Below are 57,671 nucleotides of genomic sequence, written 5' to 3'. Positions count from 1 at the left end.
CTGCTGAATATGAACATTTGCAAGATATTTTAAATCGTAGGGTAGAAACGACATATTCCTTTACTACAGAAATGTCTCTAGCTGAACACCTTGCTCAATTAAAAGAACTATATTCAATGATACAAAAGAATAAACCTGGTTCAGCTTTGGCTTTGAACTTTTTGGAAAATACATATTTTATACAGAAAAATCCATATTATCCAAAAGAAGAATATGATGCTTTTATTAGTAGAATGATTTGTGTAAATAAGGAAGTAATAGAAGCTATAATCCAAAGAAAAGAACCTTTATAAAGCAAAGTTTTAAATAAAGTGCGGTCAATACTATCAAGTATGCACGCAATAAGTATATGTAAATTTTTCCTGATCACATTGATTTAAAAAAAAGCAGCTGGCGAAATGTGAAAAAACTCCGCGAGTTTGCGAATGTAGTTAAATGTCAGCTTGCGGCGTCTACTCAACACTTCAGATACAATAGACTCGGTTTTAAAAATAGGAATTAAGTCTTTCTGCTGCAAACCAAATTCGGCTATTAACGCTTGAAGTAATTCTGTGCTATGAATATCAGGTATAAAATGATATTTTTGTTCGGACTCTGAAACCAGAGTAGCTAAAACATTGAGATAATCTTGTTAGTAAAAGTGTTAATTCACCTTTGTCAATTAGGAAATCGATTATTTCTTGCGTAGCCAGCAGTTCTTCCTGGAAAGTCATGGGTTGCTCCCACGCTTCGGTAACACTAATATCAATGCACTGGCTCCAAAATCTCAAATTCAAAATTGGTATTACTTACGCACTTGGCCGCTAAATCCAGCTGCTTTAAACTGCTTCAGCTTCAACGGAGTAGGCTGATTCGCAGGTACAGAAATTCTCAATTCAAAATCGCTAATCCCTGGTGGTACCTCAGCAATAGAACCTAAGCGAGTCCGATTTTGCATTACCGAGTCATTGTTGGCATCATAGATGCGTCCAAAAATATCTGCGTCGTAGACTGTTTTGTAAGTGCCATTTTCTGCTTTGCCAGTAACAAGAAAACAATTAGCAACCGTGCTACCACTACTTGTAACAGCCCCTTGTGCAAGTTCTGGTGGACAATCTTTATAGGATACATCAAATAATCTAATCTGTGTTAACGCTACAGCTGGGGAAATGCTCACCCACGATAGAAAGGTGATGACACAGGAAATAAAAACGACCGTGAGTGAGCGCAAGCGCATAAAAGACTCCGTGGCTTAATCTAACAATATGTAACTTATAACCTCAGCTTACCTGAATTTCACTACAAGGAATTGAAGACTTTAATTTAACCTTTGTAATAATTAGGGAAATAACCCTCAATTGCTATTAACTTATGACTCCAGATGAGATTGAAGCATCTATGCTCGCAGCCTTTAATGATTGTGATGCAGCAAGCTGTCCTCTCACTGACATGCAAAAAGAGATATTACTACAAGTCGTCGAGCAAATTCAGGGAAATTCTACCTCTAGAGCATCAGCTATTGTTAACCCCTTAGACGAACTTACCCCAGAGGAGTTAGAAGCATTTTTACAATTTGTTAAGGATGAAGAACAACGCAACCGCACTTGGAAAGTGCAATTACTCAACGACTGGCTACTAGAAAATGACTCTGGAGCAGTACAATTTATTCGGCAACGCTATGGTTTACAGTGGCTCAATCGTGTAGAGTCATATCATTTTGATAAGTATTCTTATTTTGAGGATGCACTAAAGCTAAGAATAGGCGATCGCATAGAAGTTTCCAATGCATTATGGGAATGGGTGCAAGAAGATGGGCCTTGTAAGCGCGAATGGTTTCCCTGTATGGTGATTAAGGTCGAGGAAATTAGCAACGGTGATGATACCTCTACTAACTGCATCGTCCGCTTCTTCAACGGCGCTGAGTATGAAATTCAGGGCATCTACGAATGGAATCGCTATAACTGGCGCTGGCCTCAAAAGTAGATGTTGAAATATTTTTAATAGATACGGCATAATGCCGTATAGATTTTAAATATAGACTTATATTTGTGTTTTATGAGTGATAACATTTTGCAACAGACAGCTCGATTAGAAGCACGCGTCAATCCTGAGATAAAAGCTCTATGGCAAAAAGCTGCAGATTTACAGGGAGTTACCTTGACGGATTTTGTCATCGCCAGCGTTCAGGAAGCAGCTTACAACGTTATACACCAGCATCAAACACTCAAACTCAGTTTAGAAGATGCTGAAGCTTTTGTAGAAGCTCTGCAAAACTTACCGAAACCTTCCGATTCTCTCATCGCAGCAGCTTTACGTTACAAACAAATAATCCCAAAAAATGGTGTTAACGATTGAGTTGCTAGATAGTAAAAGGCATAACCGCTCAATTTTTGTTTGTGGAAATGATAGTTTAGACACCTATATAGTTAAAGATGCATCTCAAGACCTGAAGAAAAAAGTCGCTACAGTGTTTGTTTTGATTGAGTCTCCAAGCATGGATATTATTGCTTATTACACTCTTTCAACTTACACAGTAGATATTACTAATCTAGATAAAACCTTTACCAAGAGTTTACCTCGCTATCCTTTGCTGCCAGCTATTTTACTCGGTCGTGTTGCTGTTGATAGCAGTCGTCAAGGTCAAGGTTTAGGAGGAGTGATTCTGATAGATGCTTTGAAGCGTGTCCTAAGAGCTACAGAGCAAGTTGCATCCGTTGCAGTAATTGTAGAAGCTATAGATGAAAAAGCAGTTAACTTTTATCAAAAATACGGTTTTCAACAATTTAAAGAACATTCGTTCAAGCTTTATCTACCTGTTAAAGCGATTGAGGAACTTTGTCTACGTTTTGAAATTTAAGTGTATGTTAATAAAATTATTGCTTAAACAATGCCCAAGCCAAAAATCTCTCGGTATAATATAACGCTAATTGATTGCTCACACCGTTGAAAACGGCATCAAAAGCGTGTTCTGCCCAAGGAATTTCTAGAAAAACCGCAGTATTACCAGAATTATGTAAACTTTCGTACATTTGTTTGCCAAATCGCGCTTGCACTAAATGGTCACGACTGCCATAAATTAATAAAGTTGGTGGTAAAGGGTGCGTCAGATAATTTATTGGTGAAGCAATTTTATACTGATTAGGCAATTCTTCTAAAGAACCACCGAGAAATGCTTTTAAAACAGCGCGGGTGTTAATAGGATCGGGATTTGGTGGTGTTTTGTATCCCTCCGTTAAGTTAACAGGCCCGTAATAGTTCACTACAGCACGAATGGGTGGTGCATCTGGTTGATAAGCGGCTAACATTGCTAGGTGCGCTCCTGCAGAACGCCCTAAAAGTACCATACGTTCTGGATCGGCTTCATATTCTGCTGCATGTTTACGAATAAAATTTAGGGCTATACGCACATCATCTAACTGAACTGGAAACTGATATTTAGGTGCATGTCGATAGGCGATCGCAAATACCGTATATCCCTGATGAGCGATATATTGATTAAACTCCAAGTTTGCATGAGGGTTGCCATATTGCCAAGCTCCACCATAAATTACTACCACTGCTGGATATTTCCCTACCTTTGAGGGTTGGTAAACTTCCATTTTTAAAGCCACTCCCGCAGGAAAAGCAAAGATAATATCTTTTTTATGACGCGTTTTCCTTGATGCAATACCCCCGAAAAAATTAACTAATTCAAAGGGATGCGTTAACATCTTTGCCCTTACTTGGACTGGAATTTGCTCTAGATAATTTGCTCCCAATCCTTGCTTCATCGCTTTAGCCATCTGCATTTGAGTTGGTGGAATATTCATTAGCACCCATCCACAAATTAGCAATCCGATGAAGGTGAAAATGCAAGCTAAACGCTGTAGTTTACGGCGACGAATGTAGAAGAAAGAAAGCAAAAAAGAGAGCAAATTTAATAACAATAACCAAGGACTGATTTCTGGCGCTCCAACTGCCAGGGTGAGTAAAAACATATTTGGAGCCGGAAGAAGAATCCAAGAACTAAGAAACAAGCTTGTAAAACTTAGTAATAATGCAAGCCATGATAAAAGTACTTTAGGTTTAGCAAACATAGATTAAAGTGCAGTAATAACACTCCAAAAAAGTACAACTTATCCAGCAACTCTAAGATACAGATGACTTTATCACCCCATAAGAAGCAGTATAGTCAGTTCCTGGTGTTTCTACTTTGCTTTGCTCTTATCATCTGCAATTACAAAGTCTGTCCTGACTCATGCGTGAGAGCGCCAGATATATTGAATTGTGCTGTTGTCAATAGTTAGGGATAAATCGCGGTAAAATTATTGAAATTAATTAGCAATAAATAGAGCTTGTGATTGAGGGCAACAAATACTATATCTCAAGCGACGGAGCGGCTTTACTCCTTACCTAAAAGCTTGTACTGGTTTCCCGTCGCTTTCAATATAAAGATGCAAATTATTCTTATCTATAGCTGACAATTAGCCGTCTAGATTGATCATTCACCTGACCTACCCCAAGACTCGCCATGACCATCACCCTTTCAGAACAGGCACACAACGAACTATGGCAGGAAGCTAAAGAAACCACCCCTTTAATAACTGCAAAGGAGCAATCCAATCAGTGGGATTGTATAAATCAATATCCGCCGACTTTGGGGCAGGGATTAATTCGGGCAATCCGGTTGCGTGAAGGAATATGGTTGTGGATCAAGGACTATCAACTGCACGATGATCTCGTGGTCAGAGATTGTGATTATTTTCAAGGGTTGGGATTTAGCTTCTTTTTGCAAGGAGAATACACCTATGATGACGTGCCGCATCAAGCAGGGCAGCATCTTGTTTGTGGTAGCGGGAGCCAAGCCGCAACTACTCGTAAGGACTTTGCCAAACAGCGATTTTTGCGAATTGATCTAGGACTGCAACCAGGGGTGCTGCGATCGTTTCTGGGCAATGACTCAGGCGAACTTCCTCCCGAATTACAACATCTGGTTCATTCCCCTGATCAACCCTCTAACTGGCATTTGTGTACGACAACCCCTGTTATGCAAAACATTGCACGGCAGATTTTGCAGTGTCCTTACCAGGGGATTTCTAGACGCATTGAGCTGGAGAGCAAAGCATTGCAACTACTGGCTTTGTTAGTGGAACGGGAAATCGAGATGCGAACAGGGGAGCGCCAGATTTCTTCACTCAATCTTGATCAGTTAGATCGCATGCACCGTGTTGAAGAGATTTTGCGCTCTCAGATTCACAACCGACCTTCATTGGAGCAGTTAGCGCGGCAGGTAGGACTGAATGAATGCACCCTCAAGCAAGGATTTCGTCAGGTGTTTGGTAAGACGATATTTACCTATTTTCGTGACTATCAACTCAAACAAGCCCAGCAACTTCTGGTGACAGGCAATTTTAAGGTGGAAGAAGTGGCGCAGATGGTGGGCTATGGCGATCGCAGTGCTTTTACCAAGGCATTTCGCCGCAAGTTTAATATTAGTCCAAGCGATTGTCGTCGATCAATCCAGTACTTCTAAAAATTCCGTTTCAACCACAAACAAATTCCGTTTCAACCACATTGCGATCGCCCAGGCATTCCTATTTTCTAGTAAGCTAACTGAGAAAGATTTTAGTTAAAGTTTTGTGAAATAGTGTGTATGGAGTTGTTATGAAGTGTTGGCATTTGTCTGCTGGTGCTTATCTCTGGCTAGCAATGTGTTTATGCGGATGCAGTAGTGCTTTTGCCATTGAACCAATACAAAATCAAGAAAATTTAGCTGTTAATCTAGCTCAAAGGGTACCCCATCCAATCGATGCCTACGGCGGGCTGCGCCTACGCGAATCTCTTCAAAAAGGAGTGAATCAGAACAAAGTTCCCCTTAAAAAAGCGGGATCAGGTGAGCAAACCCAAAGCAGGATTCGACAGCTCAGTGAAATAGAACTGACTCACACCAGCGCCAGAATGCTTGTACAGTCGCCAGTGCAACGAACTCTACCTGTGCCAGAAATTGTGCAAGTCACAGCAGTTAAAGCTAATCCCACTAATAAGGGTGTGGAGGTAATTTTACAAACTAAAAGTGGGCAACAGTTACAACTGGTTAATCGTAGTGCTGAGAATAATTTTATTGTTGATATTCCCAATGCTCAATTACGTCTACCAAGTGGGGATGCATTCACATTTAGCTCCCAAAAACCAATAGCGGGAATTACTGGAATAACAGTAATAAATATTGATGCCAATACGATTCGGGTGACAGTCACAGGGGAAGTGAGTTTACCAATTGTCGAGTTATATGACAGTGCCAATGAGGGTATAATCTTCTCTGTTGCTAGTATTTCACCCTCCACGTCAGCTCAAAAGCAACCGCAAACACAGCAGCCCCAAAACCAAACGCAACCAACACAACCATCGGCATCAGGTGATGAGCCAATTGAGTTAGTGGTGACGGGTGAGCAAGATGGGTATCGCGCGACAGATGCTTCAACTGCCACCAAAACTGATACTCCCCTGCGCGACATTCCCCAATCGATTCAAGTAGTGCCCCGGCAAGTGCTAGAAGACCAGCAGACGAGAACTCTCACAGAAGTGCTAAGAAATGTGCCCGGTGTAGCCCAGGGAGGAGGCTCAACCCGTGGAACCTATGAGGGACCTTTGATCCGAGGCTTTTTTGGTGGCTTTGATATCAAAAGAAACGGGTTAAGAGACGCAAGTAATCTGTATCAGAGTTTTGATCTGGCTGGTATCGAGCGAGTTGAAGTCCTCAAAGGACCTGCCTCTGTTCTCTACGGTCAGGGTTCATTAGGAGGCGTGATTAATTATATCACCAAACAACCCTTGAGCGAACCTTACCACGCACTAGAAGTCTCTGTTGGCAGCTTCAATTTCTATCGTGGTGCCATAGACCTGACAGGTCCGCTCAATCTCAGCAAAACGGTGTTGTATCGTCTCAACCTCGCGGCTCAAACGACTGAAAGTTTCGTTGATTTTTACGATCAACAGAGATACTTTGTAGCACCTGTTGTTTCCTGGCAACTAGGCGATCGCACCAAAATTACTTTTTCTAGCGAGTATCAGGTGCGACCCCAAAAGAATGGTGCTTCGGGTATTCCTGCTGAAGGAAGTGTCCTACCCAATCCGAATGGCAAAATTCCGCGCAATCGTAACACAAACGAGCCAAATAGTACGAGCGATACAAGTCTGCTTCGCGTTGGCTACGATCTCGAACATCGCTTTAGCTCTAACTGGCAGCTCCGTAGCGCCTTTGAATATTCGTCGTTTCAAAGGTATAAAAATTATCTCTTGAACAGCACCTTAGCTGAGGATGAGCGTACCTTAAATAGAATATTCACCACAGGTGTGAATGATGAAAGAAATTATGGTATTGACACGTATGTGGTGGGTAAGTTTGCTACAGGCAGCATTAGGCATCAACTTGTGACAGGTTTTAATTTCACCAAGCATACTGATGATACAAGGAGTAATTTCACCAATTTCAGCGAAGGTGCTACACTTGACCTGTTTAACCCGGTATACGGTAGGCAGCTAGGTCCCATTACCAGTAGGGGTAACTATTTTGCCTTCACAGATACACTGGGTCTTTATGTTCAAGATCAGGTCACATTAGCTTCTAATCTGAAGTTGCAATTGGGTTTGGAGTTTGATACCTTCAACCAGACCTCAGGGGATCGAGTTAGCAATACCAAAGACAATGACTATAGCGATGGTTTTAGTCCGCGTGTCGGGATTGTCTATCAGCCAATTGAGGCAATTTCGCTGTATGCTAACTATAGTCGTTCCTTTAGCCCAAATACTGGAAGAGCTTTTGACGGGAGTGCATTTCAACCCCAACGCGGCACCTCCTATGAAGTGGGCATCAAAGGAGATATTAGCAATCGACTGTCCGCGACCCTTGCCTTCTACAACCTGACACTCTCCAATGTCCCGACCACTGATCCAGTCAATCCTGAGTTTTCCATCCTAACCGGAGAACAACGTAGTAAGGGGGTTGAATTTAGCGTTGGTGGTGAAATTTTACCAGGGTGGAACATCATTGCAGGCTACGCTTACACGGATGCAGAAGTTACCAAAGACAATACCTATGCGGTTGGCAACTTGCTGGATAATGTTCCCAAACACAGCTTTAACTTATGGACTTCGTACGAAATTCAAAGCGGTGACTTCAAAGGCTTGGGCTTGAGCATGGGTTTATTCTATGTTGGAGAACGCCAAGGAGACTTAGATAATACCTTCACTTTGCCTAGTTATTTTTTGACCGAAGCGGCTATCTTCTATAAGCAAGACAGATTTAAGGCAGCGCTTAATTTCAAGAATTTGTTTGACGTTGACTATTTTGAATCTGCCGATAGCAGGGTAAATGTTTTTTATGGCGATCCGTTCACGGTGCAAGCAACTATTTCGTGGGAGTTTTAGAGAAGGCGAAGGAGTGGAATAAAGGGCGATTATCGGCTAAACAACTTGGCTTAATACAGTTTTAATTGGTGGACAATATCTGAAATTCAATCTGGAAGCTTGAAAGGATTAGGGTTTAGCTTGGGGCTAGAAGATCTTCGCGCTTCTAACCAACAGGGATAATAGAGACTCAGAAAGCAACTTTGAAAGCGTTGGGAATAATTGAGGAAAAAATTGTTTCTTTTATTAACCTAAACCCAAATGCTCTCTTAACGCTTGGCGCATCACTTCTACAGGTATTTCCTGCTGCAACCAAATTTTTAATGCTGCTACCCCTTGTTGAACTAGCATTTCTAATCCATCGATCGCAATTGCACCTTGTTTTTCTGCTTGTTCTAGAAATAGCGTCGGTTTCGGTATATATATTAAATCGTAGGCGATCGCACCCTTGGGTAAATTCGCTATTTCCTCTACACTCAAAGGCGACTCATCAACCTTGGGATACATACCTATGGGGGTTGTGTTTACCAGCAGATTAGCTTCGAGAATTAGCTTTGGTAATTCCTCCCATTGATGAACTTGTAAATTTTCACTTATAAATGAATTGTTCCAACTATTGCCAAATTCCTGTAATCTCTGCACATTACGCCCAACAACATGAATTTTCGCAAAACCTAGTTGCTGACAACCTGCGATAACAGCCCTAGCTGCGCCACCATTGCCCAAAATTACTGCTACCTTCTGACTCCAATCTTGCTTATACGTTGTCTGCAAAGGAGCGATAAATCCTTCTATGTCTGTGTTTGTCCCCACCCATTGATTATTTTGACGACTAACAGTATTCACTGCGCCTATAGTTTGGGCAATGGGGGTAATTTCTGAGAGGAGCGGCATAATTGCCTGTTTATGAGGTATTGTCACATTAAAACCGACAACATCAATAGCCGCGAAACCTGCGATCGCTACTTCTAAATTCTGTGGTGCTATAGGAAAAGGAAGATAAACATAATCTAATCCTAAATGAGCGATCACAGCATTATGCATCACTGGCGAGAGCGAATGCTCAACTGGATATCCAATTACCCCTAATAGCTTAGTTTTGCCTGTAATTAATCTTTCTTTAGTCATTAGTTATTAGTTATTAGTCACTTGTACTGAGAGACTTGTGCCGAGCGAAGCCGAGGTAAGCCGAAGTATTAGTGATTCCCCCACAGCCTCCCCTGCTCCCCCACTTCATTGATTAGCCTACAATTATTAAAAGCTACTTAACAATTCTTTGAATCATGCAGGCAATTACAGCCCCCTCTACAACCCCAATTCCTGGTAAATATTGGCAGTGGCGCGGGCACAACGTTTACTATGTGCGTGCGGGAGATAAGCAAGCGCAACGTCTGCCTTTGCTTTTAGTACATGGATTTGGTGCTTCCACAGACCACTGGCGCAAGAATATCACAGGATTGTGTCAAGATTTTGAAGTATTTGCGATCGACCTTTTGGGATTCGGGCGATCGGCAAAACCGAAATTGCAGTATAGCGCCGACTTGTGGCGCGACCAACTCCATGATTTTATCAGTGAAGTAATTGGTCAAAAAGCTGTATTAGCAGGTAATTCCCTTGGTGGCTATGCTTGCTTGTGTGTTGCAGCACAACATCCCGAGAGTGCGGCTGGTTTAGTTTTGCTCAATAGTGCAGGGCCTTTTAGCGAAAGTCAGCCTACATCTGAGCCTGAAGCTTTACAATCAGAAATTGAGGCGGACATACAACCCGCTACTTTGCAGAAACTTCTTGGTGACGGCACTAAGTGGATTTTTCAACAACCTTTAGCTCAGTTTTTGTTATTTCAATACGTGCGACAAGGTTGGGTAATTCGCCAAACTCTAGAAAAAGTTTATCTTGACAAGAGTGCCATTACAGACCAATTAGTAGAAGAAATTTCTCGCCCTGCTTACGATCCCGGTGCAATGGAAGTATTTGTGTCAGTCTTTAGTACTCCTCAAGGAGAGAAAGTAGATGTGTTACTAAAGCAATTAGCTTGTCCATTGTTGATGTTGTGGGGAGAAGCTGACCCTTGGATGAATGCTAGAGAACGTTCCCAGAAGTTTCGTCAATATTATCCTCAACTCAGAGAACATTTTTTAACAGCCGGTCATTGTCCCCATGATGAAATACCTGACAGAGTAAACCAACTTTTAGGCGATTGGGTTTTGTCTATTATTAAGTGACGACATCTTTCGTAAGGGTACAGCTATGCTGTGCCCTTATAGCATGGTCTATTTGCGATCGCAAAAGAATAACAAAAGCCTGAAACAACGTATTTTTATAACAATCCTTGCAATTCGGCGAATTTACGCAAACGTGTTAAACACTGGCGCTGATAAAAACTGCTCAATGTCGGAATTGACAACCCAAATTCTTCAGATAATTCTTTCCAGCTAACTTCTGGGGGTAGGCGTTTGAGAATTAATACCTGACAATTCACATCTGGACGCCCCTTAATGTAAGTACCACACAGTTCTCCTTCAGAATCTGTCTTAGCCCATATCTCCAAGTCTTCCAGAATGGGAGGTGCTTGGGGGGTAGCAGGGAGGTTATCTACAGGATCAATGGTTTCACTTGTTCCACCTGAAGTAGATTGACGAACCCAAAGAGGGACTGTTGTGGCTTGTTCCCGGTTCTGGTTAATATAAAAGTCTTGTAGTCTCCGTTTTAGGTAAGCATTTAGCCAGGTGATAACACTGCCATAGGTGGGGTCATAAGTTTGACCTGTCAAACCTTCACAAACATTGCGGCAAAAATACAACCAAGTTTGTTGTAGTGCGTCTTGATAGTAAGGGGTACTTTCTCTCCAGAGTCTACTTGCACTCAAGCGAATAATTTGCGTGAGCAGCTTCTGACGCTGAGGACTTCCAGATGGGTGTTCACAGGCTTCGCGAACTAAGCGGCGTAGGTGTTCATCAAATTGAACCATGAGAATCTTGGCGAAGAAAGCAAGAATATCTTAGTATTGCGTATAACAACACTCTAAAAAATTTTCGTCAAGATTTGTTCATTGGGTATGGGGCACTTGTACTGAGCGACTTGCCTTGAGCGTACCCCTATGGGGAAGCAAGCTACGCGTAGCGTCTCCAAGAGTTGCCGAAAGGAGTCGAAGTATTGGGCATTGGTCAATAATCAATAGTTCTTCTCCCCTGCTCCCCCTGCTCCCTCATCTCCCCATTCCCTACTCTCCTCAATCTAATCCAAACCAGGACTGGACATTTTCCAACCAGGAGTATGTGAGATTTCCGACACTCAGCTTCATTTTCTTGCGAATATCTTGGATATTTCCGTTGGTTAATCTAGCGAGAGTCTGTGCTTCTTCTTCAAAACGCTTGGGCAAAGACTGTTTGTATTTTTTCCCTGCCTCACACTTGAGTTCCCCTTCAAATGGATATTGCAAAACATAACGCCCTTGGAATAATTCACGGTTGGCAGTTTGTAGGAAAGTCAAGTCTTCAGGGAATGTGTCGCGGGTGTAGCGGACATGCAGACGGGAGATGAAGACGTTACTGTTAAAAGCGGGAGGAACAAACTTGCGGATTGGTGTAATTGGTATTGGTTTAACCTTAGTTTGCTTACTTAGAGAATTATCATTTAGCCAAAATACGCCTGCTTCCTTGAGTTCCTCTTGGGTAAGGGGATCGGCAGAACAAGGATCGCAACTACCCATATCCCAAGCGTATTCCAAAAAGCCGACTCTCTTGCCTTCTTTGGTGTAAGCAGTTTGGAACAAGGATTTGTAGAATTCACCAAATTCATCTTTGATAAACACGGGAAGATTGACGTTGGAGGGAATTTTCACCGTCCGATAGTTAGTGATTTGTGCCTCTCCTTGGGGCGAGAGGATATAGACAATTAAATCCTGTTCTGTCGTAGCATTGATCATGCCTAAACGAATTGGCAGCATGAACTTGGGTGATTGATAGGAAATTTGTAGCGGGCGCAAAAGCTGGTAACCAGATTCATCAAATTTCTCTAAGTTGACTTTGGCAACAAAGAATTTCATTGAGGAACGGATATAGGGCTGAAGTAACTGTTTCGCCCCTTGAGGGATTTTGTACCCATTTTGTGTCAGCCAAGTTTCTAGTCCGCCAGATTCTTTAGCGCTGAGGATCACGATGTCGTATTCGCCCACGTTGAAACGTGCTTCCACCGTCACACCCAAACTACGATCGCTTCTCTCAACTGCCGCACTATTAGCTACTGCTCCTGTTGCCAAAGATAGTCTATCAAAAAATCGTGGTAGTGGGGCACAAGGATCTGGGTCAAAATATTCCACCAATCGCGGCGCACTAAAAGCATCTAGGCGCTCGATAATTGTGGGTTCAGTCACACGAACTTGGTCTTTTTGCAGCACTGTTGGCACTGGTACTACGATCGCAAAATCTTTGACTTCGCCTTGGTAGTCGTTTGCCATTGTTAGGACGGTGCGATCGCCATTCCGTGCTATCACCACCTGAGAAGCTTTGTTATACAACTTCGTATCAGCTTTAGCTACATAAAATCCACAGAATGCCCAAGCTGCGGGTGCAAAGCAAAACACTGCGACAATTGTCAACAGTAATGGTGTTAAAAGTCGAAAAATCTTCATTTTTTATACCTCTATATTTTTAATTTTGAGATCGATGATGTCTGTAGAGACGTTGCATTGCAACGTCTCTACACTTGTTTTTCTCTCTTGCCAAGAAAATCGTGGAGCTAACCAGAGAATATCTAGCAAAATGCTCAATGGGGCAAGAATGAACAGTGCCCAGAAGACTGCGGTGGGAATAAAGAAATAATTCCGCAGGATAAAAGTTAATCCAGCGATGCAAACAGCCCAAATTACCCGCCCAATTCTCGAATCAGGAATTGATCGCGGATCTGTAATCATAAATAGAGCGAACAACAACAACGAACCGCTCATCAACCGATGCCAGTAAACATCCCAAGTCCAACCCAGCCAGAGATTGCGAATCGCTTCTAGCAAGGAATAGCTACCTAAAAAAGCGGCTGTGGTGTCCCAGCGACCAATGCGCTGCAAAATCATGCCGCCAGTCCCGGCAAATAACAGCGCATACCACCACTCTTCACCCCACTGTCCCGGCGAAACCCAGGCATCGGAGGTCAGAATTAAGGCAGAAATGATGCCAAAATTAGCAGGGTTGAAGAAATGCTTACCACCGAATTTGAAGAGAAATTTACTAGCGATCGCACTTGCTGCCGCTATTACCATTGTCGTCCAGTGATCGGCACGCAACAGTAAACTGAGTCCCAATGAGGTAATTAAAGCACTGCGAAGATTCGTAATTTGTCCTTTGTTATTAATCATTTGTCCTTTGTTGTTTGCCAATACTTCGGCAACTCTTGGAGACGCTACGCGTAGCTTGCTTCCCCGTAGGGGTACGCTCAGTACAAGTGACCAATGACTAATGACAAATGACAATACAGATTGGGTTAGTAGACAAGTAGCAATTAATACTCCAATAAACTCTGGTCGCAACGTCCAGTCTCGTGTAATGATTCCCACGACTAGGAACAAGCCCAGAAATGAAATTTGATAATCTCGTATATCTTTGAACAAAAATAACATTTTATTCAGTGTTTATTCGTAGATATATCATCAATTTAAATGAGTGCTAGGTCAAAAAGTGTTGCTCTTACAGATTTTTTACAAAATAGAGTATTGACATTCTTCAACCGACCTTTCCCGACTGATTTTAGGGTGGTGATTGACATACCACACACGATTGCTTTGATATTTGAACCGATAAGGAGCGCTTGTATCTGGAACTCTCTGTTTGTACAGTAGGTAAGTTCCAGATATAAGCGATTTAAGCTATGGTTCCCACGTTTAACAGTTATCAACATTAAGTAATCAGTGTATTTATGCAAGATTATGCAAAAAAGAAAAAACTTTATGCAGTTAGCTCCCTTGTTCCCAATTTTCTACCGCATTCTCCAGCCGAGTTTTCCCAATTGTCTTTGGGCTGGAAATCCCAATACGAAAGCGATCGCCCTCACATTCGATGATGGGCCGCATCCTCAATACACACCCGAAGTCTTAACAGTGTTAGAGCGTTACAAGATTACAGCGAGTTTTTTTTGGTTGGGTGTTTGCGTCAACCGTTCACCAGCTATTGCCAAAGCCGTTAGCGATCGCGGCCACTGGATCGGATTACATGGCTACGATCATCGCTCTTTTGCCATGCTTTCTCCAAATGACCTAAAGGACAGTTTAGAAAAAACCCAAGCTGCCATCTACAATGCCTGCAACCTCCAACCTGAACAAGTGCGAGATGTTCGCCCCCCCAATGGTTTATTTACACCTACGACTTTAAAATTGTTTTTTCAGTGGAATTACCGTCCAGTTATGTGGAGTGTTGTACCAGAAGACTGGGTGCGGCCAGGTGTAACCACCGTGGTAGAGCGAATTATGCAACAGGTCAAAAATGGTTCACTGATTGTCTTGCATGATGGTGCTTGTGGTGGACAAGATGTTGCTGCCACAATCCAAATTCTGATTCCACAACTGCTGCAACAAGGCTATGAGTTTGTGACTGTTGATACTCTGTGGGAGCAAGTTAAGGCTAACGATTGACTGTTATACATTTAATAATAGGTGAAGTTAATAATTTGCTCTAAATCAGGCTTTCCCATAAATTATGCCAGAGCAGTTTCCTATCATTGAGGTTCCCCTAGATGCTCCGGAGGCTGATGAAGATTTGGGAACAAAAGAAAAGTTTTGGTTTCGTCATCAGGATCTAGGTCGTTGCCTATTCAAGAAAGCTAGACCAAACACAGGAGAAGATTGGGCAGAGAAGATTGCAGCCCAATTGAGCGAATTGCTTGGGCTACCCCATGCTGATTATGAACTAGCGGTATACAATGGCGACAATGGCATTGTTTCACCTTCATTTTTGCCGCCTCAACCAGGTGCAATTCTCAGCCTTGGTAATGAAATTCTGGCTAGGATAGTATCCAATTATCCACAAGATTCTAAAGACCTATCCCAACACACAATAGATAATGTATTCAATGTTATCAAAGATGCTTCACTAAATTTGCCCATCAACTGGACACCACCAAAGGGAATTAGTCATGCGACAGAAACTTTTGTTGGATATTTACTTTTGGATGCTTGGATCGGGAATAGCGATCGACACCATGAAAATTGGGCATTCATCAGTTTACAAGAGAAGATTTATCTAGCACGAACTTATGACCACGCCTCCTGTCTCGGTAGGAACGAGTCTGATTCTAAAAGGAAAAGCAGGTTAACTACAAAAGACGCTAACTTCTCTGTCCAAGCTTATGTAGAAAGATGCAATTGTGCGTTGTATGCTAGAGTTGATGATAAAAGAACCCTCAAGACTTTTAATGCATTTTGTGAAGCGCAACAACGGTATCCAGATGCAGCCAGGGTATGGTTAAATAATCTAGCAAGGGTGTCAAGCAATGATACGTTAGAGCTTTTTGAGTGTATTCCATCTAATCGCATATCGCAAACAGCAATTGAATTTGCACAAAAAATATTGGAGTTAAATCAAAGTAAGCTGCTGGACACCCTACTATGAAAACACTTTTTTTAGCTTGGCAAGATCCTAAAAGTCGCGCTTGGCTTCCCATTGGTCGCTTAACATTTGACGGTAAAAAATATCAGTTTGTATATACGCAAGGTGCTGTTAAAGCTCAAACTGAACATAATTTTCAGCTATTGTATTCCTTCCCAGACTTGAACAAAGAATACGTATCAGTTGAACTATTTCCCTTGTTTTCTAATCGATTAATGCGACGCTCTCGCCCTGACTATAAAGATTATATTGAATCGCTAAATATTCCGCAAGGACAAGACGATCCAGTTAGTATTCTTTCTCGGAGCGGTGGACGTAAGGTAACAGATTCTTTTGAAGTTTTCCCCTGTCCAGAACCAGATGAAAATAGTTTATACCGCATCCATTTTTTTGCACATGGACTGCGACACCTTCCTGCTTGTGCAACTGAACGGATTAATCAATTACAAACAGGTGAACTATTATATTTAGCTAATGAATTTCAAAATCCCCATGACCCGCGTGCATTACTTTTATGCACTAAGGATCATTACATCGTAGGTTATTGTCCTCGGTATATTGTGAATGATGTTTTTGAACTCAACAACAAAAATTCAGAACTTCTAGAAGTAACAGTTGAGCGCATGAACCCATTGCCCACACCACTCCAACTACGTTTATTGTGCAATATGACCGCAGAATGGCATGAGGATTTTCGTCCATTTTCTAGTCGGGAGTATCAGCCTTTGGTGACTGATATCCCAATGGCTTATGCTAGTTCCTAAAGTTGATTGGAGGCGAGAAAAGCTTGGATTTCAGCATCTGTTGGTTGAGAAGCGATCGCACCTGGTTTAATGGTAGTCAGTGCCCCAACAGCACTGGCATAAGTGACGATGCGTTTTGCGGTTTCAGCATCCCGCAAGCTGTGGATGCCATGCTGGCTCAACTGGTGGATAAATCCTGCTAAAAAGCTATCCCCTGCGCCAGTTGTATCAACTACGGGGATGGAAAACGCAGCTAATTTGCCTTCGTTCTCACCCAGACAGTAGCTGCAACCGTTTTCTCCATCTGTTACTAGCACCCCTTCAATTGAAGCTAGACGGTAAGTAATGGCTCCGGGATCTGCCGTTTCAAATAGCCATTCAGCTTCTTCTTTGGAGAGCTTGAGAAAATCAACTCGCTTAAATAATTCTGGAATTTTTTGATGAGCAATTTTTGGCTCGTCCCAAAATACAGGACGCCAGTTCACATCCAGCACAATCTTCAAATCGTAACGTTCTGCTAAATCTAGGGCGTGGTGAATTGCCTTTTCACTTTCAGGATAGGCTAATTCCAAAGTACCCAAAATCAGAAAATCTGCTTCTTCAAACAGCGAATTTGGCAATTGTTTAGCTTGCAAGCGAGTATCGGCAAACTCTGCGGTATCATACTTACCAAATCCGGCGAAGGTGCGATCGCCTGCTAAATCCCGTGTAACATAAACTTGCCGCGTTGGTGCTGTAGGATGGCGTTGTACCCCTGTTGTCTCTACACCTATATTTTGTAATAGCTTGACCAATGCATTCCCTGGTTCATCTTCACCAACGGCTCCGATAAATCCTGCTGGCGTCCCCAGCTTGACTAAAGCACAGGCTACGTTAGCTGGTGCCCCTCCTGGATAGGGAGTCCAGGATTTTACTTCTTCCAGCTTTAGCCCCAATTGATCGGCTAAACAATCAAACAAAACTTCACCGAGGCACAGAACACGGGGATTGCTCATTTTGTTTTAGATTTTAGATTTCGATTTTGGATTAGTAATTTACAGTATAAAATCTACAACAATTTTTGCTAATCTGTCGCCAGCCCTTCATAGAATTAAATAGCATTTTTTATTACTACATAACATCTATATGCTTCTGAATATCACCTAATCAATCTCAAAGTTTATACCAATATATTATAAATTAATTAGTATAAAAAAATACTTAAAATTAAATAGTTTATATTTTTGCCAATTTTAAATTCTAAGAAAATATTGACAATCCGATTACTGCTAACACTTGAAACCCCTCCCAACAGAAGAATCTTCTAGAATTAGAAAGAGTGATTAAGTACATATACCAAGGGAGGATAGAAATAGTCATGGCTGGTGGCAAGTCTGAGACCCCCGTTAGTCTGTCAGACAGAGAACTGCAAATTATCGACTTAGTAGCCGCTGGCTTAACTAACCAAGAAATTGCAGGAAAACTGGAGATTAGCAAGCGTACAGTTGATAACCATATCAGTAATATTCTTACCAAGACCGAGACAGAAAATCGAGTAGCTCTTGTCCGCTGGGCTTTACAGTGGGGCAAAGTCTGTTTGAATGATGTCAATTGCTGTACTCTGCCTAACCAGATCGAATAAACGATTTATTAGTAGCAACGTAATTGCTCTGATCTGGTAGAATTGCAAGCCAATTTTGAGGTTTACTGATTATTTCCCTCTTCACGCCTAAGTTTTCAGTGTGAACACTCTACCAAAAGTTCCGAGTCCTTCACTCAGCCGGAGTTTATGTTAGTAGAGCCAGCTGACCCTCGGACTCGGAAACTATAAAAGATCAGAATTTCTTATTAAACAGAACAGATGTATGAATGGGTAATGGAGACACAACGACTGCGCTCAGTGCATCGCTGGGGACTGGGAACTATTTAAGAAGCACAGGAGAATAACCAATACCTAATGCCCAATGCCCAATACTTCTCTACGAGAGGCTGCGCCAACGGCTTACCTCGGCTTTGCCCAACTCTACCAGAGGCTGCGCCCTAAGCGTAGGTATGCCGCAGGCTTTACGACTACGCCCCTCGGCTTTGCCCTTCTCTTCTTAGGCTGCGCCCTAAGCGTAGCTATGCCGCAGGCTTTACGACTACCAAGAGGACAAGCTCGGGCTAAACTCAGGACAAGCTCGGCACAAGTTGCTCAGTACAAGTGCTCAATGCCCAAACTCAAAAATCATCCACAAAAATTAGCAACAATTCAGTGGTGCAAGCGTTACATTTGAAAGAAATCTATGTTGCCCCATCAGCTTTGGGAGCAGTGTTCCAATGAATACTTCCGCTTCTTTTGAGGGTAGCTCCTCTCCCTTTAAATTTTTGAACTTTGATTTTACGACACCTGTATCTGAGAAAATTCCGAGTCTTGAAGACCGATTTTCAAACTTTGTACAACCCACACAAGATGCCGACTTACTCAGACAGCTATCGTTTATTCCAGGGTTAAAAGAAATTCTGATGATACGGCAGGTTCACGCCTTAGAACACGCTACTGTTTGGGTTCTTAGCGAATCAAAAAGTGCCTATCCTGCCAAAGGAGAACCTAGTAACGTTCAACTAGATAACGAACTATTAGGCGGTTTGTCTACTGAGCAAGGATTCTACCTCTATGGTGAAGTGAATATTAGTGATTTGCGGCGTGCGGTCATACTTGCTCGACATCGCCTCACCAGTGGAGAATGGGATTTGGCTGTACATCCTCGTTGCGGCACAAATTTATCAGTAGCAATGCTCTTAACAGCTGGACTAGCTGTCGGTGTGCATCTGTTACTACCATTTCGACCAATCGAGCAACTTATTGGTTTGGGGTTGGCAGCGACGACAGCCGCCGAACTCGCACCTGATTTAGGTTCTATAGCACAGCGTTACCTAACAACTGCCATTCCTTTTAACCTAACAATTGAAAATATTACCTGTACACGCGATGTTTGGGGGCGTGAGGCACATTTTGTTAAAGTGGGCTGGAAAGAATGAAGACAGCAAGAGGGGATGAGGGAGGCAACAAAAATGGAATCAAAACTACGCAACTTCAAAGAAACTGCTAAAGAAACAACTCTAATGTTTGCAGAGGGCGCTGGCGCTGGACTAATCATCTTTGCCCTGTTCGGCGGCTTATGGCACGTCACTCCCTTTTGGTGGGTGATGGCAGCAACTACAATGTTCTGCGGTTTATTAGCCGTAGTGTTCCGTCAAAACTTCCAGAAGATGTTAGATTCTTTGATGGATAATGCTCCCTGGATGTAGGAAGACAAGGTTAAACATTTCCTTACTCAAAAATCCTGTAGGGAGAATTGCGATCGCGGCATTGTTTGCGTTTGTCCTCCATCTGGGAATTCAGGCATGGGTGGGTCAGCTTTTCAGGTTAAAAGTTAGAGCATCATCAACTCACCCTCGTAAATTGGCGTTCGGTAGCGTGTCCTTCAGGACAAGGTATTGCCATAGTCTTCCCCATCCCCCACTCCCCTAAAGAAATTATGAGAAAACTTTACTTCTTGCTCCCCGGTACAGATGGCAAATTTGCCTGTGGTGGTCTTTGGGCTGAGTTAAAAGCACTTAATCTAGCTCAGAATTTCTGTAGTGCTGATATTGTAACTTACCGTCAACGAGAAAAAGATAAGCTTTTTATTGATGATTTGTTAAAAGAGAAAAATTTAAGTGATGTAATTTTTGTTATCAGTTGGGGATTTGATATAGCTCAACTCGTGGCTAAACTTAAGCAATACAATGTTGTTTACCATGCACATAGTGCAGGTTATCCATTTAGACTACCTGCAAGTATTCCAATCATGACTGTTAGCCGCTATACAATGGGATATTGGGGACAAAAATCACCTAATTCTCTAATTTATTATTTGCCCAATCAAATTTCTGATGAGTTTCAAAATTTAGGACTAGAACGGGATATTGATGTTTTAGTTCAGGCTCGGAAGTCTTCTGCGTATTTAATAAAAGAATTGATTCCAGCGTTAAAAATACGTTGTAAAGTATTGGTTGTTGATTCATATATAGAGGATTTACCTGGACTATTCAACCGAGCTAAGGTTTATTTATATGATTCGGCTGAGTACTGGGCGCAACAGCGTGTTAGCGAAGGATTTGGTTTACAACCAATGGAAGCTCTTGCTTGTGGTTGTCGAGTATTTTCTAGTGTCAACGGTGGACTCGCTGATTACTTAGACCCTGGATTTAATTGCTATAAAATTGCTGGATATTCTCAAGAATATGATGTGCAACGCATTTTGAAAGTGATTGAATATTCAGAAAAATTTAGCTTATCTGAAGAATTTTTAGTTGAGCATCGGACTGAAAATATTATTAAGCGTTTCCAAGTTATTTTGGATGAGTTAAATGAGTTTTTTGACCATAAAATTCATCAGCCATCTAATATTAAGGATTTGACGGAAATACGGATGGCAAAATTACTCGCACAGAGGATATATGGAAAGCTGAGGAAGAAATATTTTAAGTAATAGAAAAGAGCCACAGAGGCGCACAGATCACAGAGAGAAGAGAGGAAATTGAATGAGTCGGCGGTTATTAGTTACTGGAGGTGCGGGGTTTATTGGGGCGAATTTTGTTCATCACTGGTGTCAGGTTTATCCAGATGACCGGGTGGTAGTAGTGGATGCTCTTACCTACGCGGGAAATCGTCTGAATTTGGCACTGGTTGAGGGTAGAGATAATTTTCGGTTTGTGCAGGGGGATATTTGCGATCGCACCATTATAGACAATGTATTATCAACAGAAAATATAGATACCATTGCCCATTTTGCTGCTGAATCTCATGTTGATCGTTCGATTCTGGGACCGGCTGCTTTTGTACAAACTAATGTGGTTGGAACTTTCACCCTACTAGAAGCTTTTCGGAAACATTGGGAGGCTAAAGCACAGCCATCTGATTATCGTTTTATACACGTTTCTACTGATGAAGTCTACGGTAGTTTAGGCCCAGATGATGCAGCTTTTTGTGAAACTACACCTTACGCTCCCAATAGTCCCTATTCAGCCTCGAAAGCCGGTAGCGATCACTTAGTGCGTGCTTATTACCATACTTACAACCTCCCGACAATTATCACAAATTGCTCTAATAATTACGGCCCTTATCAGTTTCCTGAAAAGCTAATTCCTTTGATGTGCATCAACACTTTAATAGGTAAATCATTACCTGTTTATGGTGATGGTAAAAATGTGCGCGATTGGCTTTATGTGGGCGATCATTGTCGTGCTTTAGATGTGGTAACCAATCATGGTCAACCAGGGGAAACATACAATATTGGTGGCAACAATGAGGTGGAAAATCTCAACTTGGTGCAACTTTTGTGTCAGATGATGGATGAATTAGCACCTGATTTACCAGTGCATCCGGCAAAGCATTTGATTACTTTTGTCAAGGATAGACCTGGACATGATCAAAGATATGCAATTAATGCAAACAAGATTAAAACTCAGCTTGGTTGGACACCTTCAGTAACGATTGCTGAGGGTTTACGTTTAACTGTTGAATGGTATCTTAACCATCGTCATTGGTGGAAACCTCTGCTGTCTGCGGAATATCAAGCTTACTATCGCAAAAATTATCTGTAGAATGACCTAAAATTGGGCTAATTTTATCGCCATGACTTCAAAAAGCACAACAGCTTACTAAGACAGTCAGGGATTGTTCCTACAGTTTCTCTAGATAATGACTATCCTTGAATATAAGGGAATCAGATCAACGTAAATTGCCAGCAGGTGTAAGATGCTGCAACCAGAACAGATATTACAAGACCGTTATCAAATCCAACGCCAACTTGGTAACAATGGAATTCGTCAAACTTGGCTAGCGAAGGATTTACAAGCCTCTGATAGCGAAAATTCGACCGTTGTAGTCAAACTTTTGGCCTTTGGCGGTACTGTCCAGTGGGATGACTTGAAACTTTTTGAGAGGGAAGCACAAATTCTTAAACAGCTAAGTCATCCCCGCATCCCTCGATATATAGATTATTTTTGCATCGACGATCGCACACTCTGGTTTGGCTTAATCCAAGAATATATTCCTGGTGAGTCGCTTAAGGAAAAACTTGCTATTGGCGAAAGGTTTAGTGAAAAACAAGCTAGAAAAATTGCTGTTGAGGTTTTAAATATTCTCACCTATCTACATGAGTTGAATCCAGGAGTATTGCATAGAGATATTAAACCGAGTAATTTAATCTGGGGCGAAGATAATCGTGTTTATTTAGTTGATTTTGGCGCAGTTCAGGACAAAGCGGCAAGAGAGGGCGTTACTTTTACTGTTGTCGGTACTTATGGTTATGCCCCAATGGAACAATTTGGTGGTCGAGCAGTTGCGGCTTCAGACCTCTATGCACTGGGAGCGACTTTGATTCATTTGTTAACAGGAACTTCCCCCTCTGATTTACCCCAGCAGGATTTGCGGTTGCAATTTACCGACCGAGTTAACCTCAGTCCCAGTTTTGTCAGTTGGCTACAAAAGTTGATAGAACCTGCTCCAGAACAACGATTTACTAATGCCCGCGAAGCCCTGAATGTTCTTAAATCTCGTTTGGCTATCAAATCTGCAAACAAGAATCAGCTTTTACCGCTAAAAGAAATAATCAACAATTCTGGATGTGGGATAAATAATCACAATGAAACAGTCCCAGAGGAAATTCTCGGTTGGAACTGGGGCGCATTTCTCATGCCTTGGTTGTGGATGTGGCCGAATCAAGTGTGGTGTGGAGTGTTCTGTTTTATACCAAAACTTTCGTTGTTTCTGGCGATCGCATTCGGTGCAAAAGGCAATGAATGGGCTTGGAAAAGTAGACGGTGGAACAGTATTGAACAATTCAAAGCGCATCAAAGAGGCTGGGCGATCGCTGGTATTCTAATTGGAGGGCCGATTAGTATTATGATGTGGGTTCGAGCGATCGCTATACTCAGATCGGTACTGTAATACCAATTCTGTATGAAGATGCGCTTATTATGGGGCAAGAAATAAAAAACGAACCGCCAAGAGCGCCAAGTACGCCAAGAAATAAGAAATTAAGAGATTTAGCGCAGCTTCACAAAGAAACGGTATAAGGCAGTCTTTTAGGTAAATATCAAGGGAGGGTTTTTTAGGCAGATAAGTATAGGGGTTCAACAAATGGTTCAAATTCTTCAAGGAAAAGATATCACCCTAGCCCAACTGATTGATGAATTTGGCCTACAACTTGCAGATGACGAAGATTTTTTTTCAGAATGGCGGCATGATTTACCTGAGTTGAGTGACTTAGAAAAGGAATCTCTCAACGAAGTCAAGGCAGAATATTTGCATCTATCGAAATATCCTGTTTTGGAACCTCTAGTCAAAATGGTGGTGCTATCTCCACTATTGCGTCTAGCAGGTTTTTATCAACCGCCTTTCTACATTGCCTCAGAACAAGAGGTAAAAATCTCTTCTGAAGACGAAGGCACGATTATCAGAGGACGTATTGACATTTTGGTGTTCCATCCTCCATTTTGGGTTCTCGTTATTGAAGCGAAACGAGCAGAATATTCTTTGGAGGTAGCAATTCCTCAAGCATTAGCTTATATGTTGGCTAATGCTAGTAATGATAAACCTACCTATGGTTTTGTAATCAATGGTCGGGAATTTCAATTTATTAAATTGACGAAACATAGTACACCGAAATATGCATTATCTTACACACTGTCACTGAATCGTGGGGATGACTTACATACTGTTGTCAAAGTTTTAAAATGCGTAGCTCATTTAATTCGTAATTCGTAATACTTTCGGTATTTTACGCGATCGCTAACATACTCTACGAAACTGAAACCGTCATTTTCAGGTAGGGGCAATTCATGTAGACGCAAAGCGGTGAAGCAGCGTGGTCTTCTCCCAAGGGGAGACGCCAAAGGCGATAGCGCAGCGTAAAGCCTTCTCTTCGAGAGGCTTCGCCAACGGCATAGCTTCGCTTAGAGCGAGTCATCTCCCCTTGGGAGACGCTAAGAGCGAACGAGCGTCTGGGGGTTTCCCCCATGAGCGACTGCTGAACCCGTTCGCGTAGCGTCTCCGATAGGAGAAGGGTGCGTGACGCTGGCGTGACAAAGCGAAATTGTTGCAATCATGGCGTACGCATTTGTTGATTTGGCGAACCCATTTGTTGATTTGGCGAACTCATTTGTTGATTTGGCGAACTCATTTGTTGATTTGGCGAACTCATTTGTTGATTTGGCGAACCCATTTGTTGATTTGGTGAACTCATTTGTTGATTTGGCGAACCCATTTGTTGATTTGGCGAACCCATTTGTTGATTTGGCGAACCCATTTGTTGATTTGGCGTATCCAGAACGCACGATATAGCAATCCTATTTGATTTGTGAAAATCGTAAGGCTCAGATCCCCGACTTTTCTTACCCCACCCTAACCCTCCCCAATACATCGGGGAGAGAACGAGAATCTCTTGTTTCCCCCCGATGCATCGGGAGGATTAAGGGAAATAATTCGACTTGTGTGTACACCGTAGCCGACGGGAGAGAGGGACAGACTTGAACTAAAGTTCAAGACAGGGAGAGGTTCGTCGAACTCACATTAAGTTGACTACCTCACCAACTCCATTTCTAACTACTAACTTGCGATTCAACTACACCCACGGGACAAGATACATTTGTCCCTCCTAAACCACAATACCCATTGGGATTTTTAGCCAGGTATTGCTGATGATAAGCTTCAGCGTAGTAAAATTCCGGTGCATCCAAGATTTCTGTGGTAATCTTGCCATAACCTGCATCATTGAGGGCTTGCTGATAAGCTTCCCGCGATGCTTCTGCTAGCTGCTTTTGACTTTCGGAATATACATAAATTCCTGAACGGTATTGAGTGCCAGCATCATTACCTTGGCGCATCCCTTGGGTGGGATTGTGGCTTTCCCAAAAGACTTTGAGTAGTTCAGAATAGCTAATCAGTTTGGGATCAAACACAACCAACACCACTTCATTGTGACCGGTTCGCCCACTACATACCTCTTCATAAGTAGGGTTGGGTGTGAACCCAGCAGCGTAACCTACTGCGGTGGTGTAAACTCCTTTAAGTTGCCAGAATTTGCGTTCTGCACCCCAAAAACAGCCCAAGCCAAAAATTGCCTTCTCTAATCCATCGGGATAAGGAGGTTTTAAGGGATTCTTGTTGACATAATGAGTTGCGGGTACTGACATAGATTGTGCCCTTCCTGGCAAAGCTTCCTCAGGTGTGGGCATAACTGCCTTTTTGCCAAATCCGAATAGTGCCATTGATTTTGACTCTGATATATATCTTTACCTTATCTACTATTGTAAAGATTCTAGCTAGCGATCGCTTGGGGTTCTCTCGACATTCTGAGTGCAGCCATTCTCAGTCAACTGTTGGTTGCTGGCTTCTTCGTAAGTCCTGACTGATTATGCTACAAAAATATTTACCAAAGCTAACAGCGACCTAGTTGTTCTTGTCCATTTACGACTAAATCACTGTGACATAAGTAAACTCTTTCAGATACACCAAATAAAGATTTTAATAAGCGCTTGAGATTTTCTCAGAGTCCTTACTGGACTGGGTTGACTTTTACATATATGTTTTGATGTTTGTTCTGGCGTTAGTCCATGCTATTTATCAATGTGATGAATACTTTTCAAGAGGAACTTGGCGTCAGAAGCCACTCATGGATAAAATACCAAAAATTGACCGTCAAAGGGAGCATCAAGCAAACGAACGTACCTTTCTTGCTTGGCTACGCACTTCTATTGCATTGATTAGCTTTGGTTTTGCTATTGCGCGATTTGGTATATTTCTGCGCCAGTTGAATAGTGCTATTACTCAACAAGAACCTCCGGTAAATCCATTATCCAATTCGGAAAATTTGGGTTTGGCTTTGGTACTTTTTGGAATTTTGACTGTTGCCTTAGCTGCGTGGCGATACAACGAAGTTTTCTGGCAAATTGAACGAGCAGATTATAAACCAAATAGGTTAATGGTTCGGATAATGACCGGAGTAGTAGTTATTTTGGGACTTTTCAGTATTCCTTTGCTCTTAAGGCGCGATCAAGTACCTCCTCGTTCTCCTATTCCAACTAAACCACAGTCCCGAAATTTGTATTAAATCTAACTATTATAGCAAAACTAAATCAATGGAAAAATTGTAATTTTGGAGGCGAGATCAACTTATTTATAAATATCCTCCAATCAAACTGTATAGTAGTCCAAGCAGTAAAATTAAAGTCACAAAAATTAGAAATCAACAAAAATTTTTTCCCACTTAGAAGACATTCAATTAACAGTAGCCTCAGAAATAACCGTTACACAAGCATTCACTAAGGGTAACAATGGGCCTAGTTGCTCTTGTCCATTCACGGCTAAATCGCTGTGACACAAATAAACTCTTTCGGATACACGAGATAGTAAATCTGCCAAAATCCTTCGCAATCGTTGTTCTTCTGCCAATTTTTCGTCTTCTGCTGTCCAAGGTTCGCCTAACCTGTCTCGCAGGAAAAACGGCGCACCGAACAAAGTTGCTGCACCACCTTTGGCCCATAAAGGTGAACCAGCATCCAGCCAAAAATGCCAACGGTGCGATCGCCTACTAGATCGATATTGAAATATAGTTGCTAAGGTGACAGCCTTTCTGGCTCCACCGATGGGACGCACAGGGTAGGGGTTGGCGGTAATTGTACCACGTCGCAGTAGTTGAATGAATTCGATAATAGTTGTGTAAGGCGTTGTGTTAACTGGGGCAATTTGTCGTAATCTGGTGTCAATTTCCCAGTAGTGTTGGGCGGTTTCTAATAATTCCCGCAGTGCTGCTAGTTGTTCGTAAGGGAGATTGCTACCATTCCATAAAAAACGCACAATTGCCCTGTCTAAGAGGGAAATGGGACTGGGAATTAACCGCAGTTCTTGTTGCGATCGCTGTTGTTCTAACCACTGTAATATCTCACTATATGCTGTAGTCGCTGCATAGCCGATTCTATCCCAGCGCTCAAAGGCTGACACTGCTAGCAAGTTGGGGCGATCAGGATGGGGTACAAAGCAGTAATCTGCAATCAAACCAGCGCGAACCGGGTCAATATCGGTAGAGACGCGATTAATTGCGTCTTTATGATTAATCGCATCTGTACTAGAATTTTCTGGTGGTTGTTGCTTCCTACTCAAGACAACTAGCATTTCTGCCACGGCATCCCGATCTACCAGGCGTCCCAAGCCGGGATAAACTAGTGCCAACATGGTAAGTAATGCGCGAATAACGGGTGAACTAATTAAGGGACGTTGGTCATTGAGCGATTCTACTGGGATGTTTTGCTTAACGAGGATTTCTACTAGAGTATAACGAGCGATCGCATCTAAACCTGGTGCAATAATCGCCACTTCTTCTGGTTGTACTTGCTGTGATTGAATGGCATCAGCAATTACTTCTGCTGTTTGCCGCAATAGTTGGGCGCGGGAAGTGGTTTGAATTGAATGCACCGTTTTTGGTAAGCTCAACAGTACCATTGGTTCTGTGAGTAATTCCACCATCTGTTTAGCTTGCTCACCAAGGGACTCTGGAGGCGGCCCAGTCAAGATTTCTACCCGACAACGTTCTGCTAACCCTTCTAGGTAGGTGGGGTCTGCTCCCAATCCTAATCGTACTGCACCATCAGGATTGTAGCTAAACGCCCCGACTGCACCTTGATCTAATAACAACTCAAACAAAAGACGGGCTACGCTTGGATAATCATCTACATCATCCGCCAGTACCGCCTGATAGCGTTTAGTTAGGTGCTGCTGGTAATTGCGATCGCTTAATAAATATTGACTATACAGTTCGGTAATAATGCCATAAGTTAGTAACCCCCTCTCTAAACACCAGTTACGCCAATCTAGGAGCAAAGAGGCGAGAAATTCCGGCTCTAATGTTGTAGGATTTTCCCCCAGACCCTTTGTCAAAATCTGGGCAATATCTTCGCAAGGTATACCACTGTAAGCTGCTAATTGCAATAAATCTAGAATGCGACGCACCAAGCGAGATTCATTCACTCCCGCAACACGTAAAATTTCTTCGTCTAATTGGGGACGCCAGAGTTTAGTTGCTAACTCTTGCTCCGTTTCTGGGCGCAATCTTACCGGAAACAGTGCCTTCAGGCTCAAAGAGTTAATTAGCAATGGCCAAAATAAAATAACTTCATCCTGGAAAAAACCTAGCGGTGTCTTGGCACGCACCGGATATTTTCCTAATGTAGATGTAACAATTATATCTCCCAATTCTCGCCGATTATCATCATTGGCAGCTAAGACTAAAACTCCTGGCTCTGTTTGTTTAAGATATAAAAATTCGGGTATATGAACGCCTTTTTTACGTCCTGGTTTTTTAGTATAAAATGATTCAACATACTGCTTCTGAGGTTGTACCCAACTACAAAATTGCTCTACCAAGCGAGCTGTCTTACCACTGCGGCTAGTGCCAACAATCCAAACCGAATGAGAAACCACAAACTTTCTCCTTGTAGATTTGCTAGTATACCTCGTGCGTTAACTTAAGGTTAATAGTCACCAAATAATGCTGGATGATTGTCTCCAATGAAAAACTCTGTTTTTGTCCAAAAAATCTATTCTTTCTTACTTGATACTTACCGATGGTACTTACAAACTCCTGAACGTTCTTTAAATCAAGCTTACGATGCAGCATTAAAGATTAAGGAAATAGAAGATAAGCATTTCAATGGTAATAAAATAGACATTGACTCAGCCATGTACAGTAACAGCGTGATGGATTATTTTGAGTCAGACCTAAAAAAGCTATTAAAAACTGTGAGGATGCGGCTTACAGAGTTGAAAGCAAGCCGTTGGTTTTTAAATGAAGAAAATCAAAAAGCTGCCAATAAAGCAGGTATAGAGTTTCTTAGTCCTTCTTTGGTTTTGGAAAAGCTTAACTTTATCGATCAAGTTATATCTAAATACAAAACAATTTACGATCAAACAAGTTCCAAAGCTTTAGTAGTTCAACCTCAAAATCTAGCAGTTGACTCTGTGATATCTGACGACAAATCAATGCTCGTCAATAATCCAACATTACCACCCAAAATACCAACTCAAGACTGGGAGACAAATGCAAGACCAAAGGGTAAAGTCGATACCACAGGCGTTTTACCCCGCTCTATTTTAAGTACTATCACTCGTCTGCAAGTTGAATTAGATCCTAACTCAGAACAAGAGGTAATTCAAAGTTTTCGTCAAGCTCAAAGAAGAACAATAATATCTATTAGGTTTATTATACTATTAATTATCGTACCACTTCTGACGCATCAAATAGCAAAAGCTTTCATAGTAGGGCCAGTTATTGAGAAGTTTAGAGGCACTGAGCAAATGCAAGTATTTCTAAATTCCGAAATGGAAGAGGAAGCCTTTGAAGAATTACAAAGATTTGAAGAAAAACTCCATTTTGAAAATTTCATTAAGAATGCCCCGCCACTGTTGCCTGAACAGATAGAAGTTGAAATGAAAAAGAGGGCGGTTGAGCTTGCTGAAGAATTTCGTCACGAAAGCTCTAATGCTATCAAAAATGTTTTTGCAGATATTTTCTCAGTGGGTGCTTTTATCTGGCTTTTAGTCGTCAGTAAGTCTTCTATTGCTGTGATTAAAGATTTCTTTGATCGGATTGTCTATGGACTTAGTGATAGTGCCAAGGCATTTATCATCATTTTGTTTACCGATATATTTGTAGGTTTCCACTCTCCTCATGGCTGGGAAGTACTTTTAGAAGGTGTATCGCGTCATTGGGGATTACCAGCAAATCGAGATTTTATCTTCTTATTTATTGCTACTTTTCCAGTGATTTTAGATACCATATTTAAATATTGGATATTCCGATATTTGAACCGGATATCGCCTTCAGCAGTTGCAACTTACCGGAATATGAATGAATAGGAGATTGGGGACTTGTACTGAGCGTACCCCTACAAGGAAGCAAGCTACGCGTAGCGTCTCCAAGAGTTGCCGAAGTATTGGCGATTGAGAAGTAAATTATTTTTGGTTTTTGATTTTTGAATTTCAGGGAAGTGGGATTATATCAAAAATTTGGATTTTGATGGAAAAGACATTTGCGGGGTTAGGAAAGTTTAACAAAGTTATCGCCATCAGCCTACCTATAGTTTTGTCAATTTTCCTGGTGCGAATGCAATCTGTAGTGCATCAGGAACTTAGCCCACCTGAATGTCGGGTGAAAAAGTGGGATATACCAGTTTCATTGAATGCTGAAAAACAAAAAATACCATTAATTCAGAGGTTACCAATCACTTGTTGTCAAGGTGATACCTCTTGTTTTGATGAACCTCTCTATGGAGAAATACCAGATAAAAAGGCGCTGTTGAGTGCGATCACTCGCAGTCTCCAATACCTGCAAACGGCTAATGCTGCGGCTGCTTATCAAAACTATCAGGTGGCTGAGATTACACGCGATCGCGTCATCAAAAGCTTGAAAAGATTCCGCGAACTTCTACTAACAACTAATTCTGCAACAGAATTACATCAAGCTACCCTGCAAGAATTTGTTCTTTACCAGTCGGTTGGTAAAGATAACCATGGTTCCGTTTTGTTCACCGCCTATTATGAACCGCTTTACGCAGCCAGTCGCGTCCCCACCCGAGAATATCGTTATCCTGTTTATCGATTACCTCCTGATTTCAACTCCTGGCCTAAGCCTCATCCTACACGCGAAGAATTAGAAGGAGCAGATGGTTTACAAGGCGCAAAAGGAAAATTACGAGGATTAGAATTGTTTTGGTTTCGCGATCGCCTCGAACCATATCTAGCTCAGATTGAAGGTTCAGCTAGACTTCAGCTTCCTGATGGTACTCAAACAGCAATTGGCTATGCGGGTAATACCGCTTATAACTACAAAAGTATTGGGCGAGAATTAGTCAATGATGGCAAATTACCGCTAGAAGGTATAACTATGCCAATTATTCTCGACTATTTCCAAAAACATCCCCAAGAATTAAATATTTATATTCCGCGCGATCGCAGTTTTGTTTTTTTTCAAGAAAACCACGGTGAACCAGCTCAAGGTTCTATCAACGTACCACTAACAGCAGAGCGTTCTATCGCTACAGATAAATCCCTCATGCCTCCTGGTGCTTTAGCGTTGATTCGCGCTTCTATTCCCTTTGCTAATCCTACCGGAAAAATGGAGGAGCGCATCGTTAGTCGCTATGTTCTTGACCAAGATACCGGAGGTGCAATTAAAGGCGCAGGTAGGGTAGATTATTTTTTAGGTACTGGGAAATTAGCAGGCGATCGCGCTGGTGTTACAGTCAGCAATGGACAATTATTTTATCTGTTACTCAAGTCAAAGAATTAAACACATTCACATTTTAATACTAAAGATTCCCGACTTCTTTAAAAAGTCGGGAATCTTAACCTTTTGGCGTAAATAAGGTACACATTTTAAATCAATCAAACGCTTGGGGTAACTACGAATTACGAATTACCCTTCTATGTCCATATCAGAATCATCATCGTCATGATCGTAAGGGATATCGTCAAGGTCTATCATTTCTGAAATTTCTTCTACTTCATTCAAATACTCAGATTCATGATGTTCCCGTTCAATCAGACGACCAGTTGACTTTAACCATTCTAAAAGAATAAACTCATTACTTGTACGAATTACAGGCGCTCGCTGGTTACGAGGTTCTTCACGCAAAGGGCTTATAGACATAAAAAACTCACTTTGAATTATAGGTTGGTGTACAAAAACGTCAAAATTATACATTAAGGTTAAAAGGTTTGTCAGACAAGACTTTTATCAACAGATGGAATATGATCTATTGAGGTTTTCGTCTCAAGTCTGTCTAGCTACTTACCATTAAAATGTCCCCGCGTCAGTTTTAATAATAAATATTACAACCGATGCAATATATGTTACAAAGCATTTGGTAGCTTCAAACACCTTCAGAATCAAAGGGTGTAGAGATTTAGATTCAAACAGGAGTGTATATAGTCAGTCACATGACCGAAAATATTTCTCAACAAATCAAATCATAACATAGTTGACACCAAACACTGTGATCGCTACCTTACAGTATCAGTGGATGCCTAAAAGCGATCGCAAACTATCCTATCTTTACCAGATGAATAAACGAGTTTAAAACCCTAGCAAATCGTTGGATAAAATACAGTTTTTTCATAGGAGCATAACGTCTTGCGCTCCTACTGCATGTTGTAAGCAAACGAGAATCGCTATGAATAAAACCCCAGGATTGTAAATACAATCCTGAGGCAGGATTTTTATATCCTTGTCAGTCAACATCTTTATAGAAAACTGTAAAATAGGGAGTTGCTGATTAAGAGGATGAATTTTGTTTCGCCCACAGGAGCAAAACAAAGGTTCCAAGCGTTTAACTTTGAAATTTCATACTTGAATTCAGCAATCCCCTTGGTAGCTGTTAAAGTCTCTCAACAGAATTAACAGCTATTATCTGGTAGTTTGGTAGGTTAATTTATAAACCTACGGAAGAGGGCCATATCCGAGAGATGCAGCTAAAGCATTTGCAGCCTTAATGAAGTCTCCAAATCCGGTTTCACCTGAGTAATACAACAAATAAGTTGCTCCGGAAATGGGATAAGCATTTGCACTGCTAGGATTGGTCAAATTATCAATTCTAGTCAGATTTTTATTAGTACCATATTTTACAACAGTCCCATCTTTAATAGCTGCTGTAATTGCAGTTGGTGAGGGAGCAATGTAATTACCTGCTTTGTTTTTTAAGAGTGCGGCAGGTAGAGGTAGTTTTTTACTTAAACGGGTAGCATTATCCACATAACCAAATCCACCTTTAGTAATTGCGACCGTATCGGCTACACCTCCGCCACCAGTAGCGCTAAGGAAAGTGCTTGGCCAATTAACAGTTGTACCCACTCCATTTTTCCATACATCAGCTGCTGGAACGCCTGGAGTCTTACATACAGTATTGAGATGACTGCTTAAAAGGAAAGTGGAACCACTTGAGTCAGCACGACGTACAACTTTGATGGGTGCATTGAGTGCTATTAGTTTGCCACCGTTATCTGCACTAATGCTCTTATCGTTCCAATTTTTGATGCTGCCGTTCAAAATACCACAGTAACTAGCTGGTGAAAGCTTAATTCCACCTGCTGGTACAGTCAGACCAGTAGGGTTATAAGCTAATGTGATTCCGACACCTACCACAGGCACTTGGATGTAAGGACGAGTAGCACGTTTTTCGGTTTCTGCTACGGGGTCATCACTATCGGCAAAATTGACTGGGAAAGTGATTTTGGGAGTAGTACCATCTGGTTGTTTTTGAGTGAAAAAAGCTGTTAACCCTGCACCACTACCAACTGGAGCATATGTGAATGTGAAACCTTTAATAGCTGTAAATAAAGTAGTTACAGTACTTGCACCTGCACCATTACCTAGATTTTTAGAGGTCTGAGCTAGAGATTTTTGAGTAACAGATTGACCTACTACTAAACCAGTTGTTATGGCAATTAGAGAAATTGAACTTACCAAATTAATCAGGCGATCGCGATAGAAAACCATATCAGGCTCCTTCAAGTTAATTTTAGGGTTAAACACACTAACAAATCAAAATCAAGTGTCAAACTGGCAATTATAAATAACCTTATTTAAGCAAAATAATCAGCATTTACAAGGTTATTTATAAATCAAAAGCTTGCACAACAAACTGAAATATGCAGAACAATTAAAAAGCAAATACTATATAGATATAGAGTACATTTAATTATTGCTAATCGACTCTATTACATATTGTTTGCTAGTCAAAAGTTTTGAAAATTGCTATAGCTAATGGCTGTGAAATTTCGTTAACAAAATCAACAATAAAATGTTAAGGTAAAGTCAAAGTCATGATTCAATTATGAAATGATTAAGAAAATTAAAAAATATTTCTGGAATTTAGAGGTGTTTTAAAAATGATTTTTGTAACGTTTTTATTACTCTCGCCAGATAAAAATCTGATGGCTCAAATTTCTGAAACCCTGACGAAACAAATACTTTACTCTAGTTTACAAATTAGTTCCAAGCCTTTTATTAGAGGTGTTAATGAGTATTTTATAGAGTTTAGGCAGTTTACAAATTAGTCAACATGTGTATCAATAAAAATACATTGTTTCAGCATTTTATTAGTTGCGTATGCGTCGTAAAATATAGCTGAGAAATTTAGCTAATAAGTTGTTTCAGGCTTTTCTTAATTATCCTGCGATCGCAAATAGTCCATACTGTAGGGGCATAGCAATGCTCATTGCTCAAGGCAAGTAGCTCAGTATTAACTTTTGACTTCTCCGAACGCGAGTGTATTTCCAAGAGTTGGAGCTGGCTTAACCTACACTTAGTCGCAAACATAACTTAATACTTTTTAAGTATTTTTTCAAAAATCAAATAGGATTGCGATAGTTAGGTAAAAGGATAAAGCGTGGTCTATTTTTTGCGAGTGACGGTAGACTGATATTAACCACATCTTAATGGTAATGTTAATATAATAAATCTTCAGAATTATTCCTGAAGGGCTTTGCAGATGGGATACTTTAGCTACAAGGCTGTGAACTCCCCCAAACTTGTAGCAATTAATGTAGTATGTTTCGTAAAGTCCTATCCTTATAAAAGGTGGCTTGGAGTAATAAAATGTTTCCTATAGAACTTGTAGCTATGCTCCCAAGCATTGTCTCGCGTTTCTACCGGATTTACCAATCTCTAATTGAGGCAAAAGCGCTGGGATAGAAAGAGTTTAAGAGGACTTTAGCAGTTCTGGTTTTAAGCTCGAAACCTAGTTTCTCAAACCATGCATATTTTCCTTTTAAACCAAAATTAATATTTAATTAACTTAAATGAAGAATATTTTGTATCCAAGGTAACATTTTTCTGCTAACGTTATAATTTCATGAAAAATAAATGTTAAATTATGTTAAATTAATTTCAATTATTGTAAATTTTTAAACAATAAACACTCAAGTCCACTATAGGAAAATTAGCAATGTCTAGACAAAGTTCTCACGAGAGAAACTTTTTCAAAGCTTTAACTGGTAGCGTACTCAAAGGATCTCAGAAATTAAGACTGGGGGTGAAATCCAGCTTAATGATTCTGGGGGAATCAGTACCCTTTTTGATTGCTTGTGCTGTACTTGTAAGCGTTATCAGCCTAAAAAGTCCTATCCTGCTTTTTTGTTTACTAGTTGGGAGTTTAATTGCAGTCATCATCCAGCAAATTGGGCAGCAGGTGAATTTACCAAGGCGATCGCTAATAATATTACAAATTTTAGCAGCAGCCGTAATTCTGAGTTTGTATTGGTTAGACTGGTTTGCAGCCCCCGCACAAGCACAGTTTTTTGGAGAAGCTGAAAAGTTTTTCAAAAGAAACTTAGGTGGATCACAGGCAGCTGGTGGTGGTAGTGAGACAGCAGTAAGTTTGATATTTAATGTGTTGCGGGCGATATACTTACTCTATATTGCAATTTCTCTGGTTGGTGTGATTAACGCAGTGCGTAAGGATGAAGATTGGCAAAGTATTGCCAGAACTCCTTTATTAGTCGTTGTTGCTGTTACCATTGCTGATGTACTCACACGCTTTGTAATTGGCCCACAAGGGCAGTAAATAATTTAGATATTTCATATTTCAAATGTCTCAAGAGCGGGAACAAGATTTTCGTCCAGTCAATCAGGTTCTAGGAAGCCAACCCTCATTAGGGCCAATCCCTGCCGATCAAATTCTTCCTTGGACGGTAATTGCCTTAGCCTCCTACTTTATTGTCAACGGAGTTTTTGGTGGCATTTTCCAAGAAGAATTTCAAAAGTGGTTGTGGACAATACTAATGACAGGTTGGGGAATCGGAACTTGGTGGATTTTAACTGGTGGTAGGAGTTGGAGTTTTTTAAGTAAATTTATAGGGGTTCCCGCTTGGACAAGAGGCTTTGCTCGTTATCAAAGCTTATTGGAAGTTAACCATGAAGCAAAAAATCGGAAAACAAAGCGTCGGCGTCGCCGGAAATGAAGGTAGATTAACACCATTTGAAGATGCCTTGCACTTGGCGACAATGCTACGTGTGGCAATGAATGGACGTGATATTGGCGCTTATCTTTTGACAAAAGGCACTCAAAGAGATCGGTTTTGCTTTGTTTTTGGTTTTGATTGTAAGGGAGTTCATACCACTTTAAGACCCGAACAAATCGATACACTTTTTAATAACATTGAAGCCGGATTAAAAGACATTCCTAGCGGTGAAAGAATGACACTGCATTTAGGATCTTTTAGTTCAGACAAAGAGCGCCAAAAAGAATTAGTATCATTAATCAGAAATGCGCCATCACGAGATATCAAATATTTGTTGATGGCAGAAAGAGCCAGAATCAAAGAATTGACTGTTTCTGGGGTTCGGAAGCCGAAATTTTTACGTATTTATGTCACTTACACTATTGAATCCAACTCTAGAAATGCCGATGATTGGATAGAGAAGCTTTTAGTTAGAGCTGAATCATGGTGGTTAAAATTTAAAGGGGATCTCTCGGAAGCAGAATATCAGCGCATTGAAACACTGGTAATAAATGCTTATAAGCAGGGTTTTCTGCGCTGGGAACAAATTTTATCTAACCAAATGGGATTGGATGTCAAACCTTTGAAAGCTGATGAACTTTGGGAAGGCATTTGGAAAAGGTTTAATGATACGCAGCCAATACCGATTCCCCAGTTAATGACTTTAGATGAACAAGGACTGCACGAGCAAGTTAATTCAGATTTAGCTAGTACTAAATTGCTTTTAGACAATATCCACGGCACAACTTTGCTGATGGAGTCTAGCGTACCTTGTGCCGATCGCCGTTGGGTTAATGTTAACAATCGTTATATTGGCGCACTGTCATTTCTCGAAAAACCCGGAGGTTGGGCAAATAAATCTGCTCAACTGCGATACTTATGGGAACTGTTGGCTAGAGAAACAGTAGTAGATACAGAAATTTTCTGTGAGTTGACTGCGGCAAATCCGGCATTGGTGAAAACTACTTTGCAACGAGTCTTGAAGCAGTCAAACATGACAACAATCATGGCTCAAGAAAAAAGCAAAACTATTGATGTCAACGCACAATTAAAGTTAAAGAAGTCGGTAGCAGCACAAGAACAATTATTTGAAGGTGCAGTTCCGATTTATACGAGTATTGTAATTTTGGTACATCGTCCAACTGTTGATAAATTAGATGAGGCCACAAGATATATTGAAAACTGTTTTCAACGTCCAGCGAAAGTAATTAGAGAAACTGAGTACGCCTGGAAAATTTGGCTACAAACTCTACCAATAGTTTGGGAAGGTTTATTAGCGACACCCTTCAATCGTCGCCAGCTATATTTAACCAGTGAAGTTCCCGGATTAATGCCTTTAGTTATAACTAAACGGGGTGATAGACAAGGTTTTGAGTTGATTGCTGAAGAAGGTGGAACACCTGTACATTTAGATTTGTTTAATCAACACAAAAATTTAGCTTTGTTTGCGACAACTCGTGCTGGTAAATCGGTGTTGGTATCAGGGATTTTAACTCAGGCTTTGGCACATGGCATTCCGGTTGTGGCGTTAGATTTCCCGAAACCTGATGGTACATCTACTTTCACTGATTACACAGAGTTTATGGGGGTCAATGGAGCCTACTTTGATATCTCGAAACAATCGAATAACTTATTTGAACAGCCAGACTTACGATCGCTAGATCCAGAACAACAGCGCGATCGCTTTAACGATTATACCGCTTTCCTAGAATCAGCTTTGATGACAATGGTTTTAGGATCGTCTACTGAAAGTCAAATTTTATCGCAAACCGTGCGATCGCTCCTCAACTTAGCTTTAGAAGCCTTCTTTGCTGATGAGGGTATAAAACAGCGATATATACAGGCGATGGCAGGGGGATTTGGCACTCAGGCTTGGCTGAAAACTCCTACCTTAAAAGATTTTCTCTATTTCTGTTCATCAGAACACTTGCAGCTAAGTTCTTTAACTGGCAGAGTAGAAGACGCCCTTAGTCAAATTCAGCTGCGCTTACGATTTTGGCTTTCTAGTCGCGTGGGACAAGCCATTTCTGCACCATCTAGCTTTCCTACCGATGCCCAACTATTAGTTTTTGCGCTCAGAAACCTATCAGATAGTGAAGATGCAGCCGTACTATCTCTGAGTGCCTATTCAGCAGCATTACGACGCGCATTAGGTAGTCCAGCTTCTATATTCTTCATTGACGAAGCACCAATTCTATTTGAATTCGAGCAAATTTCTGACTTAGTTGGCAGAGTTTGTGCAAACGGCGCTAAAGCCGGCATCAGAGTCATCTTATCAGGACAAGATCCTGATACAATTGCTAAATCTAAAGCTGCATCTAAGATTTTGCAAAACTTGACAACACGATTGATTGGACGTATTCAGCCAGTTGCAGTTGATAGTTTTGCAGATATCTTAAAATATCCCCGCAACATTATTGCTCGTAATGCTTCTGAAAGCTTCTTTCCGCGCAAAGAAGCCGTTTATAGCCAATGGCTGTTAGATGATAACGGTATTTATACATTCTGTCGTTATTATCCAGGTTACGAACAATTGGCAGCAGTTGCTAATAACCCCTCTGAACAATCTGCACGTAGCAAAATGATGCAACTTCATAGCGATAAATATGAAGCCATTTCTGCATTTGCACGTCAGTTAGTAGCTACTCTGCGTAGTAGTTAATCGGGTTTTGTAAGTAGTTAACAGTGATTAAAAAAGTTATAAATCATAGTTAAAAAGCTAAATTTCTAACTTGCTACTTCAATGTCGTCTACCTTTTTCAGGCACAAATGTATGCGAAAAACTACCATTTTTACTCTTACGTTGCTATCCTTAGCAATCCTACCAGTAATGGCACAACAAGATCAAACGCTAGTAGGCCAAGTTTGGAGTGATTTTCAATCATATTCCAAAGATTTGCAAGATTACTTTCAACAATATAAGAATTTAAGCGAAAACTTAAACCCTCTGGAGTTAGAGAGTCAAAATGCTCTTACTACTACCAGTAACGAGGGAGATTTGAAAATACCTAACCCTGTGACTGCGGGACAAAAGGTTCGTGATAATGTGATTGACTACTCTTATCGTTCACAGTCTAGAGCAAGCCGCTTTGAAAATAATGCAGCAGTACGGGGAAATTTAGTTAGTAGTGAACTTAATCGTTTAATGACCCGTGGAATAGCGGTAGGTGTTCTTGGTAAAAATGCACAAAGTCGGATAAAAGGAAAGTTAGAAAGTATGCAGGAGGAACTTGTTGACAATTCTAGTTCTGGGGAAAATAACCCATTACCCAACGTAAATTGTAATGGTGCTAATGGTGCTAATGGTGCTACCGGGGGTATATCAACCGGATTATGTAATGGTATACAAGGATTGATCAGTACATTAATAAATCCAAACAGCGAAACCATTCTAATGCAAAAATTACAAGCAAAAATCGTAGCTGAAACATTTGCCCAGTCAATACAAACGAATCAGTCTTTACAATATTCTAATTTAAATTTAGCAAACATTTCTCAGCAGGCAGAAGAGGCGAATCGCGCTCGGAGAGTAGATACATCTACAGAAGCCGCGCGACTTTTACGAGCTACTTCTCAACTAGATTTGTTTGGCAGACAAAAAGTTGGAAAGTAGGTTTTTAGAATAAAAAAACTGTTAGAGGATGTTTTAAAAGTCCCTTAGTCAGTAGCAAAAGGTTTTAGATCCCCCTAAATCCCCCTTTTTAAGGGGGACTTTGATTCCGGTTCCCCCCTTAAAAAGGGGGGTTAGGGGGGATCAACAAGTGCTTAAAATTACAACAAATCACTTTTAAAACATCCTCTAAATTTCCATACAATTTTTAAAATCCTTAAATTTCTTACAAACCAACAGAAAGTCTAAAAACAGTTTAGTAGAGTGCGTTAGCCACAGCGTAACGCACCGAAGCGAAGCCATCCGGGATGGTGCGTAACATTCTTAACGCACCCTAAGAAATTAAAAAAATAGCCTATAAACTCAAAATGCAACTTGCTATTCAACTAATTTTTGCCCAAATAGAACCCCAACTAGGCATTAATGAGGTTCTCACTAAGGGTGCTGTAACTTCCCAAAGTATTGCCAACGGTTGGAATAGTCAATGGCTGGATTTATTACAAAATACCGGCAATAGTACCTTGTATGGAGCGCTAACAAATCTGGGTATTTTTTTTGCAGTAGGAACCCTGTTATTTTTTATGATACAATTCCTCAGAGACTTAATATCCTACGAATATAGTCGTCCAATATCAGCTTTAATCTGGCCTTTTGTAGTGGTACTCCTTTTAAGTAATTCAGGTAAAGGAAGTATCCTTTCTAATCTGACGCTGGGATTACGGGGTGTTTTGAATCAGCAAGTAGTGGTATCAGCAGATGCGAATAAAATCTACCAAGAAGCACTGAATATGAGTATTGCAGAAGAAGTAACTGGTTCTTTTCTGCGTCCTTGCCAATCGCTAACTGGTGAACAACAAAGTAAATGCTTTGTTCAAGCTGCTGTGAGAATCAACATTCTCTTGCAGAAATATAGAGATACATACGGAAAATATAGACCTTGGATAACTAGACTACAAGATAAGGTAGATCAGATAAATAATGTTAGTTCTGTCCGTGGCATTGTATCAGAAACTTCATTTAATTCTTTGTTAGGTTCTACAGTGCAGACAAGCATCAAAAACTTTTTAGTTTCCTTGCAATATGCCTTCCAGAATTTGATAGAAGCTACTATGTTGCTGATAGCACTTTTAGGGCCAATAGCTGTAGGTGGCTCTTTGCTACCTGTAGCTGGTAAACCAATTTTTGCATGGCTCACCGGATTTTTATCTATTGGAATCGCCAAGATTTCATTTAATATTATTGCTGTTGTTACTGCCGCAGTTATTGTAAGAGGGCCAGGTCAAAATCTTAATGCTGATCCAGACTTAATGTGGTTCATAATTTTTCTGGGAGTTTTAGCACCAATTTTATCGTTACTTGTGGCTGCTGCTGGTGGTTTTGCACTATTTAGTGGTATCAGTAATACGGCTTCTTTAGTAAGGGAGAGGATATAAATTTAAAAGTCAAAATGAATAAAATTTTGAGAAGTGTTATAACTGCTGAATTATATGCAAATCATATTTAAGTGGGTCTTTAATATAAAACCTCATCCTAACTGCGGTTTTCTTATCCTTAGTAAGGAGAGGGATTGAGGGTGAGGTTTGATCTGATGTTTAATTACGCCTACCTACTTAATTAATATATAATAACTGAAGTTTTTTGCAGGAGAAGATGAGTAAATGGTGCGTTTACTGGAAAAAAGACAAACAACGGCAAGTGTTTTGACAATTTTTGCGATCGCAACCTTCAGTTTACATATATTAATCTTATTTTTATTCTTATTACAAGGGCTAAATATTCGCCAACTCAGTCTGAGAAAACCTCCCAACTTTGTGCAATTAATAGACGGTAAATCAGTAGGTAATATCGATGATTTAGCAAGAGATCCAGAAGCAATTCGCCAATTCATCAGCAAAACGATGATATCAATGTTTAGCTGGTCTGGAACCTTACCAGCACAAAATATCGAAGAAGTTGCAAACCCCAAACCAGATTTAGGAGTTCTGATTCAAACACCTCAAGGGGGTAGCCAAAAAGTTAGTACCAGTAGTTGGGTAGCTAGTTTTGCCTTATCTGAAGATTTTCGCAAAGGTTTCTTAAGCACAGTTGCAGAAATGACACCGGCAGAAGTTTTCTCTGAAAATCCCAGCCTAGCTATGACATCACAATTAGTTATTAAGCGGGTTTATCCGCCAAAACAAATTGCACCAGGTAAGTGGCGAGTAGGTGTGGTAGCCGACTTAATTCAAAAAAACCGAGTTGGTGGTGCAAGACTCATAACTCCTTTTAACAAAGATTTACTTGTACGTGCAGCAGATTATTTTGGTAACCCCCAAGGCGACAATGGCACAGACTTGCAAAAAGCAATTTATAGTGTCCGCGCTGATAGATTAGAAATTTATGAAGTTCGTAACTTATGTTTGCTAGATGGCAATAACAGCGTTAACAATGATAAAGTTACACAATGCGGGGCTGGACAAACATCTGATAGCTTTATCAGATGAGTAGGTAGAAAGAGGCGCGATTAATCATGTACTGGAAAGTAGGAAATTAGCCTTTTCAAATTTTACAGATTTTTTAAAAAATCAAATAAGACCTAAATAAGACAGATAAATTTATAATTAACTAATTCAATTTATAGAAATATCAATTATATAAATATTAAATTAATGCAAATACTCAAACCAGAAAATAGGAAAAATAACCCATTACCCCTGTTAGCAGTAGGAACATTTGGGTTACATGTATTAACCTTGCTTTTATTACTATTTCACGGGTCTATGTTACAGCAGTTAGGTCGTCAACTCACACCTCAAAGTTTAGTGCAACTTATTGATGGTCGCGCTATAACCGTAGACCCCGAACCAAATTTAGAGCGACAGCCAGAGGCGATTCGGCGGTTTGTGGGTGAAACTATGAGCTTAATGCTTACTTGGTCAGATCAACAGCCGCCAACGCAAGTCTGGGAAATTACCTCCCAACTGGTAGCTGAGAATTTTAAACAAAAACTTAAGTCAGAAATTACCAATTTAAATCCAGATAGCCAATTTGAAAATGTTAATAGGGGAGCAGAGAATGTATTAGTAATCCAAAAAATATCTCAACCTACAGAAATAGGTAATGGACAGTGGAAAGTAGAGATGTTTGCGAATCAACTAGTTTTTAATGGTTATGATAGGCTGGGAAAATCAACTCCGTTTAATAAACAAATTTTAGTTAGAGCAATAGATGAACCTGCAACTTCTCTACCAAATGCAGCACTACCATTGCAATTTGCCGCTTACCGCCTTGGTGAAGCCAGACTAGAAATTTATAATGTATGTGATATCAAAGATAAAAATTGTTCTGGAAATCCTAATCAATCTTTACCATGACTAAATACTCAACTCCTGCAGAAACATCTGCTCAAAATGAATTTACTCTACCTACCGATGCTCATCAACAAGATGCAGAATCTTTTGATTGGGAATCGCGAATGTCAAGGTTAGTAGGCTTTGAAGAAGAATCTTCTCCCGATACCCAAGGATTAGAAGACTCTGCAACGCCACAAGAATCGCTCTCTCAACCACAAGAAGTTCAGACAAAGCAACCCCTCTCATCTAATCCCTTTGCAAAGTTAGGCTTGGTAGGAGCCGCCACCTTTGCGATCGTTTTGGTGGGTGGTGTGTTTTTGTCGCAATTGATGAGTAGCAATCCCAAGCCAAAAAATATTGTTCCTCCACAAGTGCGTGAGCAGCCAACTGAAGAATCTACCTCTCAACAGCTAGCAGGCGAAGTAGATACTCTAAAAACGAAATTAGCTCTGACTGAACAAGCAGAGATGGTGAAAGCCGCCCAACAACAGCTCAGAACTGCCAAATCAACGCCGACAGTAGTCTTAAAAGAACCGTCAGTATCTTCTAGAGGTACACAAAGAGCGATCCCAGCACCACCACCAACAGCTTATGTACCCCCAACAGTGACAGTTAACCGCATCGTTAGAGTACCTGCTTCTCAACCTGTGCGCTCGCCCCAACTACCAGTTGTGAATCCAAACACTCAACCTCAGACTGTGGTCAATATAACTCAACCATCTCCACCAAGCCCATTGCAAGAGTGGAAAAGGTTAGCAAAGTTAGGTAGCTACGGTCAACTAGATGCTACAAATCAATCCAATAACATCGCAGCAGCTCCTGAACCTGTAAACAATCCGCAGCCACAGCAACAACAGACAACACCACAACCTGAAACTTCTGCCCCTGAAGTGAGTCAAGCGCAACCCGTGGGACAGAAATCTTTAGCAGTAGGGACTAGTGCTAAAGCTGTGTTAGCAACAGCGATATTTGGGGAAACTACTACTAAATCAGGCGGTGGCGATGAAGCAGGCCCAGCGAAAAACGTATTTGTGATCAAATCCCAAGAAGCACTAAAATCTAAGGATGGTAGTACCGTTATACCTGCAAACACTGAATTCCTAGCTGAAATTAGTTCCATTAACGAACAAGGTCTTGTGCAGATGAACGTAACTAAACTTATCTCACAAAATAATGGCAACCCTACCGAACAAAGCTTACCTAGCAATGCAATTATTATTCGCGGTACCCAAGGTAAACCTTTACTAGCAAGAAAATATCCTGGTCAAAGTTCGCCTATAGCATCAATGGATGTAGGACTAGGCGTTTTGGGAGGTATTGGTAAAGCAGCAGAGTTAATAAATCGCCCTGATACCAAACTTCTGCCTTTATATAGCAACAGCGTCCTCAATAGCGATGGTACTCCAAACGAAAACAACAACAATGGTAGCAACCCCGGTGTGATCACTGGTTATGCTACTGTTACTGAAAACAGGCGCAACCTTGCAGCCGGGGTTGTGGAAGGTGCTATGAACTCTGTAGTACCCCAAATAGCCCAACGAAATCAACAGGCGATCGCTTTAATGGCACAACCAACTAATATTTGGTTTATGAAAGCCGGTACAAATGTTGAATTATACGTTAATCAACCAATTTAGTTTTATGAGATAGGATTAATACCAATTTTAGATTTTGGATTGGGTAATGGTAATTGGTAATTAGTTGTATTTATATCTTTCCCATATTCTCCTGTTCTATCTACCAATCTCCCCATTTAGAATCATGAAAAATAATCCTAACTTGTCAGTAAATACCCCGGGTAAATCTTATTTGCTACCTATAGCTTCCTTAATTTTCTCGGTTGCTATCTTCTTTTTGGTAGGCCGCGCTGGTGCTAATAACGCTGTTCTACGTTCTATATTTTCCTGTCAAGCACAGGGTTTAGGGGGAGCAACACCTATGATCGACGTTTGGTATCAACAAGGAACAAACTTAAGCTTTATTCCGGCTGGAGAAGTAATTAAAAAAGTTTGGTTAAACGATCCATCAGAGGTAACTATAGACTTTGATGGCCCAGTATGTATGCAGTTTGGTCAAGACTCTAATAGTAGTGGAGGAGATTGTAAAAACTCCGCAGCGAATGTAATTCAACTCAGACGAATTCAAAAACTGAATATTCCTGGGCTTCCTCCCACTAGCAATACACTTTTAACAGTTGTTACCGAAGGGCAAGGTAGAAATAAGTTATATACTTTTCGAGTGATGTATAGAACAGGTAACCCTGAATATCACACTTTAGCAGTTTTTGCCGATCCTCCTGGTCAGGAAGGAGCTTGCTCTAGAGTTTCACAATAAATTTCTAGCAAAAGTACCCGACAGGAATAGAGAGAATCTAAGTCTTTGGGCTGTTTTCTTTCTTTATAGAGCAAGGTTAGGCTTAAGCTTAACCACTGCTGTAGTTCAATCAATTGAAAAACGCTATAACTCAACTGATTTAACTGACTTAAGCAATTTTAGCCTATATGTTTATAAATCTTTAGATAAAAACTAACCACAAATTCCAAATCTATGTGACTATAAAGAAAAGCTTAAGAGGTTACAGACTCATGGTCACTGCCAAAATGATGCAACAGCTTTGGGCTGTAATCGAGTCTACCCAGGTGAGCACCCTGCTCCAGTTTGACGATGCTGCTTTAGTACAAGTGCTTCTCCAGCAGTTAAAAGCGAACCAGACTATTGATGCCCAGGCAGATAGCAGCCTTAATACTTATATAACATCTAAACTGCCCCTGATTCGTGATACGGCAGAAGGCCGATTATCCTTCGGACAAGGCGGCAATGATTAGCACTATAAATCAAATGATTCCTCACCGCCAAGTATACGCTTAGAGTTCAAACAGTTGAATATTATGAATAACTGGCTAGTAATTGCCCTAGTAGCTTATCTAATTGGAGCAGCAATTGAAGGGGTGACTACAGCCAGTCAGCTGTCTCATTCAGTGCCAGAATTAGCTAAAAGCACACAAGCTCACCCTTCAGATTCTGCCACTGAGTCTAATTCAACTTGGCGAGTTGTGGCAGCGATCGCCTCAGTAAGTATATGTGGAGCTTTTTTGTGGCCTTGCCGCCTTTTCCACCGTTTAATTAAAGGCAAGGTTAATTCCTAAGCTTAACCCTCATCTGTAGAGTAAAACTGTTGGGCATAAAAACGGGCATAGCGTCCTTCCTGAGACAGGAGGGAGGTATGAGTACCAGCTTCAACCAACTGTCCTTGTTCTAGTACGAGAATGCAATCAGCCCTACGAACGCTGCTCAAGCGATGGGCGATAACAAACACGGTACGGTTTTGCATGACTCGCTTGATCGCTTCTTGAACTAGTGCTTCTGACTCTGAATCTAAGGCAGAAGTAGCTTCATCCAGGATGAGAATTCGAGGATCGTTGACGATCGCTCTAGCGATCGCTAATCTTTGGCGTTGTCCTCCAGATAGGTTAACTCCGCGTTCACCTACCCAGCTATGGTAACCTTGGGAAAACTGGGTGATAAACGAGTCAGCGTTGGCAATCTTTGCTGCTGATTCAATTGCTGCTAAATTTAATTCTTCTTGACCATAACCAATATTTTGGGCGATCGTTCCTGAAAAAAGGGTAATGTCTTGAGGAACAATACCAATTTGACGGCGTAAACTGGTAATTGTGACATCACGGATATCAATATCATCAATTAGAATTTCACCCGCCTGAGGATCGTAGAAGCGAAGTAAAAGGTTAATTAAAGTCGATTTGCCCGCCCCAGAAGAACCAACCAAGGCAATGACACTACCAGGAGAAGCGTGCAGACGAAGATCCTTGAGGACTGGCTCACCAGGATTGTAAGCAAAACTAACATGACGATACTCTACCTTACCAGCAACTCGTGGCAGTTCCTTAGCATTGGATTTTTCGCTTAAACTAGGCTGCTTCTCTATCAATTCAAAGATGCGTTCTACAGAAGCTTCGGTCTGTTTATACTCGTTGTAATTGCTAATCATCAAGTCGATTGGCTGAATCAGTAAAGCTACAGCAGCTAAGAAACTGATAAAGCCTTGAGATGTCAGCTGATTCTGAGAAATCTGCCATCCTCCCAACAGAAACAGCAGCATAATGCTAACTGCTTCCAAAAAACCAACAACCGGAAACTGAATGGATTTGAGTTGTTGAGCGCGATACTTAGTTTGGCGATTGCGTTCTGCTTCCTGATTGAATCGCTTCACTTCATACCCTTGTGCTGCAAAAGCTTGAACGACCCGAATTCCGCCAAATACTTCGGTTAACAGAGCCGATAAATTGGAAACTTGATTTTGACTCTGGCGAGATAGCGAGAGTAATCGCTGACCAAATAGCCCGATCAACCAAGCCATCAAAGGAGCCAAAATCAAACCCGCAAGGGTAAGTGGCCAATTTAGATAGAGCATGTAAATGGGAATCGCAATTAACTGCAAGAGATTGGAAAGAAACTGATGGGATAACTTATCTACAATCTCGCCTACGCGATCAATATCTTCAGTTAGTCGATAAGTGAGGTCACCCGTCTGTGTGCTTTCAAAGTAATCCAATCCGAGTTTGTGCAGGTGAGCGTAAACCCGCTTACGCAAATTCAAAACCATATTGAGAGCGGCAGCGATCATAAAGACATTCTGCCCATATTGACAAAGCCCTCGAACTAAAAATACTAAAGTAGCTACTCCAAGCCAGTAGGCAATCTGGTTAACATTTCCCTGACCTAGAAAAAAAGCGACCTGACCTGCTAGGTAGGGCACTGCTAGGGTGAGTAATACAAATCCTAAGATACAACCGAATCCCCGAATTAACAGAGGCCATTCGGGCCACAGATAAGGTAACAGTTGCCAGTAGCTAGAGCGGACTTTCATAGTTCAATTCTTTATTGTTATCCTTACCGAAAAAAGGCAGGGGGCAGGGGGAAGAAAATATAATTTTTACCTTTTGCCACTTTCTTTTAGAGCAAGTAAATTTATTTATGAAAAAAGAGGAAGATATGTATTTCGATAGCGCAGCGTTAGCGACGTAGGAGCGTCGCATCAAGTGCCACAAGAAATACTGCATCCTTATTGAAACCCTTAGATTTATTGGATAGGGTTTACCTCCTGTCCCCTACCTCTTGACACAATTTTTACTAAGTACAGCATTTCATTAATTCGTAGCGAATTAAATTTGGCAATACCCTGCAATGCCAATGCATCGACTGACAATGCCGATGCATCGACTGACGATGACGATGCATCAACTGACAATGCCAATGCATCGGCTAACAATGCCAATGCATCAACTGACAATGCCAATGCATCGACTGACAATGCCAAAACATCGACTAACAATGCCAAAACATCGACTGACAATGCCAATGCATCTCCTTGCATTAAAAACGTTACGATTTTACGCAAAGCTGTACTAAGTTTCTCCTAAAGAGGTTAGCAGAAAGCGGGCTATTCTCTCAGATGCACCGGGCGGCCCAAATCGCTCAGGGCCATTTTGTTGACACTTAACAAGATAGTCTGCATCTTCTAAAGTCTCAACCACTTGTCGGGCCGCTTGTTTGAGAGTCTCTGGGGTTGCTGGCCCAGTGCCGATAGTTTGGGCAGAAATGCCTAAAAGCCGCGTTTGCGCCTCTGCGAATTGATAAGTAAATTGAGGCCCTTCTCCAGGAATTTGGATAATTGGTTTGCCGATCGCCACTGCTAAATCCACTGCCAACCCTGCCATACCAATGACGAGGTTAGAGTAATATACAATATCACTGAAAGCATCTGAGTAACATCTCACTTCTACAAGCGGTGATTCCTCAGCAGAACTTCCTGGAGGAGAATAGGTAAGTACGCCTTGAGCCAGTTGCCAACCTTGACTTTTAGCAATGTAGTCTAGTTGCTCCATCAAATTTTGTACTAAGGCGGCGCGAAACTGGAATCGTGACTCAGGCATCACTTTGGCAATTTCTACCACCAGTTGCAACTGCAAACAGAAATTTCGCTCTGCTTCTGGCATCCGTGATCCTGGCAAAAGAGCGATCATGGGAATGTCGGGTTTCAGGTGCAAGTCTTTGCCAGCAGGAACGAGGCGATCTAAAGCCGGAATGCCACCAAACTGAGCTTTAGCTATACCTTGCCGTTGAAGGTCAGAAGCTGTATAGGAATCTCTGGTGAAAACTGCCAGACATCGAGAAGAATTCAGATCATGCCACAGTAGAGGATTGATACGCAATCGACCTTCATAGAGAGCCGAAAGACAAGAGATAAATGAGACAAAGGGACGTTTTGTTAAATAAGCAAATGTCTGGGAGACAAAATCTCCAGTAGCCATAATCAAATCGCAGTTGGGAGCATACTGCAACACCGCTTGTAATTGTCCCCAAGTTAGCCCAATCAATCCCGATTGAAAATCTTTGAGCAAATAGAGGCGCTTCATATAAAAGAATCCTCCAGAGGGCATCGTTTGTGTAGGGCCAATAATGGGAATGTCCAAGCTGCGGTAAGCTTTTCCTTCCCCTACAATCGGCATTGCTGCCATCTCCAGAGAAGGACGCAATTGGCGCAGGGTCTGAATAACATGAGAGGTGTGGTTGTCCTCTCCGTGGCCGTTACTGATAAACAAGATTCGCTTAGAAGGCATCTTGGGATTTTGGATTGGTCGGAAATGCTTAATAAGATTTTTTTACCTACGTTGGGTGTGTAGGTCAAAATGCATCGTGATGTGAATTAACTATCTTAAGGTTATTTCAGGCTTTTTTTAATTATCTTGCGATCGCAATATAGATGCTGTGCGTCGTGCCTTATTACAGATAGATTACGAAAACTATTCCGTGTATGCGAGCAAATTATTTAATATACAACCAAATACTGGAGAAACTGTTGAGTTAGATGGCATCCTCAAAGGTTCATGTCAGATTGAATCTTGCTCCTTAGTTTAAACTCCAGAAGAGATACCAGGCTCACTCAACGGCAAGCTTAGGGCATCGCTTGGGGCGAGGTATGTACCAAACAAATCATTATATAGTTTGTCCTGGTGTCACTACATTTTGCCCAATTTTTGGTTCTGTTCCTGCAAGCAGTCGTTCAATATTAGAGCGATGGCGCAAAATTACATATAACCCACCAGCAATTCCAAACAGAATATATGGTAATGGTTGATGCAAAATTACCATGAAAATGGAAACAGCGATCGCACCTGCAATTGAACTCAAAGAGACAATCCGCGATATTGCCACCACGATGGCAAACACACCGGCTGTTGCTAAACCTATCTGCCAACTTATTGCTAACAAAATCCCTAAGCTGATAGCTACGGATTTACCACCAGTAAAGCCCAAAAAAATTGATTTACTATGTCCCAGGATGGCAGCTAACCCAGCTATTGTTACTAACCACGGTTGCCACACTTGTGCATCTACTGTTGGGGGGATATAATTTTGAATTGGGTTAAAATTGAATAACCAGTAAACTAGAGCGATCGCTAACACTCCTTTTAAGGCATCAAGTACTAAAACGAATGCTCCTGGCCCTTTTCCCAAGGTTCTTAGTACATTAGTTGCTCCAGTAGAACCCGAACCAACTTGCCGAATATCAATCCCTTTTAACTGCTTCACAGCAATGTACCCAGTGGGAAAAGAACCCAATAGGTAAGCTATAACTACAATTGCCCCACACAGAGTTAACCAAATAGCCATAATAAAATTCAAAATTCAAAATTTAAAAAAGTCAAGAGTAATAGCTCTTGACTAATGACTAATGAATAATGACTCATTTAAAAGTCATCATCATAGTTTCTCATGATTTTGGGGTCAGGAGCAAAAGCTAACCACAAAGGAAATTGCAGCAGTGACAGACTAATTTGCTCCTCTGAATCGTCAATGATAATTAAGGGCAGTTGATTGGCTTTCGTCAATCGGTCTGCTTTTTGGGCGACAGCATCAGACGCTTCAAATAATACCACGCCCCGGTCTGGGCCGAAATCTGGGCGACCGATTCCCAGACAGTCTTGCAAGCCGCGCCGCCATTCACCTAATCGCTCTGGTGTATTAGCTAAGACTAAAGTACGGACGCGATCGCCATACAGCTTGTGTAATATCGAAATTGCAGCTGAGGCAATCAAAATATTTTGTAAGCGGCTACCCATTGTCCGCAAACCACCCCGTCCTCCTTGGGTAAAAAACCAGTTGGAAACTCGTTCCGCGTGGATTGGTTCAAAGGTACGGCGTAATTGCCACGCTGGCCCATAGTAATCTGGTTTATTGCGGTATTGGTCAATTAGGCGGCGAATTTGCTTAGTAGTATCTTGAAACTGCTGTTGGGCAAATTGGGGTATTCCAGGTTGAGGTTCAACTGGTTTAGCCTCTTTTACAGATGGTTTTTCTCGTTCCACCATACTTGGCGTGAGTTGCAACTGTTCGGCAGCAACAGCCAAATCCTGTAAGCTACCCGTGAGATAGTCTTTAAAACCCTGCACCCGAATTGCCAAGTCTTGGGATGTACCAGCAAAAGTGGTTCGCATCTCATTGCGGATACGTTCTTGTCGGCGTTCTAGTTGTTCTACAGAAATTTGCAGGGTTTGTTTGCGTTGTTCTAACTGCACCAGTGACTCTTGCACAAGTCGTCCCAGTGAGGTTTGAGTTTCACCCACTTGTGCCTGAAGGTTTTTGTAAAAAGCTTGCAGTTTGGCTATTTCTTCCTTAAGAGCAGCTTCAGCGTTTTGCAACTCTGCTACTCGCTGCTGTGCTTGTGTATATAATGGATCGTTTTCTGATCCCAGTGCGGTATTTTCCGGTTCCGACTGTGTTACAAACTCGCCATTTAAATTTTCTGTTAGCTCTAATGTAGAATCTACCACTTCTACATTAGAGATGAGTGGCTCAAAAGTTGTGTAATCTTCTGATGAGCTAATGGCTCCTGTTTCTCCCACTGACTCAATAGATGGATTGAGTGGATGTTTAACTGCATTGTTCTGTTCTTGTTTTTCTGCCGCCAACCGCTCATCAATTGGTTCTGGGGTTTGAGATGCCTCTGGGTTCATAAACAATAGTGTAATTCCTATGACGCGAATAAATAGCTTTCAGAAATATTACAATTGACCTGACATAAAAGTCCTAAGTTATTAGTGCTGAGTTATGAGTGTAGATCGAAACGACTCAGCACAGATGTAACTCAAGACTAAATACGTGGACAACGTTGTTCTAAGCAAGTTTTCAAGGTGTTGGGTTCAAATAAAATCGGCAAAAAGTGAATACTTTTAATTTCTTTAAAGTAAAACAAAATAGGGACTCCATTCCAGAAGAGCCGCCAGTTTTGCCATTCCTGATAGGGAAAGCGCCGAATTAATTTTTCGCCTCTGTAAATATCTAAGTCGGTGGCGGTAAATTGCAAACGCAGCGTTAACGCCTGAAACATGAGAAACAAACCAAACAGCGTAAAAACAAAGCCTAACCACGGTTGTACCAACAGTAGTGGAATAGCGGCAATTACCAACACTATAGGTATATTGTAACTAGGCTTGAGTTCCACAGTTGATGTGGAGTTAGGAGTAAATGAACTGGCCACAGTCTTAAATCCTGCTTTATTTAGTAGGCATCTCTCCTATTTTAAGAGTCAGGAGTCAGGAGTTAGAAGTTAAGAGTTAGGAGTGAAAAGTTTTAACTCATAACTCCTGTACAGACACTATTAATCGGGTCTCTCCTGTACAGACGCAATTAATCGCGTCTTTTAACTCCTCACTTTTATAGCCCTATGAATGCACTGCCAGTCCCCTGAAACATTAACCAAGAAAGAAAAAAGTTGCTAACAAATATAATTAGCAAAGCAGTCACAACAGCAGTTGTGGTTGACTGTCCTACACCCTTGGCTCCTCCTGTTGTTGTCAGCCCCCAACTGCAACCAATTACGGCGATTAAAGTGCCAAAGCAACACGCCTTAATCATGGCGCTAATAATATCCCACATCGCAAGAAAGTTACGGGCTGAGTCTAGAAATACCGTCTCAGAAAGGCTGTAGATATTTATCGCAATTATCAATCCTCCAAACATCCCTGTCACCAACGACAGGAGTGTTAAAATTGGTAACATTAAACAGCAAGCAAGGACGCGGGGAATAACTAGGTAATCGATTGGGTCTGTTTTCAACATCAACATTGCATCGATTTGTTCTGTGACTCGCATGGTACCGATTTCGGCTGCAAAGGCAGAACCGACTCGCCCCGCCAAAACCACTGCTGTCAACACGGGAGAGAGTTCTCGTGTCAACGCGACAGAAAGCACTCCGCCGATAATGTTTCCTGCGCCAAAGTTGATAAATTCCCGCGCCACCTGAATGGTAAACACCGCGCCGACGAAAATAGCCGTCAATAGCGCAATAAATAAGGAGTCTGGCCCAACTGCTGCCATTTGTTGCAAGGTGTTGCGCCGATGGATTTTGCCCTTCAATAGGTGAACTAGTACTTGCCCACCCAAAAAAATCGCTGCCAGCAGCCGCTGACTCCATTCTCCTAAACTGGATTTGGATGTAGTCTGGTTCAATGTTCTATAGCTAACTCGGTGACTGCCTTAAGAATAGCGGAAGTCATTAGGATAGGGAATGGGTAATGGAGCATTGGGCATTACCGCAAGGCGAAAGTCACGCATTCAAAAGTCAAAAGTTTTGTATATCAAGGTTTTTGCAGGGCATTGGGAATTGGAAAACAGGAGGCAGTTCTTGCTAGAGGCAGAAATTCTTTAATGCATGAATTTTGAATTGATTTCTCCCCCTGCTCCCCTGGGTCTTCATCGTGCTGAATATTAACTTAGATTAAATATGCTCTCAGAAAATGAAGCTGTTATTAAAGCTGTTGCAAACCAATAAACAAGGCTAACCTTGGCTATAACCTAGATTTTACAAGGGTTTTGTAGATTAAAACCTTTTTTGATATCCCCAGCATGTGCTGTAACTAGTAGCCGTTTATTTTAATGAAAACTTAAGATTTTTGACAGATTGGTTGGTCAGGAGCGATCGCACGTATTGTAGAAAATGACGAACTGCTATCTAGCTTTTGTTATCTCTACTCACGGAGTTTGTCTTAAATGGCTATTTTCACTAACTTTCTCCGCTCTCTACTACTGACAATCATTTTTAGTTTTGTCGCTCCCATGTTACTAGTTGGCGGCGGATTGTTCCTTTTACCCCTTATCGGTTACTTCCCCGGTTTACAAGAGTTAACTGAAGCGATCGCTACTCAGATTATGCTTTTTCTCGCCACCTTTGGCAGTGGAATTCCCCTCCGGGGATTATTTGTGATTAGTTTGACCTGTAGTTTCGTCGGGGCACTGTTTGATATGTACGCTTATTATCGGTGTCAAATTTTACGAAGTGATTCATAAGCAGTAGAAATAGCTTCGTCAGTTGCTCATGGACTGTACAAGATAGAGAAAACTGATAAAGTGATATTCCCAAAAGTGAAAGTACTACTAGTTTTAAGCTAAATAGAGATTAATGTTGCTCAATGAATTTTATTAATTAAATTGAGTGCCAGAATTATTAATTAAATATTTATTATTCATTAGTTATTAGTTATTAATTACTGACAACTAGTACAGGTGCGCGACCTGAGTCAACCAATCCTCAAAAGGTCAAAAAGCTAGAATAACAAAGGTTGTATAATTTTTAATTCCGCAAAATAGCTAAAATAGTCTGTGCTAAATCATCACGTTGGAGCTAAACTAGAGTTTAACATATTGTGTTAGCTGCAATCTTGAAGAACTTGATTAGCATTCATCGAGAATATCAAATAAAACTCACTACAAAATATAAAAATTTCCTTAAAATCCTGACGATCGGAATGCCTGCTCATGTTTCTTAACAGAGCAAAACAGGTCGTCTGACCTTTGGGCATCTTATATTAAATTTATTACGAGGTATGTTGAGAGCTCATGATTTGGCCGTTTAAGCCCAAGTTTAGAAAACAAATTGCGCGAATTGAAATTACTGGTGCGATCGCCGGTGCTACTCGCAAACGCGTCCTAGAAGCCTTAAAAACTGTAGAAGAAAAAAAGTTTCCAGCATTATTACTGCGTATCGATAGCCCTGGCGGTACAGTCGGAGATTCCCAAGAAATCTACAGCGCCCTGAAGCGTTTGCGCGAAAAAATTAAAATCGTCGCTAGCTTTGGCAATATTTCGGCTTCTGGAGGAGTCTACATCGGCATGGGAGCCGAACACATCGTTGCTAACCCAGGTACAATTACGGGTAGTATTGGTGTGATTTTGCGTGGAAATAACTTGGAACGGTTGCTAGAAAAAATTGGTGTTTCTTTCCAGGTAATTAAGTCTGGCCCTTACAAAGACATATTATCTTTCGACCGGCAACTGACTCAAGCAGAAGAAAATATCCTGCAAGAGTTGATTGACACAAGTTATCAGCAGTTTGTCCAAACGGTAGCTGATGGCCGTTCTTTAACAGTAGAAGCTGTGAAAAGTTTCGCCGATGGCCGGATTTTTACTGGACAGCAAGCCCTAGAATTGGGTGTTGTAGACCGTCTGGGTACAGAAGAAGATGCTCGTCGCTGGACAGCAGAACTAGTCGGTCTTGATCCAGAAAAGACTCTCTGCTATACCCTAGAAGAACGTAAACCTTTATTGAGTCGCCTTCTACCAGGAAGTCGTCAAGTTTCATCAGGAATTCGATCTGGAATTGATTGGCTCGAATTTGAAATGTCTACTAGTGGTTTACCCTTGTGGTTATATCGACCCTAATATAAGTTAGGAGGAGCCAGTGCGGTCTTGGGGTTTCCCCAAGTGGAGCAACTGGCGTTTATGAGTGAGGAGTTATGAGTTAAAAATCTTAACTTCTCATTCTCAACTCCTAATTCCTAACTTTTTTGTTTTAAGGAGGATTTGGGCGTGGAGTGGCAAATGCGGGCGATTCGCGGAGCAACAACCGTTTCAGAAAATACTGTTGAGGCAATGCGAGAGGTAGTGACAGAAATTCTAGATGAACTAGAAAACCGGAATCAATTCCAGCCGAGGGACATGATTAGTGTGACTTTCTCAGTGACGCGCGATTTGGATGCTATTTTTCCAGCTGCGATCGCCAGGTCGCGTCCTGGTTGGGATAATGTGGCCATGTTGGATGTTCAGCAAATGCACGTCGAAGGTAGCTTACAGCGCTGCATTCGGTTCTTAATCCATGCTTATTTGCCAGCCTCCGCCTCAATTCATCATATCTATTTACGCAATGCCGCCAACTTGCGTCCCGACTGGAGTTTGCCTCAGTCTTTACAAACATCACAGCCAGCAGTTAAGTCAAAAGTGTAAATTATTTAAATGAAATATATGTAACAAAGGTTATTTCTACAGCCAAAACTGGCAATCGCCCTCTAACATACTGCTTGGATAAATTCCCCTTAAGCGCAATTTAGCAGTCTTGTGTGCTCCGTATACTGGCATTGGTAAGCGAGGCATTTTTAATGCTCCATGATGCAGTAAGGTGAGTTTTAAAGTAGTTTCAACTACCTGTTCTATAGGAGAAGAAATTAAAGCTGGGTGGTTTCCAGTGATAACTCTCAAGCATAAGGGATAAGCAAAACCCATCTTTTCAGTTACTTGAGTTGTTACCAGAACTGCTTCAGTAGAAGAAATACGCAGCGCCAAACCTTTTTCTGGTGCCTAAGATGGAAGCTCAAACTAATGGCTTCCTCCTGTTCGATATCAGGTTTCAGTTGAAAGCATATTATATTAATATTTGATAAGTTTAGACGGAAAATCTCGCTAGAAGATAAAGTTTTTGTTTGAGTAATAGTTGCAGCAGCAATCACCTAGAAACCTCACTTAGAGAAAATTCACAAATTGAATTAAAGTTGCAATATCTACAGGCAATCCCAGGATTGGGAGGAAATATTATGGCAAAATCATTTGGGTTTTCGCCATAATGCATTCTTTCAAGCTCATATCGTTTTGCTATATCTGCTAGCTCTATCTGCA

At 41.2% G+C, this 57,671-nt stretch carries 57 protein-coding genes (2 of these 57 running past the window's edge); 36 read left to right on the top strand and 21 right to left on the bottom strand.

What is annotated here, in order from left to right:
• Positions 1-293: the 3' portion of a hypothetical protein gene (locus V7L20_RS24860; protein ID WP_334746626.1), read on the top strand. Its footprint begins 70 nt before the window's first position; 293 of the gene's 363 nt are visible here — the last part of the coding sequence; its start codon lies off the left edge, out of view; its stop codon occupies positions 291-293.
• A 491-nt stretch (positions 294-784) separates the two neighbouring features.
• On the opposite strand, the gene V7L20_RS24855 is transcribed toward V7L20_RS24860, so the two are convergent.
• Positions 785-1,216 (bottom strand): biotin carboxylase, encoded by a 432-nt coding sequence (locus V7L20_RS24855; protein WP_334746625.1) that lies wholly within the window; start codon positions 1,214-1,216, stop codon positions 785-787.
• 134 nt (positions 1,217-1,350) lie between these two features.
• Between V7L20_RS24855 and V7L20_RS24850 the strand changes: the two genes are divergently transcribed.
• The 3 genes from V7L20_RS24850 (at position 1,351) to V7L20_RS24840 (ending at position 2,836) form a co-directional block, all read left to right on the top strand.
• Positions 1,351-1,962, top strand: a complete 612-nt coding sequence (locus V7L20_RS24850) for a hypothetical protein (RefSeq protein WP_334746624.1) — start codon at positions 1,351-1,353, stop codon at positions 1,960-1,962.
• Between the two features lie 72 nt (positions 1,963-2,034).
• Positions 2,035-2,334, top strand: a complete 300-nt coding sequence (locus tag V7L20_RS24845; RefSeq protein WP_334746623.1) for a type II toxin-antitoxin system TacA family antitoxin — start codon at positions 2,035-2,037, stop codon at positions 2,332-2,334.
• Complete coding sequence (locus V7L20_RS24840) at positions 2,318-2,836, top strand: GNAT family N-acetyltransferase (protein ID WP_334746622.1); 519 nt, start codon at positions 2,318-2,320, stop codon at positions 2,834-2,836. Before V7L20_RS24845 ends, V7L20_RS24840 begins: the two co-directional genes overlap by 17 nt.
• 16 nt (positions 2,837-2,852) lie before the next feature.
• Here V7L20_RS24840 and V7L20_RS24835 read toward each other — a convergent pair whose 3' ends face one another.
• Complete coding sequence (locus V7L20_RS24835) at positions 2,853-4,055, bottom strand: alpha/beta hydrolase (protein WP_334746621.1); 1,203 nt, start codon at positions 4,053-4,055, stop codon at positions 2,853-2,855.
• Between the two features lie 434 nt (positions 4,056-4,489).
• Here V7L20_RS24835 and V7L20_RS24830 point away from each other — a divergent pair, with 434 nt between their 5' ends.
• Positions 4,490-5,491, top strand: a complete 1,002-nt coding sequence (locus V7L20_RS24830; RefSeq protein ID WP_334746620.1) for a helix-turn-helix domain-containing protein — start codon at positions 4,490-4,492, stop codon at positions 5,489-5,491.
• Between the two features lie 131 nt (positions 5,492-5,622).
• Positions 5,623-8,385: a TonB-dependent receptor gene (locus V7L20_RS24825; RefSeq protein WP_334746619.1), complete on the top strand. Its 2,763-nt coding sequence runs from the start codon at positions 5,623-5,625 to the stop codon at positions 8,383-8,385.
• 225 nt (positions 8,386-8,610) lie between these two features.
• Here the strand turns inward: V7L20_RS24825 and V7L20_RS24820 are convergent, their stop codons facing one another.
• The gene (locus V7L20_RS24820; RefSeq protein WP_334746618.1) at positions 8,611-9,492 is read right to left on the bottom strand and encodes a shikimate dehydrogenase; all 882 of its coding nucleotides are present in this window, start codon (positions 9,490-9,492) and stop codon (positions 8,611-8,613) included.
• 155 nt (positions 9,493-9,647) lie between these two features.
• On the opposite strand from V7L20_RS24820, the gene V7L20_RS24815 reads away from it, so the two are divergent.
• Complete coding sequence (locus tag V7L20_RS24815; RefSeq protein ID WP_334746617.1) at positions 9,648-10,586, top strand: alpha/beta fold hydrolase; 939 nt, start codon at positions 9,648-9,650, stop codon at positions 10,584-10,586.
• Between the two features lie 95 nt (positions 10,587-10,681).
• Here V7L20_RS24815 and V7L20_RS24810 read toward each other — a convergent pair whose 3' ends face one another.
• From V7L20_RS24810 to V7L20_RS24800, 3 genes are all read right to left on the bottom strand, one after another.
• Positions 10,682-11,332 carry a sigma-70 family RNA polymerase sigma factor gene (locus V7L20_RS24810; protein WP_334746616.1) on the bottom strand — a complete coding sequence of 217 codons (651 nt, stop codon included), beginning with the start codon at positions 11,330-11,332 and terminating at the stop codon, positions 10,682-10,684.
• Between the two features lie 261 nt (positions 11,333-11,593).
• Positions 11,594-12,994 carry a DUF2330 domain-containing protein gene (locus tag V7L20_RS24805; RefSeq protein ID WP_334746615.1) on the bottom strand — a complete coding sequence of 467 codons (1,401 nt, stop codon included), beginning with the start codon at positions 12,992-12,994 and terminating at the stop codon, positions 11,594-11,596.
• 3 nt (positions 12,995-12,997) lie between these two features.
• Positions 12,998-13,975, bottom strand: coding sequence for an RnfABCDGE type electron transport complex subunit D (locus V7L20_RS24800; RefSeq protein ID WP_334746614.1), 978 nt, complete (start codon positions 13,973-13,975; stop codon positions 12,998-13,000).
• Positions 13,976-14,302: 327 nt separating this feature from the next.
• On the opposite strand from V7L20_RS24800, the gene V7L20_RS24795 reads away from it, so the two are divergent.
• The 3 genes from V7L20_RS24795 (at position 14,303) to V7L20_RS24785 (ending at position 16,720) form a co-directional block, all read left to right on the top strand.
• The gene (locus V7L20_RS24795; RefSeq protein ID WP_334746613.1) at positions 14,303-14,983 is read left to right on the top strand and encodes a polysaccharide deacetylase family protein; all 681 of its coding nucleotides are present in this window, start codon (positions 14,303-14,305) and stop codon (positions 14,981-14,983) included.
• 64 nt (positions 14,984-15,047) lie between these two features.
• A complete protein-coding gene (locus V7L20_RS24790; RefSeq protein WP_334746612.1) occupies positions 15,048-15,959 on the top strand; it encodes a HipA-like protein in 912 nt (303 codons plus the stop codon).
• On the top strand, positions 15,956-16,720 hold the full coding sequence (locus V7L20_RS24785; RefSeq protein ID WP_334746611.1) for an HIRAN domain-containing protein: 765 nt from the start codon (positions 15,956-15,958) through the stop codon (positions 16,718-16,720). Before V7L20_RS24790 ends, V7L20_RS24785 begins: the two co-directional genes overlap by 4 nt.
• Here V7L20_RS24785 and V7L20_RS24780 read toward each other — a convergent pair.
• Entirely contained in the window at positions 16,717-17,694 is a 978-nt protein-coding gene (locus tag V7L20_RS24780; RefSeq protein WP_334746610.1) for a carbohydrate kinase family protein, read from the bottom strand. The two genes, V7L20_RS24785 and V7L20_RS24780, sit on opposite strands and share 4 nt — an antisense overlap.
• Before the next feature lie 362 nt (positions 17,695-18,056).
• Here V7L20_RS24780 and V7L20_RS24775 point away from each other — a divergent pair, with 362 nt between their 5' ends.
• The 8 genes from V7L20_RS24775 to V7L20_RS24740 all read left to right on the top strand — a co-directional run bounded on the left by V7L20_RS24775 (position 18,057) and on the right by V7L20_RS24740 (position 24,476).
• Positions 18,057-18,320, top strand: coding sequence for a helix-turn-helix domain-containing protein (locus V7L20_RS24775; RefSeq protein WP_069073632.1), 264 nt, complete (start codon positions 18,057-18,059; stop codon positions 18,318-18,320).
• A gap of 322 nt (positions 18,321-18,642) precedes the next feature.
• Positions 18,643-18,954: a hypothetical protein gene (locus tag V7L20_RS24770; protein WP_334746609.1), complete on the top strand. Its 312-nt coding sequence runs from the start codon at positions 18,643-18,645 to the stop codon at positions 18,952-18,954.
• 43 nt (positions 18,955-18,997) lie between these two features.
• A complete protein-coding gene (locus V7L20_RS24765) occupies positions 18,998-19,699 on the top strand; it encodes a DUF6391 domain-containing protein (RefSeq protein ID WP_334746608.1) in 702 nt (233 codons plus the stop codon).
• Between the two features lie 33 nt (positions 19,700-19,732).
• Positions 19,733-19,969 carry a hypothetical protein gene (locus V7L20_RS24760; RefSeq protein WP_334746607.1) on the top strand — a complete coding sequence of 79 codons (237 nt, stop codon included), beginning with the start codon at positions 19,733-19,735 and terminating at the stop codon, positions 19,967-19,969.
• 230 nt (positions 19,970-20,199) lie between these two features.
• Positions 20,200-21,195: a glycosyltransferase gene (locus V7L20_RS24755; RefSeq protein ID WP_334746606.1), complete on the top strand. Its 996-nt coding sequence runs from the start codon at positions 20,200-20,202 to the stop codon at positions 21,193-21,195.
• A 52-nt stretch (positions 21,196-21,247) separates the two neighbouring features.
• Complete coding sequence (gene rfbB / locus V7L20_RS24750) at positions 21,248-22,309, top strand: dTDP-glucose 4,6-dehydratase (RefSeq protein ID WP_334746605.1); 1,062 nt, start codon at positions 21,248-21,250, stop codon at positions 22,307-22,309.
• Positions 22,310-22,463: 154 nt separating this feature from the next.
• Positions 22,464-23,657: a serine/threonine protein kinase gene (locus V7L20_RS24745; protein ID WP_334746604.1), complete on the top strand. Its 1,194-nt coding sequence runs from the start codon at positions 22,464-22,466 to the stop codon at positions 23,655-23,657.
• Positions 23,658-23,849: 192 nt separating this feature from the next.
• Positions 23,850-24,476 carry a type I restriction endonuclease gene (locus V7L20_RS24740; protein ID WP_334746603.1) on the top strand — a complete coding sequence of 209 codons (627 nt, stop codon included), beginning with the start codon at positions 23,850-23,852 and terminating at the stop codon, positions 24,474-24,476.
• Between the two features lie 34 nt (positions 24,477-24,510).
• Here the strand turns inward: V7L20_RS24740 and V7L20_RS24735 are convergent, their stop codons facing one another.
• On the bottom strand, positions 24,511-24,729 hold the full coding sequence (locus tag V7L20_RS24735) for a hypothetical protein (protein WP_334746602.1): 219 nt from the start codon (positions 24,727-24,729) through the stop codon (positions 24,511-24,513).
• Positions 24,730-24,815: 86 nt separating this feature from the next.
• On the opposite strand from V7L20_RS24735, the gene V7L20_RS24730 reads away from it, so the two are divergent.
• A complete protein-coding gene (locus V7L20_RS24730) occupies positions 24,816-25,052 on the top strand; it encodes a hypothetical protein (RefSeq protein WP_334746601.1) in 237 nt (78 codons plus the stop codon).
• Positions 25,053-25,309: 257 nt separating this feature from the next.
• Here V7L20_RS24730 and msrA read toward each other — a convergent pair whose 3' ends face one another.
• A complete protein-coding gene (gene msrA / locus V7L20_RS24725) occupies positions 25,310-25,978 on the bottom strand; it encodes a peptide-methionine (S)-S-oxide reductase MsrA (RefSeq protein WP_334746600.1) in 669 nt (222 codons plus the stop codon).
• Positions 25,979-26,382: 404 nt separating this feature from the next.
• Here msrA and V7L20_RS24720 point away from each other — a divergent pair, with 404 nt between their 5' ends.
• Positions 26,383-26,820, top strand: coding sequence for a YidH family protein (locus V7L20_RS24720; protein ID WP_334746599.1), 438 nt, complete (start codon positions 26,383-26,385; stop codon positions 26,818-26,820).
• A gap of 167 nt (positions 26,821-26,987) precedes the next feature.
• On the opposite strand, the gene V7L20_RS24715 is transcribed toward V7L20_RS24720, so the two are convergent.
• Positions 26,988-29,186: a recombinase family protein gene (locus V7L20_RS24715; protein WP_334746598.1), complete on the bottom strand. Its 2,199-nt coding sequence runs from the start codon at positions 29,184-29,186 to the stop codon at positions 26,988-26,990.
• A gap of 78 nt (positions 29,187-29,264) precedes the next feature.
• On the opposite strand from V7L20_RS24715, the gene V7L20_RS24710 reads away from it, so the two are divergent.
• The gene (locus tag V7L20_RS24710; RefSeq protein WP_334746597.1) at positions 29,265-30,620 is read left to right on the top strand and encodes a proton extrusion protein PcxA; all 1,356 of its coding nucleotides are present in this window, start codon (positions 29,265-29,267) and stop codon (positions 30,618-30,620) included.
• Positions 30,621-30,780: 160 nt separating this feature from the next.
• Entirely contained in the window at positions 30,781-32,052 is a 1,272-nt protein-coding gene (mltA, locus tag V7L20_RS24705) for a murein transglycosylase A (RefSeq protein WP_334746596.1), read from the top strand.
• Between the two features lie 126 nt (positions 32,053-32,178).
• On the opposite strand, the gene V7L20_RS24700 is transcribed toward mltA, so the two are convergent.
• Both V7L20_RS24700 and V7L20_RS24695 read right to left on the bottom strand, forming a co-directional pair.
• Positions 32,179-32,412: a DUF3134 domain-containing protein gene (locus V7L20_RS24700; RefSeq protein WP_334746595.1), complete on the bottom strand. Its 234-nt coding sequence runs from the start codon at positions 32,410-32,412 to the stop codon at positions 32,179-32,181.
• A gap of 789 nt (positions 32,413-33,201) precedes the next feature.
• Positions 33,202-34,257, bottom strand: coding sequence for a substrate-binding domain-containing protein (locus V7L20_RS24695; RefSeq protein ID WP_334746594.1), 1,056 nt, complete (start codon positions 34,255-34,257; stop codon positions 33,202-33,204).
• A gap of 1,552 nt (positions 34,258-35,809) precedes the next feature.
• Here V7L20_RS24695 and V7L20_RS24690 point away from each other — a divergent pair.
• The 11 genes from V7L20_RS24690 (at position 35,810) to V7L20_RS24640 (ending at position 46,849) form a co-directional block, all read left to right on the top strand.
• Positions 35,810-36,325, top strand: coding sequence for a hypothetical protein (locus V7L20_RS24690; RefSeq protein WP_442943624.1), 516 nt, complete (start codon positions 35,810-35,812; stop codon positions 36,323-36,325).
• Positions 36,326-36,350: 25 nt separating this feature from the next.
• Positions 36,351-36,722: a hypothetical protein gene (locus V7L20_RS24685; RefSeq protein ID WP_100900009.1), complete on the top strand. Its 372-nt coding sequence runs from the start codon at positions 36,351-36,353 to the stop codon at positions 36,720-36,722.
• Positions 36,676-39,423 (top strand): hypothetical protein, encoded by a 2,748-nt coding sequence (locus V7L20_RS24680; RefSeq protein ID WP_334746592.1) that lies wholly within the window; start codon positions 36,676-36,678, stop codon positions 39,421-39,423. The genes V7L20_RS24685 and V7L20_RS24680 overlap by 47 nt, the downstream gene beginning before the upstream one ends.
• A gap of 111 nt (positions 39,424-39,534) precedes the next feature.
• Positions 39,535-40,374: a hypothetical protein gene (locus tag V7L20_RS24675; protein WP_334746591.1), complete on the top strand. Its 840-nt coding sequence runs from the start codon at positions 39,535-39,537 to the stop codon at positions 40,372-40,374.
• Between the two features lie 365 nt (positions 40,375-40,739).
• Positions 40,740-41,804 (top strand): hypothetical protein, encoded by a 1,065-nt coding sequence (locus tag V7L20_RS24670; RefSeq protein ID WP_334746590.1) that lies wholly within the window; start codon positions 40,740-40,742, stop codon positions 41,802-41,804.
• A gap of 225 nt (positions 41,805-42,029) precedes the next feature.
• Positions 42,030-42,854 carry a hypothetical protein gene (locus tag V7L20_RS24665; RefSeq protein WP_334746589.1) on the top strand — a complete coding sequence of 275 codons (825 nt, stop codon included), beginning with the start codon at positions 42,030-42,032 and terminating at the stop codon, positions 42,852-42,854.
• Positions 42,855-43,019: 165 nt separating this feature from the next.
• A complete protein-coding gene (locus V7L20_RS24660) occupies positions 43,020-43,724 on the top strand; it encodes a hypothetical protein (RefSeq protein ID WP_334746588.1) in 705 nt (234 codons plus the stop codon).
• A complete protein-coding gene (locus V7L20_RS24655) occupies positions 43,721-45,340 on the top strand; it encodes a hypothetical protein (RefSeq protein ID WP_334746587.1) in 1,620 nt (539 codons plus the stop codon). Before V7L20_RS24660 ends, V7L20_RS24655 begins: the two co-directional genes overlap by 4 nt.
• A gap of 124 nt (positions 45,341-45,464) precedes the next feature.
• Complete coding sequence (locus V7L20_RS24650) at positions 45,465-46,037, top strand: hypothetical protein (RefSeq protein ID WP_334746586.1); 573 nt, start codon at positions 45,465-45,467, stop codon at positions 46,035-46,037.
• A 251-nt stretch (positions 46,038-46,288) separates the two neighbouring features.
• On the top strand, positions 46,289-46,528 hold the full coding sequence (locus tag V7L20_RS24645) for a hypothetical protein (RefSeq protein WP_334746585.1): 240 nt from the start codon (positions 46,289-46,291) through the stop codon (positions 46,526-46,528).
• Positions 46,529-46,591: 63 nt separating this feature from the next.
• Positions 46,592-46,849 carry a hypothetical protein gene (locus V7L20_RS24640; protein ID WP_229454341.1) on the top strand — a complete coding sequence of 86 codons (258 nt, stop codon included), beginning with the start codon at positions 46,592-46,594 and terminating at the stop codon, positions 46,847-46,849.
• A gap of 2 nt (positions 46,850-46,851) precedes the next feature.
• Here V7L20_RS24640 and V7L20_RS24635 read toward each other — a convergent pair whose 3' ends face one another.
• From V7L20_RS24635 to V7L20_RS24605, 7 genes are all read right to left on the bottom strand, one after another.
• Positions 46,852-48,591 carry an ABC transporter ATP-binding protein gene (locus tag V7L20_RS24635; RefSeq protein WP_334746584.1) on the bottom strand — a complete coding sequence of 580 codons (1,740 nt, stop codon included), beginning with the start codon at positions 48,589-48,591 and terminating at the stop codon, positions 46,852-46,854.
• 213 nt (positions 48,592-48,804) lie between these two features.
• Positions 48,805-49,098, bottom strand: coding sequence for a hypothetical protein (locus V7L20_RS24630; RefSeq protein ID WP_334746583.1), 294 nt, complete (start codon positions 49,096-49,098; stop codon positions 48,805-48,807).
• A 31-nt stretch (positions 49,099-49,129) separates the two neighbouring features.
• On the bottom strand, positions 49,130-50,344 hold the full coding sequence (locus V7L20_RS24625) for a lipid-A-disaccharide synthase-related protein (RefSeq protein ID WP_334746582.1): 1,215 nt from the start codon (positions 50,342-50,344) through the stop codon (positions 49,130-49,132).
• Between the two features lie 376 nt (positions 50,345-50,720).
• Complete coding sequence (gene plsY / locus V7L20_RS24620) at positions 50,721-51,398, bottom strand: glycerol-3-phosphate 1-O-acyltransferase PlsY (RefSeq protein ID WP_334746581.1); 678 nt, start codon at positions 51,396-51,398, stop codon at positions 50,721-50,723.
• A 77-nt stretch (positions 51,399-51,475) separates the two neighbouring features.
• The gene (locus V7L20_RS24615; RefSeq protein WP_334746580.1) at positions 51,476-52,741 is read right to left on the bottom strand and encodes a DUF3086 domain-containing protein; all 1,266 of its coding nucleotides are present in this window, start codon (positions 52,739-52,741) and stop codon (positions 51,476-51,478) included.
• Between the two features lie 137 nt (positions 52,742-52,878).
• Positions 52,879-53,265, bottom strand: coding sequence for a DUF3119 family protein (locus tag V7L20_RS24610; protein ID WP_334746579.1), 387 nt, complete (start codon positions 53,263-53,265; stop codon positions 52,879-52,881).
• A 176-nt stretch (positions 53,266-53,441) separates the two neighbouring features.
• Positions 53,442-54,236 carry an MlaE family lipid ABC transporter permease subunit gene (locus V7L20_RS24605; RefSeq protein ID WP_334746578.1) on the bottom strand — a complete coding sequence of 265 codons (795 nt, stop codon included), beginning with the start codon at positions 54,234-54,236 and terminating at the stop codon, positions 53,442-53,444.
• A 540-nt stretch (positions 54,237-54,776) separates the two neighbouring features.
• Here V7L20_RS24605 and V7L20_RS24600 point away from each other — a divergent pair.
• The 3 genes from V7L20_RS24600 to aroH all read left to right on the top strand — a co-directional run bounded on the left by V7L20_RS24600 (position 54,777) and on the right by aroH (position 57,005).
• Complete coding sequence (locus V7L20_RS24600) at positions 54,777-55,073, top strand: hypothetical protein (RefSeq protein ID WP_334746577.1); 297 nt, start codon at positions 54,777-54,779, stop codon at positions 55,071-55,073.
• 549 nt (positions 55,074-55,622) lie between these two features.
• Positions 55,623-56,444: a signal peptide peptidase SppA gene (gene sppA / locus V7L20_RS24595; protein ID WP_334746576.1), complete on the top strand. Its 822-nt coding sequence runs from the start codon at positions 55,623-55,625 to the stop codon at positions 56,442-56,444.
• A gap of 147 nt (positions 56,445-56,591) precedes the next feature.
• Positions 56,592-57,005 (top strand): chorismate mutase, encoded by a 414-nt coding sequence (gene aroH / locus V7L20_RS24590; RefSeq protein ID WP_334746575.1) that lies wholly within the window; start codon positions 56,592-56,594, stop codon positions 57,003-57,005.
• A 36-nt stretch (positions 57,006-57,041) separates the two neighbouring features.
• Here aroH and V7L20_RS24585 read toward each other — a convergent pair whose 3' ends face one another.
• Both V7L20_RS24585 and V7L20_RS24580 read right to left on the bottom strand, forming a co-directional pair.
• Entirely contained in the window at positions 57,042-57,341 is a 300-nt protein-coding gene (locus V7L20_RS24585; protein ID WP_334746574.1) for a hypothetical protein, read from the bottom strand.
• A gap of 160 nt (positions 57,342-57,501) precedes the next feature.
• Positions 57,502-57,671 carry the end of a PD-(D/E)XK nuclease family protein gene (locus V7L20_RS24580; RefSeq protein ID WP_334746573.1) on the bottom strand. 589 nt of this gene lie beyond the right edge of the window, so the window shows 170 of its 759 coding nt (coding positions 590-759); its start codon lies off the right edge, out of view; the stop codon is at positions 57,502-57,504.

The sequence above is a fragment of the Nostoc sp. genome, assembly GCF_036916735.1.
GTDB lineage: Bacteria > Cyanobacteriota > Cyanobacteriia > Cyanobacteriales > Nostocaceae > Nostoc.
Note: the sequence above shows the minus strand (reverse complement) of the source record. Positions and strands in the feature narration are given on the sequence as shown.

Excerpts from the sequence above, each read along its gene's own strand:
- V7L20_RS24855 (WP_334746625.1), bottom strand. The coding sequence starts at position 1,216 with ATGCGCTTGCGCTCACTCACGGTCGTTTTTATTTCCTGTGTCATCACC.
- V7L20_RS24850 (WP_334746624.1), top strand. The coding sequence starts at position 1,351 with ATGACTCCAGATGAGATTGAAGCATCTATGCTCGCAGCCTTTAATGAT.
- V7L20_RS24720 (WP_334746599.1), top strand. The coding sequence starts at position 26,383 with ATGGATAAAATACCAAAAATTGACCGTCAAAGGGAGCATCAAGCAAAC.
- V7L20_RS24700 (WP_334746595.1), bottom strand. The coding sequence starts at position 32,412 with ATGTCTATAAGCCCTTTGCGTGAAGAACCTCGTAACCAGCGAGCGCCT.
- V7L20_RS24760 (WP_334746607.1), top strand. The coding sequence starts at position 19,733 with ATGGAATCAAAACTACGCAACTTCAAAGAAACTGCTAAAGAAACAACT.
- V7L20_RS24695 (WP_334746594.1), bottom strand. The coding sequence starts at position 34,257 with ATGGTTTTCTATCGCGATCGCCTGATTAATTTGGTAAGTTCAATTTCT.
- V7L20_RS24730 (WP_334746601.1), top strand. The coding sequence starts at position 24,816 with ATGGCGTACGCATTTGTTGATTTGGCGAACCCATTTGTTGATTTGGCG.
- V7L20_RS24680 (WP_334746592.1), top strand. The coding sequence starts at position 36,676 with ATGAAGCAAAAAATCGGAAAACAAAGCGTCGGCGTCGCCGGAAATGAA.
- V7L20_RS24690 (WP_442943624.1), top strand. The coding sequence starts at position 35,810 with ATGATTCTGGGGGAATCAGTACCCTTTTTGATTGCTTGTGCTGTACTT.
- mltA (WP_334746596.1), top strand. The coding sequence starts at position 30,781 with ATGGAAAAGACATTTGCGGGGTTAGGAAAGTTTAACAAAGTTATCGCC.
- V7L20_RS24810 (WP_334746616.1), bottom strand. The coding sequence starts at position 11,332 with ATGGTTCAATTTGATGAACACCTACGCCGCTTAGTTCGCGAAGCCTGT.
- V7L20_RS24665 (WP_334746589.1), top strand. The coding sequence starts at position 42,030 with ATGGTGCGTTTACTGGAAAAAAGACAAACAACGGCAAGTGTTTTGACA.
- V7L20_RS24825 (WP_334746619.1), top strand. The coding sequence starts at position 5,623 with ATGAAGTGTTGGCATTTGTCTGCTGGTGCTTATCTCTGGCTAGCAATG.
- V7L20_RS24785 (WP_334746611.1), top strand. The coding sequence starts at position 15,956 with ATGAAAACACTTTTTTTAGCTTGGCAAGATCCTAAAAGTCGCGCTTGG.
- V7L20_RS24830 (WP_334746620.1), top strand. The coding sequence starts at position 4,490 with ATGACCATCACCCTTTCAGAACAGGCACACAACGAACTATGGCAGGAA.
- V7L20_RS24670 (WP_334746590.1), top strand. The coding sequence starts at position 40,740 with ATGCAACTTGCTATTCAACTAATTTTTGCCCAAATAGAACCCCAACTA.
- V7L20_RS24625 (WP_334746582.1), bottom strand. The coding sequence starts at position 50,344 with ATGCCTTCTAAGCGAATCTTGTTTATCAGTAACGGCCACGGAGAGGAC.
- rfbB (WP_334746605.1), top strand. The coding sequence starts at position 21,248 with ATGAGTCGGCGGTTATTAGTTACTGGAGGTGCGGGGTTTATTGGGGCG.
- V7L20_RS24745 (WP_334746604.1), top strand. The coding sequence starts at position 22,464 with ATGCTGCAACCAGAACAGATATTACAAGACCGTTATCAAATCCAACGC.
- V7L20_RS24755 (WP_334746606.1), top strand. The coding sequence starts at position 20,200 with ATGAGAAAACTTTACTTCTTGCTCCCCGGTACAGATGGCAAATTTGCC.
- V7L20_RS24780 (WP_334746610.1), bottom strand. The coding sequence starts at position 17,694 with ATGAGCAATCCCCGTGTTCTGTGCCTCGGTGAAGTTTTGTTTGATTGT.
- V7L20_RS24675 (WP_334746591.1), top strand. The coding sequence starts at position 39,535 with ATGCGAAAAACTACCATTTTTACTCTTACGTTGCTATCCTTAGCAATC.
- plsY (WP_334746581.1), bottom strand. The coding sequence starts at position 51,398 with ATGGCTATTTGGTTAACTCTGTGTGGGGCAATTGTAGTTATAGCTTAC.
- V7L20_RS24685 (WP_100900009.1), top strand. The coding sequence starts at position 36,351 with ATGTCTCAAGAGCGGGAACAAGATTTTCGTCCAGTCAATCAGGTTCTA.
- sppA (WP_334746576.1), top strand. The coding sequence starts at position 55,623 with ATGATTTGGCCGTTTAAGCCCAAGTTTAGAAAACAAATTGCGCGAATT.
- V7L20_RS24655 (WP_334746587.1), top strand. The coding sequence starts at position 43,721 with ATGACTAAATACTCAACTCCTGCAGAAACATCTGCTCAAAATGAATTT.
- msrA (WP_334746600.1), bottom strand. The coding sequence starts at position 25,978 with ATGGCACTATTCGGATTTGGCAAAAAGGCAGTTATGCCCACACCTGAG.
- V7L20_RS24630 (WP_334746583.1), bottom strand. The coding sequence starts at position 49,098 with ATGCAAGGAGATGCATTGGCATTGTCAGTCGATGTTTTGGCATTGTTA.
- V7L20_RS24735 (WP_334746602.1), bottom strand. The coding sequence starts at position 24,729 with ATGGGGGAAACCCCCAGACGCTCGTTCGCTCTTAGCGTCTCCCAAGGG.
- V7L20_RS24795 (WP_334746613.1), top strand. The coding sequence starts at position 14,303 with ATGCAGTTAGCTCCCTTGTTCCCAATTTTCTACCGCATTCTCCAGCCG.
- V7L20_RS24765 (WP_334746608.1), top strand. The coding sequence starts at position 18,998 with ATGAATACTTCCGCTTCTTTTGAGGGTAGCTCCTCTCCCTTTAAATTT.
- V7L20_RS24775 (WP_069073632.1), top strand. The coding sequence starts at position 18,057 with ATGGCTGGTGGCAAGTCTGAGACCCCCGTTAGTCTGTCAGACAGAGAA.
- V7L20_RS24660 (WP_334746588.1), top strand. The coding sequence starts at position 43,020 with ATGCAAATACTCAAACCAGAAAATAGGAAAAATAACCCATTACCCCTG.
- V7L20_RS24645 (WP_334746585.1), top strand. The coding sequence starts at position 46,289 with ATGGTCACTGCCAAAATGATGCAACAGCTTTGGGCTGTAATCGAGTCT.
- V7L20_RS24600 (WP_334746577.1), top strand. The coding sequence starts at position 54,777 with ATGGCTATTTTCACTAACTTTCTCCGCTCTCTACTACTGACAATCATT.
- V7L20_RS24820 (WP_334746618.1), bottom strand. The coding sequence starts at position 9,492 with ATGACTAAAGAAAGATTAATTACAGGCAAAACTAAGCTATTAGGGGTA.
- V7L20_RS24650 (WP_334746586.1), top strand. The coding sequence starts at position 45,465 with ATGAAAAATAATCCTAACTTGTCAGTAAATACCCCGGGTAAATCTTAT.
- V7L20_RS24835 (WP_334746621.1), bottom strand. The coding sequence starts at position 4,055 with ATGTTTGCTAAACCTAAAGTACTTTTATCATGGCTTGCATTATTACTA.
- V7L20_RS24845 (WP_334746623.1), top strand. The coding sequence starts at position 2,035 with ATGAGTGATAACATTTTGCAACAGACAGCTCGATTAGAAGCACGCGTC.
- V7L20_RS24815 (WP_334746617.1), top strand. The coding sequence starts at position 9,648 with ATGCAGGCAATTACAGCCCCCTCTACAACCCCAATTCCTGGTAAATAT.
- V7L20_RS24840 (WP_334746622.1), top strand. The coding sequence starts at position 2,318 with ATGGTGTTAACGATTGAGTTGCTAGATAGTAAAAGGCATAACCGCTCA.
- V7L20_RS24740 (WP_334746603.1), top strand. The coding sequence starts at position 23,850 with ATGGTTCAAATTCTTCAAGGAAAAGATATCACCCTAGCCCAACTGATT.
- V7L20_RS24635 (WP_334746584.1), bottom strand. The coding sequence starts at position 48,591 with ATGAAAGTCCGCTCTAGCTACTGGCAACTGTTACCTTATCTGTGGCCC.
- V7L20_RS24805 (WP_334746615.1), bottom strand. The coding sequence starts at position 12,994 with ATGAAGATTTTTCGACTTTTAACACCATTACTGTTGACAATTGTCGCA.
- V7L20_RS24640 (WP_229454341.1), top strand. The coding sequence starts at position 46,592 with ATGAATAACTGGCTAGTAATTGCCCTAGTAGCTTATCTAATTGGAGCA.
- V7L20_RS24770 (WP_334746609.1), top strand. The coding sequence starts at position 18,643 with ATGCCCAATACTTCTCTACGAGAGGCTGCGCCAACGGCTTACCTCGGC.
- V7L20_RS24615 (WP_334746580.1), bottom strand. The coding sequence starts at position 52,741 with ATGAACCCAGAGGCATCTCAAACCCCAGAACCAATTGATGAGCGGTTG.
- V7L20_RS24800 (WP_334746614.1), bottom strand. The coding sequence starts at position 13,975 with ATGTTATTTTTGTTCAAAGATATACGAGATTATCAAATTTCATTTCTG.
- V7L20_RS24790 (WP_334746612.1), top strand. The coding sequence starts at position 15,048 with ATGCCAGAGCAGTTTCCTATCATTGAGGTTCCCCTAGATGCTCCGGAG.